The sequence below is a fragment of the Aquirufa salirivi genome, from assembly GCF_045310485.1.
GTDB classification, from domain to species: Bacteria; Bacteroidota; Bacteroidia; order Cytophagales; family Spirosomataceae; genus Aquirufa; species Aquirufa salirivi.
In genome coordinates, this window is sequence record NZ_JBEWZH010000008.1 from 1 (window position 1) to 57,671 (window position 57,671).

The 57,671-nt window shown below is 37.6% G+C and carries 44 protein-coding genes and 1 tRNA gene (1 of these 45 running past the window's edge); 26 read left to right on the plus strand and 19 right to left on the minus strand.

Features of this window, described 5'->3' with window-relative positions; all coding sequences use genetic code 11:
• Positions 1-261 precede the first annotated feature (261 nt).
• The 3 genes from U0R11_RS10970 to U0R11_RS10980 all read left to right on the plus strand — a co-directional run bounded on the left by U0R11_RS10970 (position 262) and on the right by U0R11_RS10980 (position 2,643).
• On the plus strand, positions 262-1,269 hold the full coding sequence (locus tag U0R11_RS10970; protein WP_406751728.1) for an IS110 family RNA-guided transposase: 1,008 nt from the start codon (positions 262-264) through the stop codon (positions 1,267-1,269).
• Between the two features lie 153 nt (positions 1,270-1,422).
• Positions 1,423-1,617, plus strand: a complete 195-nt coding sequence (locus U0R11_RS10975; protein ID WP_406751729.1) for a hypothetical protein — start codon at positions 1,423-1,425, stop codon at positions 1,615-1,617.
• A 339-nt stretch (positions 1,618-1,956) separates the two neighbouring features.
• Positions 1,957-2,643, plus strand: coding sequence for a DUF4386 domain-containing protein (locus U0R11_RS10980; protein ID WP_406751730.1), 687 nt, complete (start codon positions 1,957-1,959; stop codon positions 2,641-2,643).
• A gap of 87 nt (positions 2,644-2,730) precedes the next feature.
• Here the strand turns inward: U0R11_RS10980 and lysA are convergent, their stop codons facing one another.
• The gene (gene lysA, locus U0R11_RS10985; protein WP_406751731.1) at positions 2,731-3,966 is read right to left on the minus strand and encodes a diaminopimelate decarboxylase; all 1,236 of its coding nucleotides are present in this window, start codon (positions 3,964-3,966) and stop codon (positions 2,731-2,733) included.
• A gap of 44 nt (positions 3,967-4,010) precedes the next feature.
• Between lysA and U0R11_RS10990 the strand changes: the two genes are divergently transcribed.
• Genes U0R11_RS10990 through U0R11_RS11000 form a run of 3 tightly spaced genes read left to right on the plus strand, consistent with a single transcriptional unit; the run spans position 4,011 to position 6,588 of the window.
• Positions 4,011-5,351, plus strand: coding sequence for an alkaline phosphatase D family protein (locus U0R11_RS10990; protein WP_406751732.1), 1,341 nt, complete (start codon positions 4,011-4,013; stop codon positions 5,349-5,351).
• A 1-nt stretch (position 5,352) separates the two neighbouring features.
• Positions 5,353-5,790 (plus strand): OsmC family protein, encoded by a 438-nt coding sequence (locus U0R11_RS10995; protein WP_269003368.1) that lies wholly within the window; start codon positions 5,353-5,355, stop codon positions 5,788-5,790.
• Between the two features lie 3 nt (positions 5,791-5,793).
• On the plus strand, positions 5,794-6,588 hold the full coding sequence (locus tag U0R11_RS11000) for a thymidylate synthase (RefSeq protein WP_109322699.1): 795 nt from the start codon (positions 5,794-5,796) through the stop codon (positions 6,586-6,588).
• Between the two features lie 96 nt (positions 6,589-6,684).
• Here the strand turns inward: U0R11_RS11000 and U0R11_RS11005 are convergent, their stop codons facing one another.
• The 8 genes from U0R11_RS11005 to U0R11_RS11040 form a co-directional block, all read right to left on the minus strand.
• Positions 6,685-7,650 carry an AAA family ATPase gene (locus U0R11_RS11005; protein WP_406751733.1) on the minus strand — a complete coding sequence of 322 codons (966 nt, stop codon included), beginning with the start codon at positions 7,648-7,650 and terminating at the stop codon, positions 6,685-6,687.
• Positions 7,650-9,008, minus strand: coding sequence for a peptidylprolyl isomerase (locus U0R11_RS11010; protein WP_406751734.1), 1,359 nt, complete (start codon positions 9,006-9,008; stop codon positions 7,650-7,652). Before U0R11_RS11010 ends, U0R11_RS11005 begins: the two co-directional genes overlap by 1 nt.
• A gap of 7 nt (positions 9,009-9,015) precedes the next feature.
• Positions 9,016-11,271, minus strand: a complete 2,256-nt coding sequence (locus U0R11_RS11015) for a peptidylprolyl isomerase (RefSeq protein WP_406751735.1) — start codon at positions 11,269-11,271, stop codon at positions 9,016-9,018.
• An 88-nt stretch (positions 11,272-11,359) separates the two neighbouring features.
• Positions 11,360-12,040: a hypothetical protein gene (locus U0R11_RS11020; protein ID WP_406751736.1), complete on the minus strand. Its 681-nt coding sequence runs from the start codon at positions 12,038-12,040 to the stop codon at positions 11,360-11,362.
• A complete protein-coding gene (locus tag U0R11_RS11025) occupies positions 12,037-13,086 on the minus strand; it encodes an agmatine deiminase family protein (RefSeq protein WP_406751737.1) in 1,050 nt (349 codons plus the stop codon). Before U0R11_RS11025 ends, U0R11_RS11020 begins: the two co-directional genes overlap by 4 nt.
• A 1-nt stretch (position 13,087) precedes the next feature.
• The gene (locus tag U0R11_RS11030; RefSeq protein ID WP_406751738.1) at positions 13,088-13,855 is read right to left on the minus strand and encodes a type III pantothenate kinase; all 768 of its coding nucleotides are present in this window, start codon (positions 13,853-13,855) and stop codon (positions 13,088-13,090) included.
• Between the two features lie 3 nt (positions 13,856-13,858).
• Entirely contained in the window at positions 13,859-15,790 is a 1,932-nt protein-coding gene (locus tag U0R11_RS11035) for a nitrilase-related carbon-nitrogen hydrolase (protein ID WP_406751739.1), read from the minus strand.
• Between the two features lie 5 nt (positions 15,791-15,795).
• Positions 15,796-16,101, minus strand: coding sequence for a hypothetical protein (locus U0R11_RS11040; RefSeq protein ID WP_406751740.1), 306 nt, complete (start codon positions 16,099-16,101; stop codon positions 15,796-15,798).
• A gap of 100 nt (positions 16,102-16,201) precedes the next feature.
• Here U0R11_RS11040 and U0R11_RS11045 point away from each other — a divergent pair, with 100 nt between their 5' ends.
• Positions 16,202-16,849 (plus strand): 7-carboxy-7-deazaguanine synthase QueE, encoded by a 648-nt coding sequence (locus tag U0R11_RS11045; protein WP_406751741.1) that lies wholly within the window; start codon positions 16,202-16,204, stop codon positions 16,847-16,849.
• 3 nt (positions 16,850-16,852) lie between these two features.
• Positions 16,853-18,100: an OmpA family protein gene (locus U0R11_RS11050; protein WP_406751742.1), complete on the plus strand. Its 1,248-nt coding sequence runs from the start codon at positions 16,853-16,855 to the stop codon at positions 18,098-18,100.
• A gap of 1,058 nt (positions 18,101-19,158) precedes the next feature.
• Here the strand turns inward: U0R11_RS11050 and U0R11_RS11055 are convergent.
• On the minus strand, positions 19,159-19,659 hold the full coding sequence (locus U0R11_RS11055; RefSeq protein ID WP_406751743.1) for a septal ring lytic transglycosylase RlpA family protein: 501 nt from the start codon (positions 19,657-19,659) through the stop codon (positions 19,159-19,161).
• 104 nt (positions 19,660-19,763) lie between these two features.
• The gene (locus tag U0R11_RS11060; RefSeq protein ID WP_406751744.1) at positions 19,764-21,035 is read right to left on the minus strand and encodes a citrate synthase; all 1,272 of its coding nucleotides are present in this window, start codon (positions 21,033-21,035) and stop codon (positions 19,764-19,766) included.
• A 182-nt stretch (positions 21,036-21,217) separates the two neighbouring features.
• On the opposite strand from U0R11_RS11060, the gene pepT reads away from it, so the two are divergent.
• Complete coding sequence (pepT, locus tag U0R11_RS11065; RefSeq protein ID WP_406751745.1) at positions 21,218-22,489, plus strand: peptidase T; 1,272 nt, start codon at positions 21,218-21,220, stop codon at positions 22,487-22,489.
• Positions 22,490-22,640: 151 nt separating this feature from the next.
• Here the strand turns inward: pepT and guaA are convergent, their stop codons facing one another.
• Entirely contained in the window at positions 22,641-24,164 is a 1,524-nt protein-coding gene (gene guaA, locus U0R11_RS11070; protein WP_406751746.1) for a glutamine-hydrolyzing GMP synthase, read from the minus strand.
• A 71-nt stretch (positions 24,165-24,235) separates the two neighbouring features.
• Positions 24,236-25,411 carry an exo-beta-N-acetylmuramidase NamZ family protein gene (locus tag U0R11_RS11075; protein ID WP_406751747.1) on the minus strand — a complete coding sequence of 392 codons (1,176 nt, stop codon included), beginning with the start codon at positions 25,409-25,411 and terminating at the stop codon, positions 24,236-24,238.
• Positions 25,412-25,491: 80 nt separating this feature from the next.
• Here U0R11_RS11075 and U0R11_RS11080 point away from each other — a divergent pair, with 80 nt between their 5' ends.
• Both U0R11_RS11080 and U0R11_RS11085 read left to right on the plus strand, forming a co-directional pair.
• Positions 25,492-26,700: an ABC transporter permease gene (locus U0R11_RS11080; RefSeq protein WP_406751748.1), complete on the plus strand. Its 1,209-nt coding sequence runs from the start codon at positions 25,492-25,494 to the stop codon at positions 26,698-26,700.
• Positions 26,701-26,702: 2 nt separating this feature from the next.
• Complete coding sequence (locus tag U0R11_RS11085; protein ID WP_406751749.1) at positions 26,703-28,553, plus strand: M61 family metallopeptidase; 1,851 nt, start codon at positions 26,703-26,705, stop codon at positions 28,551-28,553.
• On the opposite strand, the gene U0R11_RS11090 is transcribed toward U0R11_RS11085, so the two are convergent.
• Both U0R11_RS11090 and U0R11_RS11095 read right to left on the minus strand, forming a co-directional pair.
• Positions 28,543-30,819 (minus strand): NADP-dependent malic enzyme, encoded by a 2,277-nt coding sequence (locus U0R11_RS11090; RefSeq protein ID WP_406751750.1) that lies wholly within the window; start codon positions 30,817-30,819, stop codon positions 28,543-28,545. The genes U0R11_RS11085 and U0R11_RS11090 overlap by 11 nt on opposite strands.
• Before the next feature lie 21 nt (positions 30,820-30,840).
• Positions 30,841-32,100, minus strand: a complete 1,260-nt coding sequence (locus tag U0R11_RS11095) for a cation:dicarboxylate symporter family transporter (protein ID WP_406751751.1) — start codon at positions 32,098-32,100, stop codon at positions 30,841-30,843.
• Positions 32,101-32,230: 130 nt separating this feature from the next.
• Between U0R11_RS11095 and trxB the strand changes: the two genes are divergently transcribed.
• From trxB to bshB1, 3 genes are read left to right on the plus strand one after another with little or no spacing between them, the layout of a single operon-like run.
• Complete coding sequence (gene trxB / locus U0R11_RS11100) at positions 32,231-33,169, plus strand: thioredoxin-disulfide reductase (protein WP_406751752.1); 939 nt, start codon at positions 32,231-32,233, stop codon at positions 33,167-33,169.
• Between the two features lie 9 nt (positions 33,170-33,178).
• Positions 33,179-34,276: a peptidoglycan DD-metalloendopeptidase family protein gene (locus U0R11_RS11105; RefSeq protein WP_406751753.1), complete on the plus strand. Its 1,098-nt coding sequence runs from the start codon at positions 33,179-33,181 to the stop codon at positions 34,274-34,276.
• Between the two features lie 2 nt (positions 34,277-34,278).
• The gene (gene bshB1, locus U0R11_RS11110) at positions 34,279-34,998 is read left to right on the plus strand and encodes a bacillithiol biosynthesis deacetylase BshB1 (protein WP_406751867.1); all 720 of its coding nucleotides are present in this window, start codon (positions 34,279-34,281) and stop codon (positions 34,996-34,998) included.
• A gap of 288 nt (positions 34,999-35,286) precedes the next feature.
• Here bshB1 and pdxH read toward each other — a convergent pair whose 3' ends face one another.
• Positions 35,287-35,919, minus strand: coding sequence for a pyridoxamine 5'-phosphate oxidase (gene pdxH, locus U0R11_RS11115; RefSeq protein WP_406751754.1), 633 nt, complete (start codon positions 35,917-35,919; stop codon positions 35,287-35,289).
• A gap of 64 nt (positions 35,920-35,983) precedes the next feature.
• Here pdxH and polA point away from each other — a divergent pair, with 64 nt between their 5' ends.
• From polA to U0R11_RS11130, 3 genes are all read left to right on the plus strand, one after another.
• On the plus strand, positions 35,984-38,833 hold the full coding sequence (gene polA / locus U0R11_RS11120; protein WP_406751755.1) for a DNA polymerase I: 2,850 nt from the start codon (positions 35,984-35,986) through the stop codon (positions 38,831-38,833).
• Positions 38,834-38,843: 10 nt separating this feature from the next.
• The gene (locus tag U0R11_RS11125) at positions 38,844-39,836 is read left to right on the plus strand and encodes a glycosyltransferase (RefSeq protein WP_406751756.1); all 993 of its coding nucleotides are present in this window, start codon (positions 38,844-38,846) and stop codon (positions 39,834-39,836) included.
• A gap of 354 nt (positions 39,837-40,190) precedes the next feature.
• Entirely contained in the window at positions 40,191-40,421 is a 231-nt protein-coding gene (locus U0R11_RS11130; RefSeq protein ID WP_406751757.1) for a hypothetical protein, read from the plus strand.
• A 173-nt stretch (positions 40,422-40,594) separates the two neighbouring features.
• Here U0R11_RS11130 and U0R11_RS11135 read toward each other — a convergent pair whose 3' ends face one another.
• The gene (locus U0R11_RS11135; RefSeq protein WP_406751868.1) at positions 40,595-41,464 is read right to left on the minus strand and encodes a carbon-nitrogen hydrolase; all 870 of its coding nucleotides are present in this window, start codon (positions 41,462-41,464) and stop codon (positions 40,595-40,597) included.
• Positions 41,458-42,423 carry a glycosyltransferase family 9 protein gene (locus tag U0R11_RS11140; RefSeq protein WP_406751758.1) on the minus strand — a complete coding sequence of 322 codons (966 nt, stop codon included), beginning with the start codon at positions 42,421-42,423 and terminating at the stop codon, positions 41,458-41,460. The genes U0R11_RS11135 and U0R11_RS11140 overlap by 7 nt, the downstream gene beginning before the upstream one ends.
• A gap of 96 nt (positions 42,424-42,519) precedes the next feature.
• On the opposite strand from U0R11_RS11140, the gene U0R11_RS11145 reads away from it, so the two are divergent.
• From U0R11_RS11145 to U0R11_RS11170, 6 genes are all read left to right on the plus strand, one after another.
• A complete protein-coding gene (locus U0R11_RS11145) occupies positions 42,520-44,001 on the plus strand; it encodes a glycine--tRNA ligase (RefSeq protein ID WP_406751759.1) in 1,482 nt (493 codons plus the stop codon).
• A 20-nt stretch (positions 44,002-44,021) separates the two neighbouring features.
• Complete coding sequence (locus tag U0R11_RS11150) at positions 44,022-45,938, plus strand: DUF349 domain-containing protein (protein ID WP_406751760.1); 1,917 nt, start codon at positions 44,022-44,024, stop codon at positions 45,936-45,938.
• A gap of 74 nt (positions 45,939-46,012) precedes the next feature.
• Positions 46,013-46,085 (plus strand) — tRNA-Thr (locus tag U0R11_RS11155).
• Positions 46,086-47,077: 992 nt separating this feature from the next.
• Positions 47,078-47,572, plus strand: a complete 495-nt coding sequence (locus U0R11_RS11160) for a helix-turn-helix transcriptional regulator (RefSeq protein ID WP_406751761.1) — start codon at positions 47,078-47,080, stop codon at positions 47,570-47,572.
• A gap of 186 nt (positions 47,573-47,758) precedes the next feature.
• Complete coding sequence (locus tag U0R11_RS11165) at positions 47,759-50,710, plus strand: SIR2 family protein (protein WP_406751762.1); 2,952 nt, start codon at positions 47,759-47,761, stop codon at positions 50,708-50,710.
• A 386-nt stretch (positions 50,711-51,096) separates the two neighbouring features.
• Positions 51,097-51,690, plus strand: a complete 594-nt coding sequence (locus U0R11_RS11170; RefSeq protein ID WP_406751763.1) for a c-type cytochrome — start codon at positions 51,097-51,099, stop codon at positions 51,688-51,690.
• Positions 51,691-51,730: 40 nt separating this feature from the next.
• Here U0R11_RS11170 and U0R11_RS11175 read toward each other — a convergent pair whose 3' ends face one another.
• Positions 51,731-52,816, minus strand: coding sequence for a helix-turn-helix transcriptional regulator (locus U0R11_RS11175; protein WP_406751764.1), 1,086 nt, complete (start codon positions 52,814-52,816; stop codon positions 51,731-51,733).
• A 403-nt stretch (positions 52,817-53,219) separates the two neighbouring features.
• On the opposite strand from U0R11_RS11175, the gene U0R11_RS11180 reads away from it, so the two are divergent.
• The 3 genes from U0R11_RS11180 to U0R11_RS11190 form a co-directional block, all read left to right on the plus strand.
• A complete protein-coding gene (locus U0R11_RS11180; protein ID WP_406751765.1) occupies positions 53,220-53,534 on the plus strand; it encodes a hypothetical protein in 315 nt (104 codons plus the stop codon).
• 247 nt (positions 53,535-53,781) lie between these two features.
• Entirely contained in the window at positions 53,782-57,381 is a 3,600-nt protein-coding gene (locus U0R11_RS11185; RefSeq protein WP_406751766.1) for a PAS domain S-box protein, read from the plus strand.
• Between the two features lie 75 nt (positions 57,382-57,456).
• Positions 57,457-57,671, plus strand: the 5' portion of a protein-coding gene (locus tag U0R11_RS11190) for a response regulator (RefSeq protein WP_406751767.1). It continues 145 nt past the right edge of the window; 215 of the gene's 360 nt are visible here — the first part of the coding sequence; the start codon lies at positions 57,457-57,459; the stop codon falls past the right edge of the window.

Consider the following 57,671-nt stretch of genomic DNA (forward strand, 5'->3'; position numbering starts at 1 on the left):
GAACATGTCCTTTAGCTTTGACCCATTGAATTATTTCAATAAAATATCAACACTTTTGTTTTAAGATTTAACAGCGACAGGGGCGCATTAAGAACATGTCAAGGTTTTGGGCCTATTGTTCGATTCAATCCCCTGTCGCCTGTTTTAAACTTTGGCACCGAATAGAAATTAGAGTATCCAGGCTCATTATTAAGGTATTGGTGGTGTTTAAAACTTGTTAAAACCTTTGTTTATTGTTTCAATTATAAACCTTATAAAGGTATGGAATTTACTTATTTCATTGGCATAGATGTGTCAAAAAACGAACTAGACTTTGCTGTATTGCATGGTAAAAACTTCTTATTCCACAAAGAAACGGCGAACACAGCCCAGGCCATAAGTGGTTTTATGAAGGATTTAAATAAACTCCCAGACTTCAGTTTGTCTGATGCTGTATTTTGTATGGAGCATACAGGAATATATAACAATCCATTAGTTTCATATTTGCACAAGAACAAGGGTAATTGTTGGTTGGAGTCTGCTTTGCAAATAAAGAATTCCATGGGTAACCTGCGAGGGAAAAACGATAAGGTCGATGCGATTCGAATAGCCGAGTACGCTTATAAGAATCGAGAAGAAGTTCGTCTTTGGAAACCTAAAAGAGCTGTAATTAATCAATTGTCGCATTATACAACGCTACGAGCCCGCCTGATTAGCTCTTGTAAAATGCTTAGTACTCCACTAAAGGAGGGGGCAGATTTTATGGACAAAAGCCTTCAAAAACAAGCCAATCAATTGTGCAAAAAGGCTATCGATAGCATTAAAGAAAGTTTAAAACGGACCGAAAAAATTATTGATCAAATCATTGCTTCAGATGAAGAACTCAATCGTTTATTTAGCTTGATAACTTCGGTAACCGGTATTGGTCCAGTTACAGCTGTTCAAGTACTTATTACTACCAATGAATTTAAAGACATCAGCAATCCCAAAAAGTTTGCATGTTATTCGGGTGTAGCTCCTTTTGTAAGGGAATCAGGTATTTTTAGAGGCAGAGGTAGAGTCTCGCATTTGGCAGACAAAACCATGAAAAAGCTCCTACACATGTCGGCTCTATCCGCTATAACAAGCAATGGAGAATTGAAAAATTATTATGAAAGAAAAGTAAGCGAAGAGAAAAAGAATAAAATGCTAGTTTTAAATGCTGTACGAAATAAGCTAATCTTAAGAATATTCACTTGCGTGGCTCAAAACAGAAAGTATCAAAAGGACTATGATAAATCGGTGGCATAAGACCTAATAGTAGGAAAACCTTTTAAAGATTCATTCATTACAAAGGTCTAAATACAATTCAGAGATAGTCCCTAAAATAAAAATATTAATATTTTTATAGATAACTACTTGTTTTAATCATAGAAATCGAACAGCATTAAATTAATTTTGAATATGAAAACGGAATCAATCAAACAAAGCAAGAAGTTAGAATTAATCCCAAAGAGTACCAATCTCAATGAATTTACTTTGCTCAATAAAATCTATGAATTGGAAAATAAATCCATCGAAAAAGGACTGCAAGAGGCAGAGGACAGTAAATTAAATGAACATGCGAAAGCCAAGCATCTTTATGAAAAATGGTTATAATTTTCTACTCACCATCTCTTAATTGTGTATCAGAAAATAGTGTTGGTGTTGGTTTTGGCAGATTGGCAAGCATCAGCTGGTATAACATATTGTGTTTGGGCGGCTTATGCAGCTATTTTAGCAAAAGGAATCTACCATACATTAAGAATGTTACCTATTTTGCATTTTATGATTTTTAACAAATAAATGGGGTTAAATTCGTGCCATGCCCATTTTGGGTATAGAATATTTGATTAGCTTCCCACCAGAAGAATAAGCCACTATTTTTATTTGGGCTATTGTTTCTAATTTTACTTTCCTTGGAAATGATTTCACATTCAATGATACTTCCTACAAAAAATGATTTCAGATAAAAATTTAGCCCGAATTGCAGGGTTTTGCTATTTAGTCGTGATTGCTACAGGATTGTTTTCAGAGATTTTTGTAAGGCAAGCTTTACGAGTGCCCAACAATGCATTGGCAACTGCCCATCATATTCAAACGAATGAAATGCTTTATCGTTGGGGTTTTGCTGCTGACATGATCAATTTTGTGATTGGAATACCCACTATATTGATCATTTATCACTTTTTCAAAAAATCGAATAAGCTTATCCTGCAAATTGCTTTAGCCATGGTAATTATTCAAACGGCCATTATTGCAGTCAATTTATTAAATCAAATTACCCCCTTGTTACTTTTAAGCAATGACACTTACTTAGCATCTTTTCAACCAAGTCAATTAGCCACACTCTCTCTTTTGTCCTTAAATATTCAAGCACAAGGTTATGGAATTGGTTTAGTATTCTTTGGATTTTATTGTATTCTAATTGGGTATATCATTTTCAAAACCCATGCCATACCAAAGATTATTGGCGTATTATATGCCATAGCTGGACTGTGCTATTTGATCAATAGTTTTACCATGTTTCTCTCCAAAGGATTTGCCAATCCGATGTTCATGTACCTTGCCATTCCGATTTTTGTAGGTGAACTATCTCTTTGTTTGTGGTTACTCATCAAAGGAATTGATTCATCAAAATGCTAAGGATTGTCGGAGATTAGATTTGTCAAATTTTGAAAATTTGACAAATCTCAAACGCCAATCTCAAACAAGAATCTCATACAAGAATCCCTAAAATATCTGATTCCTTACCAAATCCTCCAAGGTATCTCTTTTGCGGATTAGTTTGGCTTCAGATTGGTCTACCAATACTTCGGCGGGAAGAAAGCGAGAGTTGTAATGGGATGCCATGGTAAAACCATAAGCGCCCGCATTGGCGAAAGCGATGGTATCTCCTTCTTTCACTTCATTCAAAATGCGCTCATTTTGATTTCCTTCGAAATCAAAGGAGAAAGTATCTGTCTCGCATATATTTCCTACCACACGGTAAGCATCTTGCTGAATATCTTCCTCGTTAGAAGCATTGAAAATATAATGATATGAACCGTACATCATCGGACGAATCAAGTGGTTTAATCCAGAATTAATGCCCACAAATGTTTTAATGGGATCTCGTTTAACCACCGTAGCGGTAGTTAATAAAGTTCCAGCTTCTGAGACTAAAAACTTACCCGGTTCCACCCAAAGCTTCAATTCTTTACCATAATGGGAACAAAATTTCAGGAAAGCATTGCCCATGATTTGGCCAATCTCTTGCATATTGACACCTGGATCTTCCGGAGAATAAGGTACTTTAAACCCTCCTCCCAAATCCATCAATTCCAAATCTGGAAAATCCTTCGCAAATTCAAACAAAGCAGACGCTGCTTGTTCAAAGGTTTTTCCATCTTTAATATCAGAACCCGTATGTTGATGTAAACCAATCACTTTTATTTGATATTGATTCACTAAAGCCAATATTTCCGCCTTTTGATGAATGGATATACCAAATTTAGATTCTGGATGTGCCGTCATGATTTTGGCATTTCCTCCTCCAAAAACGTGGGGCTTGATGCGTAATAAACATGGCACAGAAGAACCATATTGTTGGCCAAATTTTTCCAATACCGACAAATTATCCAAATTCACCATCGCTCCTTTGGACACGGCAAATTCTATTTCCTCAAATTCCACTCCACTTGGTGTAAAGGTTATTTGATCTCCTCGATACCCAGCCAATAAACCTAATTCCAATTCCTGTGGAGAAACCACATCCAAATCCACGCCTTCTGCCAACATCAATTTTAAAATGGACACGTTCGTGTTTGCCTTACAAGCGTACTTGATCGACAAGGATATATCATCAAATGCGGATCGAAGAACCGAGATTTTTTCTCTAATTTTGTCGGCATTATATACGTAAAGAGGTGTACCAAATTGTTTGGCAAGTGTTGTCAAAGGAATACCTTGAATGGAATAATAGGCCATTGTAAATAAATTAAGGCACAAAGATAGTGCTAATCTTCTTATCTATGCAGTCAACAAACAAAATAAGACTAATCCTACTCAGCTTAATCTTCGGAATTTCAGCCATTTTCTCTTCTTGGGCACAAGTAAAAAGCGGCCCCATGTTGGGATATTCTGAAATGAAAGAAGTGTTGATTTGGGTACAAACTCAAAAGCCTGCTCTGGTACAAATCAAATATTGGGAAAAAGGTAGTGACGCTAATAAATTGCTTCACCTTTCTTCTGCCATTAGCACACAAAAATCCCAAGCCAATATCGCTCGAATCATTGCCGATGAAGTAGATATGGGTAAAAAATATACTTACGAAGTGTGGGTAGACAATAAAAAGGTCAATTTTGATTATCCTTTGGAATTTCAAACTCAAACGCTTTGGCAATACCGAACTGATCCTCCTAATTTTCAATTTGTAGTAGGGTCATGTAATTACATCAATGAAGAGGCTACCGACAGACCCGGAAGACCATATGGTGGGGCCGACGAAATTTATAAGGCTATTTACGACAAAAAGCCTGATTTCATGATTTGGGGAGGTGATAATTTTTATTACCGAGAAGCCGATTGGAATACAAGAACAGGCATGATTCACAGAAATGACCATACTCGTGGACAAAAATCCGTTCAACCTTTATTGGCCAGTACCCACCATTATGCGATTTGGGATGATCACGATTATGGTCCTAATGACGCTGATCGTTCGTTTGCCTTAAAGCATACTTCCTTGGAATTGTTTAAACTTTATTGGGGTAATCCCAATTTTGTCTATCCCAATGAGGCCGTTACAGGTATGTTTCAATGGGCTGACGTCGAATTTTTCATGATGGACGATCGCTGGTTTAAAGCTCCCAACGATGAAAAGAATCCAGCCAAAGATTATTTTGGACAAAAACAATTACAATGGTTATTGGATGCTTTAACAACCAGCAGAGCTAGTTTTAAAATCATCGTCAATGGTGGACAAGTGATTAATCCTGCCAAGGTGTTTGAAAACATGGCGAATTATGAACAAGAGCATACTCAATTATTAAAAGAGATAAAAAACAGAAATATTCCCGGTGTTTTATTCATTTCTGGCGACCGTCATTGGTCAAGTTTTTGGAAAATGGAACGCCCAGGTACCTATCCTTTGTTTGACTTAACAGTTTCTCCATTAACTGCAGGAACTGCCACACCTACCCCTGAAGATTTAAATTCAAGTTTGGTGCCAGGAACAGTGAGTAATCAGCGTGCTTTTGCCCATATTTCTGTCAGCGGTCCACTAAAAGATCGTATATTAGAGATTAATTTAGTGAATTCAGAGGGGAAGGAATTGTGGAAACAACGTATCACATCAAGTCAATTGAAATAACATGGAAGTTGTATTAAATCGAGTAGATCAAGATTTTCATTTCGAAGCAAGGGGCAGTTCTGCTGTACCCGTACATATCGATGCCGCTGAAGGAATCGGCGGACATAATGCAGGCGCAAGACCGATGGAGTTACTCTTAATGGGTTTAGGGGGCTGTACCGCCATTGATGTCATCTTAATTTTGAAGAAACAAAGACAGGTGGTAGATGATTTTCAAATCCGAGTTTCAGGCACTCGAGAGAAGATAGAAGGGACAGAAAAAACGCCCTTTAGAACGATCAACATTCAGTTTGAATTACAAGGCAATATCGATGGAGCTAAAGCTTTGAAAGCCATTCAAATGTCCATGGACAAATATTGCTCGGCAACAGCCCAATTAGAACCTAGTTCTGTCATTACCCATACCCTATTGTTGAACGGTGAAGCCTTTGAAATTTAGTCCATGAAAGTATATTTAGACCTATTACGTCATATCAAAGAAAACGGCACCTTTAAATCGGACCGTACTGGCACAGGAACTTTAAGTGTTTTTGGTTACCAAATGCGATTTAACTTGGAGGAAGGTTTCCCCATGTTAACGACCAAAAAAGTACATACCAAATCCATCATTTATGAGTTATTGTGGTTCTTGAAGGGTGAAACCAATATCCAATACCTAAAAGAACATGAAGTGTCTATTTGGGATGAATGGGCGAATGAAAACGGAGATTTAGGTCCTGTGTATGGTAAACAATGGCGTTCGTGGGAAGGACCCAATGGTCAAGTGATAGACCAAATCAAAGAAGTTATTCATACCCTAAAAACCAATCCAGATTCTCGAAGGATCATTGTTTCTGCTTGGAATGTGGCTGATTTGCCTAAAATGGCCTTGATGCCGTGTCATGCCCTATTCCAATTTTATGTGGCCGATGGTAAGCTATCTTGTCAGTTATACCAGCGTTCGGCCGATGTATTTTTAGGAGTGCCATTCAACATCGCTAGTTATGCACTCTTGACGATGATGATAGCTCAGGTATGTGATTTAGGATTAGGAGATTTTGTGTGGACTGGCGGCGATACTCACTTATATTCCAATCACATGGAACAAGTGGAAAAGCAGTTGTCCCGTGAACCGAGAGCTTTGCCTCAAATGAAAATTAATCCAGCCGTTAAAGATATTTTTGAATTTACTTACGAGGATTTCACCTTAGAAAACTACGACCCTCATCCAGGGATTAAGGCACCAGTGGCAGTGTAAAAAGTGATTAGGTATTAGGAGTTAGGTATCAGGGTTTAGGTATTAGCGGTTAGTTATTAGAAAAATAACAAACATCTAATAACTAATCACTAAACTCTAATAACTACGAACAATTCTCCTCACCACCTCAGCGGCATTCAATCCCTGAGATTCCGCTTTGTAATTCAATATAATACGATGCTGAAGAACAGGTACGGCAACTGCACGTACGTCTTCCACATTGGGCGAAAATCTACCTTGCAATAAAGCGCGGCACTTAGCAGCTAAAATCAAATTTTGAGAGGCACGAGGGCCAGCACCCCAAGAAATATAGGAATTGGTCACTTCCGTAGCCAAAGCTGAATTAGGTCTAGTTTGATGTACCCATTTCACGGCAGTTTCTACCACATGATCTGGTACAGGTACTCGTTTAACCAATTGCTGGTATTCCAACAAAGTATGGGCATTTAAAATGGATGCAGGTAAGGTTTCAGCATTGGATTTCTCCGACATACGTACTACCGCAACTTCTTCTTCAAAGGATGGATAATCCAAGACCAACATGAATAAAAAGCGGTCCAACTGTGCCTCTGGAAGTGGGTAGGTACCTTCTTGTTCAATGGGGTTTTGCGTCGCTAAAACAAAGAATGGCTTAGGTAAAGGGTAACTCTCCCCTGCCACTGAAACTGTCTCTTCTTGCATTGCCTCCAACAAAGCAGACTGTGTCTTGGGAGGGGTACGGTTGATTTCATCAGCCAATACAATATTGGAGAAAATCGGCCCTCGGTTAAACACAAAATTTCTTTGCGCATCCATTACCTCCGCTCCAATGATATCCGAAGGCATTAAATCCGGAGTAAACTGAATCCTGCGGAATTCCAAATCCGTCAATGCAGCTACCGTATGTACTAATCTTGTTTTGGCTAATCCAGGTACACCCACTAATAAGCAGTGACCCTCGCAAAATAATGAAATTAGAAGTAAATCAATAATTTCATCCTGACCAACGATTCGTTCGGCAACTGCTGTTTTAATACGCTGGAAATCTTTTACAAATGATTCGGCTAGTTGTACGTCGTTCATCATTCTCCTGTTACACTGCCCGACAATAATTTACAATCCTTAAACTCGTCATCAATGAAAATGAAAACATCATCTTTGGCTTTCATAAACCACTTTTCAACAGCTTGGTTCTTTTTACGGGTCAAAGCGATAGCGGCAATCTTTTGATAATCATCTTTCAAATTGGCAAAATGTGGAGGATGCTTTGCTTTAAAATATAAAACACGAACGGCACTTCTTCCATCTTCTGTACGGTAAGGAATGGGCGTTGAAATAGTCCCAACTTTCATGGAATCTAAAGAGAAATATAATCCCGGCTCCATGCCACTATCAAATGGCATACGTGTGGTACGAGTACCCTGATCGATCAACATACCACCTGCATCTTGCGTTGGTTTATCTTCTGAAAAGTCTCTGGCTGCACGATCAAACTTTAAGGAATCACGCTGAATCAAGACACGAATACTATCCAAAAATTTAGTGGGCTCTGTCAAATCAAGCTTCTGGTAATCAGGACGTAATAAAATATGTCTTGCATGGTATTCTTGTCCACGAATCTCTAATAATTGAATCAAGTGAAATCCAAATTCCGACTCTACTACGTCAGACATTACACCTGGTTTTAACTTTAATGCCGCAGCTTCAAATGGTGCCACCATTTGACCGCGTTTAGAAAAACCTAAATCTCCCCCACGTTTTCCACTACCTAAATCTTCCGAATACAATTTAGCCAACTCCTCAAAACTCTCCCCTTTATCTACTCGTTTACGGTAATCCAATAACTTAGCAATTAACTCATCCTTTTGGTTTTTATTCGGTTGTGCCAATCGAACAATGTGCCCTACTTCTACCTCAGATGGCAAATAAGGTAATGAATCCGTAGGAATGGCCGCAAAAAATGCAGCAACCTCCTTAGGTGTAATTTTCACATCACCCGTAATCTTATCTTGCATTTTACGGCCTGTTAATTGCTCTTTCAAAGAAGTACGTAAATCTTCCTTTAAATTAACAATGGACTTACCAAATGCCTCTACAATGTTTTTAGAAGATCCATACTGCGTTTCCATTTGGTCCATGCGGGAATTCAATTCCATTTCCACACGTTTATCCTCCACAATCACGGAATCAATTTCAGCTTTAGCTAACATCAACTTATTAATGACCAAACCTTCTAGTAATTGACAGCGAGTGGGTGTATTGCCTTGTCCACTCGATAAATACTGCTGGTACTGCTGCTCTACCTCAGATTTTAATATATAGTAGTTGTCGACCTTGACAATGATCTTATCCAACAAAGTTCCTTTACTTGCTTCTTGTGCAAATGTTGCCCAAGACAGCATCAACATCACTCCTCCAAAAATCCAACGATTCAATTTCATAAATTTTTTATTGCATTAATTTTTGTAATTCCTCCTGTTGTATAACAATCGGATACTTATTCTTCAATTTCTGTAACCACTCCTTATCTAATTGGGCTTGTAAATCACGAATGATACTACTTCTACATTCATCAAAGGTCTTTACGCGCTGTTCTTCTACTTTTTTAATCTCAAGATAAACATAACGACCCTCATATTCCAAATTCTTTTTGCCTACTTGCCAGCTTTGAGCATCTAAAACGGGAATTTCACCTTTTTTGAAATAACCCTCTGTGGCTTCTAAGCTCTTAGGTTTGATAGCATTAAAGCGCTTTACCACATCGTCCATCGACTGGGAGAATAAACGAAAACTCACTCGAGCATTCTTTGATTTATCAGTTTTGGAAGCAGAAACCAATTTTCCTTCATCCTTTTCGATGAATCTAACTTGATTAATACCTTTGCTTGCTAAAAATTTAATTGCTTGATTAACACGTCCTTCAGATAATGTATCCTGTTCTGAAGCATCAATATGCCCCGTTACTTCGACCACATAATCTCTATTTTTACTCATCAACAAGCCCAATTCCTGCAATACTTTTTTGGCATTAGCTGTCAATTCTAATTGTCCTAATTTGAATAAAATATCTGGATAACGTTTGTTCATTGGATAAGGTGCCGCTTTAAGTAATTCCATAGCATCAGCCAATGTTTTGGCATTATCCGATGAAATTAATTTTACTTCTGCTCTAACGGGCATCGTAAACAATGACATATTTTGTTGATAATATGCCTGCTGACGTAAGGAATCCAATGATTTTTCAAAAATCTCACGGTCAGTTATCTTGCTCAATAAACTCCCTTCTAAAAACTCTCCCATCTGCTCCTTAAAAGCAGGGTATTTGGTTTCTAAATGCTGTTCTTCGGCTTGCAATGTCTGTGAATCAATAAACTCTTCTAACCAAGTAGCTTCTGAAACAGCGGGCAAATAGCCTAATTCCTTAACTTTCCTACGCTGCTGAGCTACAATAAATTGATAGAACTCTTGAATCGTGAATGACTTATCTAATACTTTTAAAAGTGGAAATTGTAGCCAAGGCTCATCTCCTACCCGATCACGAGCAAAGCGTTCCAAAGCCATTTTCTTTGATTCTTCCAAAATAGTCACTCGATTTTCTCCACGTACACGTTTCATGAAGGATTGACGGATTAGCGCACTCCGCTCAGGATCAGTATTCACCTTTTGACGTAGATACTCGGCCATTTCCTCGTAAGAAAGAAGCGGTTTTTTATCCAATAACTTAAAAATCTGCCAACCTAAATTGGTACGAATTGGCTCTGAAATATCTCCCAAACGCTGTAAACCAAATAATTTATCTTGTAATTCTTCGCTTAAATCCGAAGAGTAATACCAGCGACGTAGCTCCCCACCACGACCTTTGGAATAAGGATCCTCGGAATAATTCCGACAAACATCTTCATAGCTTTCTCCCTTTTTCAGGTAGGCTTCCACTTGTTCAATTTTCTTTTTGGCTTCAACTTGAAATGGCGTGGCAGCTTCAACAGGCACAGAAATTAAAATATGAGCTAAACGAATTTTACCTTGATTGGGACGCTGTTTCAGTATCTTGATTACATGATAGCCATTGGAAGTCCTAATTGGACTGGAATATTCCCCTAATGAAAGTTCATATAGCTTATTTTCAAAAGCATATTGAGTTTGTAAACTGGTAATAAAACCTAAATTTCCTCCTTTTTTAGCCGTTAATTCATCATCTGAAAAGCGTTGTGCCAAAGAAGCAAAATCCTCTCCCGCTTTTAGTTTCTTGTATAAATTATCAATTTTCTGATAGGCTATTAAAGTATCACCCGTACTAGGATTGGCTGGCAATTTAACGAGTATATGAGCTACTTGCTTTTCATCCTTCAATCGTTGATATGCCTCTTTCACTAGGGCATTCACCTTGTCATTATCCACTAAATAAGGACTAGCCAATTCCTTACGAAAACTAGCATATTCTTCCTGAAAGCCAGGATTTTCAGCTAATTTTTCATCTTCAGCCGCTACTAATTTCAAGGATAAGTCTAAATAATCAGATAAAAATTTATTTTTATTATCTGGTTTTATACTATCACTTTCAATCAATCGACGGTAAATGGATGAAAACTGAGCCGAACTGATTTTTTTAGGTCCAATCTGAATAGGAAATCCCTCTTGAGCCAAGGTATTTGGGAGGGTAAAAAGAAGGTATATAGATACTACTAAGTAAAAACGAAAGCGCATAGTTTGCCAATTTTGCTTGTCCAATGGGTTATAAACGACAACAAGCTTATAAAATTACGAATAATCCCTAAATAAACCCTTTAATTCATCAATCCCTTACGCTTATTTCATATGAGAAATCATAGTGATAGTCATTGAGCATCTTAGGTCCACTTTTCCAAGTACCTTTTTTATTCAAACTGCTAACCTTATCCCAAGTAATTTGCATCTCGGAAATACCCAATCGATCATTCCCATCCCATTTGCTCCATAATTCCATTCCTAAACCACTTGCTCTTAAACCCCACATAAACCAGCCGAATGGATTTGACACAGACGACAATTCCAATAAAGACACTGGAACTTGCAATACTCCACCCCACTGATTGACTTGCCTCAATAGCTGTTGAACTTGTTGATAATCGTCTACTTCCCACAAAGTCGTTTGAACGCCCAAACTTTGACCTGGTTTCAATTTGATGGATAATGAGGGTATATCTTTTAAAATAAAATTCGCTCCTTGCTTAACTTTTCCGAGATAATGTGAGGACTGCTGAATCTGCACAACTTGTTGATTTTCGATAGCTACTACCGAGTAAACAAGCAATAACTCATCGGTTTGGGTGATATTTTCTTGAATATTTTTTGCTAAAATTTGATTCCAACGAAACTGCACCAGTTTATCTAGAATAACAATCTTCTTTTCTGGCACAACAGTTTTAACAGGAATTGCCTCTTTTCGACAAGAAATCAATGCTATACTTAGCAAAAAAATAAGGTATTTTATCATAAAGCTGCCTTAGGCTCCTGCTGAGTCAAACAATGAAAACTTCCTTGTCCCCAAATAATTTCACGTGCTGAAAGGCCAACGACCGGTCTATCGGTAAATAATTGAGATAAAATATCTAATGCGACTACATCTTGTGGGCAATCAAATATTGGAACAATGACCGCTGCATTACAGATATAAAAATTGGCATAAGACCCTGGAGCTCTAAATTCATCGATCACCACCGCCTCTGGCATAGGTATTTCTATGATGTTGAGCGGTCGACCGTCCAACAGCCTCATTTCTTTCAATTCCTGTAAATTTTGAGCTAAAACAGCATGATTTTCATCCTCTACATCAGGCTCTACCATGGTGATAACTGTATTTTCATTCACAAACCGAACAGTATCGTCAATATGTCCATCGGTATCATCCCCTACAATCCCATCACTGACCCATAGCACTTGGTCTACCCCATAATACGCTTTCAAATAATTCTCAATTTGTGCCTGATTCAGATGCGGATTACGATTGGGGTTTAATAAGCAGGAACGGCTAGTCAAAACGGTGCCTTTCCCATTAAATTCCACGGATCCTCCTTCCATAATAATTCCAGGACTTTGGAATTCAATTCCTAAATCCTGAGCAATAGCCTGTGGAATCCGATCATCAGCATCAAATGGAGGATATTTCCCTCCCCAAGCATTATATCCCCAGTCGATCAATAATCGCTCAGAGCTATCATTTTTTATTAAAAATGCTGGACCATGGTCACGGCACCAAGCATCATTCGTAGGACGAATGAATAATTCAACTTGATGATGATCAATTTCATAAGTAGGTAATTCCCCTAAAATGAAATCTTTCAGGCCCTCATGATTGACATTAATTTTCACTTTTTCTCCTTGTGAAATAGCTTTAATCAATGCAAAGTATTCTGGATACATGTGGGACAACTTATCTCCTTGCCAAGAATGGTCATTGTGAGGAAAAGTAATCCAAGTAGCTTCATGAGGATGCCATTCAGCAGGGAAAAAAAAGCCTCTTTCTTTCGGGGTTGATACCATATTAATCCAAGTAATTTTCAGAAATCAGACGTAAACCTTCAAGGGTTATTAATTTATTCACCTCATCAAAATAGGATTCTAATGGGGTTAAAATGGAAGATAAGCCGCCAGTAGCTAATACTTTAACATGTTGTCCTTTCTCAGCTTTTACTCGGTGAATCATCTCTTTCACCATACCCACATATCCCCATAATATACCCGATTGAATGGCACTGACCGTATCAAATCCAAGCGCAGAATGTGGCATTTCTAGAGGTACTTCAGGCAATTGGGCGGTTTGAGAAAACAAAGATTTTACTGCCGTTTTTAGTCCTGGAGCAATAGAAACCCCCTCCATTTTTCCTTGAGCATTCACCAAGGTAAAAGTCAATGCCGTTCCAAAATCAATAATCAATACATCTGCTTGATAGGCATGGTGCGCATAAACGGCATTGGCTACCAAATCAGAACCTATTTCATCCGGAGAAATAATGTCAATGGGGAATTTCTTGTACAATTTAGGCGACATGATATCGGCTGATATTGACAGCCAGTTTTCTAGCCCTTTTTGAACATGATAAGAAACAGCAGGTACTACGGAAGAAATGATCAGTTTTTGAGGCTTCAATGAACCTATATTTTTCTCTAACCACTCCTGACGAATCCAATTTTCCATCCTTGATGTAGTCCAAGGCTGATGGGTAGGTGTTCTTAATATCAATTTCCAATCGCCTTCGGTATAAAATCCAAAAACAATGTCCGTATTTCCAATATCGACAACTAAGAGCATGTGTTAGGGTTTAATATCTTTTTCTAATCCTGCGGATAAAATTGGAAATCGAAGCCATGATTTAGGATCCAAACTATAGTCGTCCACGTGAAAACCTGGAGCATAACGTTCCCTTTTCCACTGGTTTCTTGCCCATAATCGGAAGAATCGAGAACAAAAGCCTGTTAGTTGTTCTTCCGTAAAATGCGAACCGTATTCCTGGATTAGGTTTTGTAAGCATAGCGCTGGTGAAAGTTTATCATAAAAAGCCCAGCGTTCGATGGCATTCAATATAGGATAAGGCATTAAATCTTCCTCATCCACCTGTTTAGATGTTAATGGTCTTAATTCAGCGCTCGGTTCTAATGAATTCACATGAGATAAACCGGACATCCTTAATGTGCCATCCAAACCTGACTTTTCCATCCAAATAAGCCATTGACGAATAAAAGTCTTATCTATTCCTGCAATGGGTGATATGGAACCTGAGGTATCTCCATCCATGGTAGCATAACCTACCGAAGCCTCCGAACGATTGGAAGTCGCTAATAATAAAGCATTATTAATGTTTGCCAGCATCCAAACACTAGGACTACGTAATCTGGCTTGCACATTTTGAAGGGTGATATCATCCTTTTCCCAGCTCAAAGTACGTCCAATAGCATGCTCAATGATGCCTCGATATTCTTGAACCAATACATCGATATTCCAATCATAATGGGTTGTGCCAATACATTCAGCCAAAGCCTTGGCTGACGCACGGGTTTGATCAGATGAATTTTCGGTTCCTTGGTATGCTGTCGTTAACATACGAGCTATAAAATCCTTTTCAGAAGAAAGGCCATTGATCCAAGGAATGTAATTCATTTTCTCTTGAATACCCTTCCATCCCAACTCTTTATAGGCCAATTGTATGGCCAAATAACATAAGGTAGTTATCGCTGATGAATCAGCTCCACCAGAAAGTGAAATAACCCAACCAAAGGAATGTGATTTTCTGACATAATCCCAAAGCCCTAAACTGACTGCTCGGGCAAATTCCTCTTCTTTGATGTTCTCAGCATATTCCCATGAAGCCGCTTCAAAGCTCGGATATATCTGATTTAGCACGGGCCATTCAACATCAGCGGAAAGAAGGTCTTCAGCAGTATTGGTTTCACCCTTTACATCAACAGCAGCCAAAATCAATTGGCTATCTTTAAAACTAAATCGCTGAGATTCAGCGACAATTTGTCCTTCTTGAACAATGTAAGCATCCCCATCAAAGATGGTTCTGCCTGATTCATTTCCTAATAAATTAGCAAAGACATAAGCCCCTTGAATGATTTCGGAGCCTTCAATACTTAATCGTTGACGTGTTTTAGATTTGGCAAAAGCAAAATGTGAAGCCGTAGGACTACAAAGGACCGAAACACCTCGCTTGGCTAAAGCATGAGCAGGTCTATTTTCTCCTTCCCAGGCATCTTGACAGATTTCAATTCCTATACTGATTCCACCCGCTTGAATGCGGTAGTCTCCTATCGGAATATCTCCCAAACTGGTAGAAATAAAACTTCTTTTTTGCGCTGGCCAAGGATTAAACCAACGGGTTTCATAATGCACACCGTCATTGGCTAAATGTTGCTTTGGAATTAAAGCAATCAATTTTCTATTAGCCAAACAGGCGGCTACATTATATAATTTACCTTCAAAAAACACAGGTAAACCAAGCCATACTAAGATATGTTGGGTATGAGGAAGTATTTGAAGCAAAGACTCCCAAGCTTTCTCTGAGGTATAAGCGGATAAAAACTGGTCTTCACATCCATAACCTGTTAAACAGAGCTCGGGTAAACAAAGTATTCCAGCTTGTTTTTGTTGGGCTTCTTGAATTAACGAAATGATTCGGGCTTGATTTCCTTTCCAATCCAAAGGTATTTGGTTGAGAACCCCGGCTGCAAGTGCAATTTTAGGCATGATAATTAACGGGGTTTCTTGGAACTTACACGATCAGCTGGCTTATAAAATTGATACCAAGCTCTTTTCTTTGTAGGCTTATTAGGTCCTATGGTCGCGTAGTTGGAAGTTCTCACGTGCTTATAGCGTGGAGTCCACATCCAAGAAAATGCTTCTCTAGGCCGATAATAACTCTCTCCATGACGGTGTTCAACCCGTACACGACATGTCTCTCTAGGACAGCGCGCTGACCAACAAGAACTCATCCCAACTGTTAGGAGGGTTCCTATAAAAAACATCCAAAAAATGCGGAATGTTTGATTCTTGATCATTTTAAGAGAAAAATAAAAAATCGATCCTGTCTATAAGAACGATTTCTTATTAGTTAAATTACAAATCAAAGCTTAATTTTACTTAGAATTTTAGCCTTGCATGCAATCAAACACCAAAGATATAAAATCAGTTGTAAAAAGAGATGCTTTTGAGTATCCGGTGATGGAATCTTTTTACACAATTCAAGGTGAAGGAAAATTCCAAGGCCATGCGGCCTATTTCATTCGTTTGGGTGGTTGTGATGTGGGATGCCATTGGTGTGATGTGAAAGAATCTTGGCCCAAAGATACCCATCCGATTAAAACAGTAGCTGAATTAGTTCAACAGGCATCGCAATTTCCGGGTAGAATTGTTGTCATAACAGGAGGAGAACCCTTGATGCACGATCTAAACCCACTTACTGAAGCTTTACAAGAGGCAGGCTTTAGAACCCATATCGAGACTTCAGGAGTTGGCAAACAAATAACAGGTGTATGGGATTGGGTATGCTTTTCACCTAAAAAATTCAAAGAACCTAATCCTGAGATTTTTCCTTTGGTCGATGAACTGAAGGTAGTCATTTTCCATCCTTCTGATATTGCTTGGTCACAATCTTGGACATCCAAATTACCCTTTGAAAGCCTTTGGTTGATGCAGCCAGAATGGTCTAAACAAGTTGATATGAATCCTTTGATTGTCGATTTTGTCAAAGAAAATCCACGGTGGCAGATTTCGGTCCAAACACATAAGTTTTTACAAATCCCCTAACACATGCTTGCGGCTTGGATATTTTCATTCAGTCTTTGGGGATTATCCTCAGATAGCCTAATATCGGCACCCATTACTGAGCTCAATCTTCAAAAAGCACAGTATTTTCCGCATTATTCTCCTGCTAGGAAAGAAATATTCTTTACAAGCCGAGGAAATCAATCGGATGAAGAATTACAAGTAGCCACTTGGGATGGGGAAAAATTCATTCATCCACAAGCCATCACAAGCATTAACCAAGATACCAATGAGGGAACGGCTACTTTCTCCCAAGATGGAAACATCCTAATTTTTTCTGGCTGTGAATACCGAAATAGCTTTGGTGGCTGTGATTTGTATGAAAGTTATTGGGTCAATGGCAGTTGGACTAAGCCCAGAAATCTTGGAATACTGATTAATTCCCATGATTGGGAGGGTCAACCTTATCTAAGTCAGGACGGTAAGAAATTGTATTTTTCATCGGATAGACCTGGTGGACAAGGCAAAAGAGACCTTTGGATGAGTGAAAAAGATGCCCAAGGGCGCTGGAAAATGGCCAAAAATTTGGGGGCTCAAATCAATAGCCCTTCCGATGAACAAGGGCCCTATTACTTAGAAAAACGGGATGTTTTACTCTTTTCTAGTGATAAAAAAGGGGGGAAAGGAGGATTAGATTTTTACCAAAGTCTATTTGAGAATGGGCAGTGGACCGTACCAAAAAACATTCTTGAATTAAATAGTTCAGGAAACGAGGCTGGAATATGTTTAGGCATAAATGAATATGAATATTTTATTTCAAGAAATAAGGTGGGTCAGCTTACTGAAGAAGAACTACATCGCATCATCATTCCAAATTCCATTTGGTTGGAGAAAAAGCTAACCTCTATTCAGGTAGAACCCAAAGTTCCTGAGGTTCAAAAAATCAAATTTCAAGATGTCAGCTTTGATGATATACAATTTGCATCGAATCAATGGACTATCCCCACTCCTATTCCTACTAGTTTAATTAAACTAGGGAAATTCTTGAATGAAAATCCTCAACAAAAAATAGAAATCAGAGGTCATACCGATGAAGTTGGCCAAGCCAAATCCAATCAGATTCTATCAGAAAAGAGGGCCAATACCATCAAAACTTACTTAGTTAACCATGGCATTGATGCAAGTCGGATTTTAACGAAGGGGCTCAGCTTCCTAAAACCCAAAGTAGCAACCAATCATACAGAAGCTCGGAAATGGAATCGAAGGATAGAAATCGTTCTATTGAGGGATTAGGTATTAGTGTTTAGGTGTTAAAAATATTCTTTAATTTATCTGAAAAAAACCTAATTGTACTTCCCTGATTAAAGTTGACCGGTTTATCAATATTTGAATTTTACATTCTTCATTAAAAGGTTAATCCCAACGAAAGATGGGAGCGCAGCATGAGCGAAGCGGCAGGCGCATCTTTGACATTGCGCATAGGCCGTGTGTGTTGGCGTCAAAGATTAAAGCCGTATGCGGAGTGACAATCGGTTCCGCGCAGCGGAATTCGTCTTAGGATTAACCGTATTTCTTCTGTTTTTTTTGTTTCTTTTTTTATGAAAAAAAAGAAATGCCAATGAAAGTTAAGCTCCAGAAAAAGTGATGAATTCAAAAGAGTTTAAAATACTTTTCGTTTCATTAATTCACATGGATTTTCTTTTTTTGAAAAAAAGAAACAAAAAAACTTCTTTTTTTGTCGTCCAGCCAAGGCGAATTCCGCTTCGCGAAACCGTGATTCACTACGCTATCGCCTATATTTTTGACGCCGACGCGCATCGCCTTTGCTAAGGTCAAAACCTCGTCTATCGCTGCGTTCATCACATTTCGCAGGGCTGCACGACGGTGTTTTCTATCAAAAATTCTACATACTTCATTTTACATTCTACATTGAGAGGTTAATTCCAACGAAAGATGGGAACGGCAGCATGAGCGAAGCGGCAAGGAAATTTTAAATGATGAAGTATAAATTATGAATGGATTTGGCTACGAATGACAGATAATAGGGATTTGCAATCCCATGTTAAATGTTGGCTTCGAGAGCCTCAGCCAACTTCGAGAGCCTCAGCCAACAGTATTCGCAAACGATAGCATTCTACATGTACTTCCCTGATTAGAATTGACCGGTTTATCAATATTTGAATTTTACATTCTTCATTAAAAGGTTAATCCCAACGAAAGATGGGAACGCAGCATGAGCGAAGCGGCAAGGAAATTGTAAATGATGAAGTATAAATTATGAATGGATTTGGCTTCGAGAGCCTCAGCCAACATGATTCGCAAACAATAGCATGTACTTACCTAATAACTAATCACTTTTTCTTCTTTTTCCTTTTTGACTTCTTCTTCTTCTTCGCCTTTTTGACATAAACCGTATATGGATGTTCACGTAAGATAAGGCTATCTCGTTGAAGCAAGAAGCTTAAAAGAGTATCGCGTAAGTCGGCATCTTCGAGTGGACGAATATGAACTGGAGCGATTCCTGCTCCTACGATACCTAATTCTTTGGCAGCACTAAATGACACATCAATCAATAAACGTCTTTGGTATGGTCCTCGATCATTGACGCGCACATAGGACTTGATCCCCGATTTTGTATTAGTGACCTCCAACCAGGTTCCCATTGGATATTTCCTATGAGCTGCTGTGAATAAATAGGAATTATAACGTTCACCGCTATATGTCTTTCTACCACTTAAATTCTTGTGATAATAAGAAGCTTTTCCTTGCAGATTTTGAGCTAAATTCCCCTGTACAAACATCCCCATCAAAAAGAGAACAAAGAAAATAAATCGCTTGATTTGTAATGTCATGCATTCCATTTAAGCTTGCAAATTAGCCCTAATACCTCATTAAAGCAAAAAAGCCCTTCGGAGGAAGGGCTTTTGGACTGTTAAAAATCGTTAGGAAAATAGGCCTATCGTTGAGTAATCTCAACAAATGCACGGCTTGTTGCCCCCGTATAAATTTGTCTTGGACGACCAATTGGCTCCTTGTTAGCACGCATTTCTTTCCATTGTGCAATCCAACCTGGAAGACGACCAATGGCAAACATCACGGTAAACATATCAGTAGGAATTCCTAAAGCACGGTAAATAATTCCAGAGTAAAAATCGACATTCGGGTAAAGCTTTCTAGCAACAAAATACTCATCACTTAGCGCAGCTGCTTCCAAACGAGCAGCGATGGCCAACACTGGATCATTCACGCCCAGCGCGGTTAGCACATCATCAGCCGCCTTTTTAATAATTTTGGCACGAGGATCAAAGTTTTTGTACACCCGATGACCAAATCCCATCAAGCGGAAACCTGAATTTTTGTCTTTTGCCATGGCAATGTACTTATCTGTATCACCTCCATCCGCTTTGATTGCTTCTAGCATTTCAATCACTTCTTGGTTAGCACCACCATGCAATGGTCCCCAAAGCGCATTGATACCCGCTGAAATAGAGGCATATAAATTAGCATGAGATGATCCTACCAAACGTACGGTAGAAGTTGAACAGTTTTGTTCGTGATCAGCATGCAAGATTAATAACTTATTTAAGGCTTTAGAAACTACCGCATCCGCCGTATATTTCTCCCCTGGTTTAGCAAACATCATTTGCAAGAAGGTAGAGCAGTAATCAGCTGATGTATCTGGTTGAACAATACCTTCACCTATGGATTTTTTATACGACCAAGTGGCCATAACAGGCAATTGAGCCAATAATCTCAACACGCTTTTTTCATCATCACCTGCTTCATCTGTTGAGTAAAACGCCGACATAGCTCCTACTAATGCAGCAATAGTACACATCGGATGTGAACTAGTTGGAAATCCTTCTGATATCCTCAACAAATCTTGATTTACTTGAGTATAAGATTGGATTTCAGCAGAAAATGCATCTAACTGAGCTTGGGTAGGTAATTCTTCATGAATGAGCAAATACGCTACTTCTAAAAACGAAGCTTTATCTGCTAATTCTTCAATGCTATAACCTCGGTAACGCAAAATTCCATCTTCTCCATCTAAATAAGTAATAGAACTTTTAGTAACTCCAGTATTTTTGAAGCCAGGATCAAACGTAATGTAGCCAGTCAAATCACGTAATTTTGCGATATCGATGGCCTTTTCGTTCTCTGTACCTTCCAGAGTAGGCAATTCAAAGGATTTCCCTTCGAGGTTAATGGTAGCCGGTTGAGACATAATTTTTTATAAGCTTAACTTGGTATGATTTTAAATTTAGTGGAAGCTTTTTGCTTCAAGCAAAATTCAAGCCTCTAAGATAATACGTAATTTTGAAAGGTTAATTACCTTTATGAATCCAAAAAAAATAAATTTATTTAACACAATTTTTTCTTTCTATATTTCAAAAATAATCGGTTTTTATGACCAATATCTCCCAAATTTTCCAAAAGTACACCTATAGTTCCGCACAGCGATTTCTTACTTATGTACAAATTGATACCCAATCTGACTCCAACTCTTCCAGCAGTCCTACCACTGAGAAACAAAAAGATTTAGGAAAAGTTTTAGTTCAAGAATTAAAACAGCTGGGAATTGACTCGGCCCATATGGATGAATATGGGTATGTTTATGCTCATTTGCCTTCCAACATACATCAAACCATTCCCGGTATTTGTTTTTGTGCGCACATGGATACTTCTCCTGATTGCTCTGGTAAATATGTCAAGCCAATAATCCACCATCATTACCAAGGACAAGATTTAATTTTACCAGATGATTCATCGGTAATTATTCGCTTAAAGGAACATCCCGATTTAGCCGAACAAATGGGACATGATATCATTACGGCCAGTGGAAAAACACTTTTAGGGGCGGATAATAAAGCTGGAGTGGCTGAAATTATGGATGCTGTACAGTTTTGGATTCAACATCCCGATGTCCCTCATGGCCCAATCTCCATCTTATTTACCCCAGATGAAGAGGTAGGAAGAGGAACTGACCACGTCGATTTAGCCAAAGTAAATGCACAATATGGATATACCATAGACGGTGAAAAAAGAGGCCATTTGGAAAATGAAACTTTTTCTGCCGATGGTTTTACTATTAAGATCGAAGGAATATCTCAACATCCCGGCTTTGCCAAAGGACGCATGGAAAGCGCTATCAAAATAGTCTCTGAAATAGTCAGTTTACTTCCTAAAGATTACTTAAGTCCAGAGACTACCGAAAAAATGGAGGGATTTATCCATCCTGTAGAAATTTCTGGTAATGTAGAAACAGCAGAAATAGCCTTTATCTTACGGGATTTTAAGACGGAAAAGCTTCAAGAATACGGTAATCTGCTTCAAGAAATCACCCAGCAGGTTTTGGAGAATTACCCTCATTCTAAAGTTCAATTCGAGCAAACAGAACAATACCGCAATATGAATGAGATTTTAGTTCATCATCCTGATTGCCTGGAAAATGCAATGGAAGCCATGAGGAGGGCTGGATTACAGCCTGAAATGCAAAGCATTCGAGGAGGAACAGATGGCTCTCGACTTACTTTTATGGGATTACCATGTCCTAACATATTTGCTGGTGAGCATGCTTTTCACAGCAAACAAGAATGGGTGAGTATTCAGGATATGCAAAAAGCAACGGAGACTATGGTGCATTTGGCTGCCATTTACGCAGAAAAGGCTACCTCATAAAAAAACAAGCTCTGGGTTTAAACCGAGAGCTTGTTTTCCATCTAATTTAAATCAATTCGCTCCGTTTTTCCAACGCTGGCAGCGTTTAGAACGCTGACAGCGTTACGGAGCGGAAACGTTTTTAACACGTTTATGTTGTCCAATTTCTTGATTATTCCCACTCAATCGTTGCTGGTGGCTTAGAAGAAATATCATAAACAACCCGATTTACCCCTTTCACCTTATTGATAATTTCATTGGATATTTTTCCTAAGAATTCATAAGGTAAATGACACCAATCAGCCGTCATTCCATCTAAACTACTAACAGCTCTCAGAGCGACTACTTGCTCATAAGTCCTTTCATCTCCCATCACTCCTACAGAATGAATCGGTAATAAAATTGCTCCAGCTTGCCAAACTTGATCGTAAAGTCCTTCCGACTTCAAACCATTGATAAAAATAGCATCGACCTTTTGAAGGATATCTACTTTTTCTGGCGTAATATCACCCAAAATACGAATCGCTAATCCAGGGCCTGGAAAAGGATGACGACCCAAGATATCTTGAGGAATACCTAAGGTTTTACCCACTTTTCTCACCTCATCTTTAAATAAGGTATTCAATGGCTCCACCACTTTCAACTTCATAAAATCAGGCAATCCACCCACATTATGGTGTGATTTAATGGTGGCTGACGGTCCTTTCACCGATACTGACTCAATCACATCTGGATATATAGTCCCTTGGCCTAACCAAGCTACTCCTTCAATAGCATGCGCCTCATGATCAAATACATCAATGAAGGTTTTACCTATCGCCTTTCTCTTCAATTCTGGATCACTTAAACCAGCCAAAGCATCATAAAAACGCTGCTTAGTATCCACTCCTTTTACATTCAAGCCTAAGGAATGATAAGATTCCAACACTTGCTCAAACTCATCCTTGCGAAGCAATCCATTATCAACAAATATGCAATATAAATTCTTTCCAATAGCACGATGCAACAATACAGCAGCCACTGAACTATCCACTCCTCCTGATAAACCCAACACCACTTTATCTTGGCCTAATTTCTCCTTTAATTGAGCTACGGTAGTCTCTACAAAAGAATCTGATGTCCAATCCTGCGTACAAGCACAGACCTTCACGACAAAATTGCGCAATATGATACTTCCTTCCGTACTATGAGTAACTTCAGGATGAAACTGTATACCAAAAATCGGTTTGGAAGCATGGGCAAATGCAGCAATCTTAACTGTTTCTGTTGAACCTATAATTTCATAGGGAGCAGGTAATTCCATAATGGTATCACCGTGCGACATCCAAACTTGACTATTACTGGAAATTTCATCCCACAAAATTGAATCCTTGGTGCCTGTTAAATGAGCACGACCATATTCTCTATGTTGAGAAGCCTGAACAGATCCACCCCCTTGATGGGCTAAAAGTTGAGCGCCGTAACATATTCCCAAAATAGGTAATTCGCCAAATAAATTTAAATCCACTCGAGGCGAATCTTCATCACGAACGGAACATGGACTACCTGATAAAATAATTCCCTTGACCGATGAATCAATGGTAGGTATATGATTGTAAGGATGTATTTCACAATAAACTTGAAGTTCACGAACTCTGCGAGCAATCAATTGGGTCACCTGAGAACCGAAGTCAAGAATAATAATTTTTTCCGCCATAGCTAATTATATAAAAATAAACGGCAAAGGTCGGAATTTTAAACGAAAAATCGAGCATTTATTTGGTAATTCTATCGATAAATCAGGTACTTCTCCCGAATCTTTTTATACTCTTTCAATCCCTCCTGCCAACTAGCTCGAATCTCCTTTTCCGACTTCCCTTCCAGCATCATTTTTCTCAATTCATTGGTTCCTGCTAATTTATCAAAGAAAGCAGGACTGGTAAAAAAGGATTCTTTCTTGCCCGTTTTTTCAAAGAAATAAAATAAGTATTTCAAACTAAAACCTAAATCACGCGTATCAACTTTCGTCAAATCAAAACCAAAACATAACTTTCCTTTCAAGGGTGGATCCATAGCACCGGGCAAAGGCATCGGAGTAAATGTATAATCTCCTAAACCTTCCACATTGGTTCCTGCTACTTGAAATTGGGTATGAGTACCTCTTCCTATACTAACATTCGTTCCTTCAAACAAACACAAAGAAGGATACAAACCAATAGCTTGATCATTCGGTAAATTTGGCGAAGGAGCTATACTAATGTGCACTTTATCTGAATGCTTATATTTTTTGACAGGAATTACCGTCAAATCACATTGAATTCCTCGGTCTAACCAAGCTTCTCCATTCATCATTTTAGCCAACTCCCCTAAGCTACACCCATGGACCACAGGAATGGGATTTAAGCCCACAAATGAAGCGAATTCCTTTTCCAAAACCGGTCCATCTATATAATGACCATTCGGATTAGGACGATCTAAAATGATTAATTTCACATTATTTTCAGCACAAGCTTCCATGACATAATGCAAAGTAGAACTATAGGTATAAAAACGTGTCCCCACATCTTGGATATCAAAAATCAACACATCTATTCCTTCTAAATCAGCTTTAGTTGGTTTTTTATGCGAACCATACAATGAAATGATCGGTAATCCAGTCTTCTCATCTTTGCTATTATCAATATGGGAACCCGCATCAGCTGTTCCCCTAAAACCATGCTCTGGAGCAAAGATTTTCTTGATAGGCACTTTCAAAGACAATAAGGTATCTGCCAAATGAGTTTTACCCAAAACCGAAGTATGATTAACTACCAAGCCAATGCGCTTGTCAAAAATCATGGGCAAATACTCAGCAATTTGTTGATCTCCCGGAATAGCTTTGGATGTTTGAGCTAAACAAATGGGAGCCATTAGCCCATTGGAAAAGAACAACAATAAAATCAATAGCTTGTAGATTCGATGCATTCCTATTTTCTTTGCGGTTTAACATGATTATTATTTCAAATATCAGATAAATTTTAAGAATATTAACGTAAATCGACTGAATGAATTTTCCTCTTTTTGTTGCACGTCGGATTCGTAATACCCATGAAACCTCCTTTTCCAAAACAGTTACCTATGTAGGTATTGGAACTGTGGCTATGGGAGTTAGTATCATCCTCATTGCTTTTTCCATATTATTTGGTTTTAAAGAGGCCATTCAAGACAAATTAACCAGTTTTGCGGGAGATATTCAGGTGAGCCAAATCACAGGAAATCATTCCCTTTCCGACAGTCCCATGCGTAGAAATTTGGCTTGGGAAAAAGCCGTTTTACGAAATACAGCCATTGACCACATACAGGCTCACTTACAAAAACCAGGAATTTTAGTAGGGGACGCAGGCTTAGCAGGCATTATCATCAAAGGAATTGGAAATGATGTACCCAAAGATCAATTGTCCAAAAATATGCTATCTGGACAAGCTCAAATTCACCATCCCCAAGACATCATTCTAAGCAATACCTTAGCTAAACAACTGAAAGTCAAGCTACATAACAGTTTAATCCTCTATTTTTTAAGTAATCCAGAACGCCCAAGAAAAGTAAAAATTACGGGAATTTATGAAACGGGATTAGAAGAATTGGATAAAATGTTCATTTTGGCCGACCGGAGTTGGGTACAAAAAATGAATGCTTGGTCGGCCGACTCTATTGGTACTTATGAAATATTTCTTAAAAAATCAGCTGATTTATATCAAAGTGCGGATGAAATAGAATCGAGTATGCCTACCGAATGGAAATTAGAAACGATCACCGAGCTATACCCAGCGCTGTTCGACTGGATGATGATGCTCGATAGAAACATTGTCATTTTTATTACCTTGTTATTGGTTGTTGCCAGTTTCAATCTCATTGCTACTCTTTGGGTTTTAATCATGGAACGCATCCCCATGGTGGGCTTACTAAAAGCTTTGGGGGCTAGTCATCGCCAAATTAGGACCATATTTTGGTGGAATGGATTCTTCATTTTACTTCGTGGTTTAGCTTTGGGCAATGTATTAGCGGTGGTATTTTGTTATCTTCAATCTACTTATCAGCTTATCCCTTTAGATCAAGAAAGCTATTATATGAGTTCGGTACCCATTGTTTGGTCCATGTCTACCTGGGTTTGGGTCAATATAGGAACGAGTCTTTTGGTGGCACTCATCATCACCTTACCCACTATTTTTATCAAAAAAATTCAGGCACAAGAAGCACTTCAATACAAGCATTAATTATGAAAAGAATACCTATTTACTTTCTGCTTTTCATATCGACTTTTGCCTTTGGGCAAGATAAGATACAGTATAAACTTGACTTGAATAAACTGAACAACGACCGCTTGGAGGTCATTGTTAAAACACCCAAATTCAAACAAAAGGAAGTAATTTATGCACTTCCCAAAATAGTACCAGGAACCTATGCTAATTATGATTTCGGCCGATTTGTTCAGGATTTTAGAGCACTAGACGCACAGGGAAAAAATTTACGCATCAAGAAAACAAGTCCCAATACCTACCAAATATCCAATGCTGCTCAATTATCTGAGATTCGCTATTTCGTGGATGATACCTGGGATAGTCCAGAAATAGCGGGTGATTATGTTTTTGAGCCGGCAGGTACCTCCTTCCAAAAAGATAGTTTATTTGCCTTGAATACACATGCGATGTTAGGTTATTTTATTGGACATGAAAAAGCACAAGTCCAATTATCCATTGCTAAGCCTACCCATATTTATGGTGCTAGTTCTCTTCAAAATAGAAGCAAATCAAAAGTTGATCTTTTTGAAGCTGCTCACTATCAAGAATTGATAGATGCCCCGCTGATGTACGCTTCACCCGATACCATTAGCTTCCCCTTGGCCAATGCCCATATTTTAATTTCAGTCTATTCTCCCAATAAAATGTGTACAGCAGCCCAAGTGGCTGAACAAATAAAGCCACTTTTAGAGGCTCAAAAAAAATATTTAGGTGGTCAATTACCTGTATCCAATTATGCCTTCATCATTGTCTTATCGGACAATATCAAAAACGGGAGTTACGGTGCCTTAGAACATGCCCAGTCTTCTTTTTATTATTTGCCAGAAGGAAATATCCAGACTTTAGCCGAGACCATCCGTGAGGTCTGCGCCCATGAATTTTTTCATATTGTAACTCCATTAAACATACATTCAGAAGAAATCGGAAACTTTAATTTCTTACAACCCAAAATGTCCAAACACCTTTGGTTGTATGAGGGATTAACCGAATATGCAGCACATCATGTTCAGTTAAAATACCAAATTACTGACTTGAAAAAATTCATGTCCACCTTCGAAAACAAGTGGGAAGTGATGAATGTGCAATTCGACAGAAAATTACCATTTACGGTGATGAGTGAAAAAGTATTGGATAAGTATAAAGATGAATATGGAAATGTCTACCAAAAGGGTGCTTGGTTAGGTTTTGGATTAGATTTAACCCTGAGAAAGCTCAGCCAAGGAAAATACGGCACACAGGAAATGATGCGTGATTTGGCCAAATTTTATGGTCCAAATCAGTCGTTTAACGATGATGAATTATTTGACCAATTAGTACAAATCACTCAAAAGCCAGAATTAAAAAGCTTCTTTGAGAAATATGTAGCAGGAAAAGAAGAAATTCCTGTGGCCGATTGGCTTCATCGTATTGGTTATGAAATACAAGAATATAGCGCCAGTCCAATCAAGACCTTGGGCTTTGATTTTCAGTCATTAAATGTCAATTCAGAGACACATAGAGCCGTGATTAATTCAGATGATGGAATCAATGAATTTGGACGCATACTTGGCCTACAAGCCAAAGATGAACTAGTCTATTTCAATCAACTATCATTTAGCTTAGAAAACTTTAGCATGAACGCTGCTAAAGTCCTGAAAGATATACAATTAGGTGATATTTTAGAAGTTGAAGTCGCCAGACCTAAAGGCAATGGAATCTATGAAACTGTTCGTATGAAAGCCCCATTTCAAACCACCATGGGCAGCTCTCCTACTTCCTTTGTTCCTCAAAAAAATCCGAGCGATGCCCAATTGGATTTACGCCAACAATGGATGAATTCTATTCCGTAGTTTGTGCTTCAACTACGGCTATAGCGACCATATTGACTATTTCACGTACACTTGCGCCCAATTGTAATACGTGAACAGGTTTTCTTAATCCTAGAAGAATCGGTCCAATGTATTCAATTTCAGCCGCTTCCTTTAAAAGGTTGTAGGCAATATTGGCCGCCGACAAATTAGGAAAAATGAGCGTGTTCGCTGTTTCATTTCCTAAAGAAGCAAATGGATAATTTTGTTGACGTAGCTCCTTATCAAAAGCCAAGTGAGCTTGCATTTCACCTTCAATCAACCATTGAGGATATTTTTCCTGCAAAATATGCGTTGCCTCACGCATTTTGATGGCATCATCTCCATCGGCTGAACCAAAATTTGAATAACTCAATAAGGCAATTCTTGGCTGTAAATTAAATCGCTCAACAGCCTCTCCCGTCAAACGGGTGATTTCCACAATATCTTCCACATTGGGTTGAAAATTAATGGTTGTATCAGAGAAAAACAATGGCCCCTTCTTACTCAATAGTAAATACATACCCGCCACTTTCTTTACCCCTGGTTTTTTACCAATAATCTGCAAAGCAGGACGAATGGCTTCTGGATAATTCTTCGTCAAACCAGAAATAACACCATCTGCACGTTTCGTTTCCAACATCATGGCAGCAAAATAATTACTCTTTCTAACCTGTTTTTCTGCCTCCCAACGCGTATAACCTCTCCTTTTACGCTTTTCGTAAAACAAATCGGCAAACTCTTTTAACAAAGGCTCACTATCTGGATGTTTAAAATCCAGAATTTCAGTGCCTTGTAAATCGATGTGGTGCTCTTCGCAAATAGCCTGAATCGTGGCTTGATTACCTAATAAAATGGGCTTGGCTATTCCTTCATCCAATACCTCCCTAACGGCTTTTAACACTTTTAGATTTTGTGCATCAGCAAATACAATGCGCTTAGGGTTACTTTTTGCACGCTTCAAAATGAATTTCATCACTTGATTATCTAAACCTAAGCGTTTAGCTAATTGATTTTCGTATTCATCCCAATTTTTAATATGAACAGTCGCCACTCCTGAATCCATGGCGGCCTTGGCCACAGCCATCGAAACCGTTGTAATCAATCGAGGGTCTACAGGTTTAGGAATGATATAATCTGGACCAAAATTGATGCTCTTTTCGTTATAGGCTAAATTTACAATATCTGGTACTGGTTTTTTGGCTAAACAAGCCAAGGCCTTTGCCGCAGCTAGTTTCATTTCATCGTTGATCTCAGAAGCTCTTACATCCAAGGCTCCTCGAAAAATAAAAGGAAATCCCAGCACATTATTGACTTGATTTGGATAATCGGAACGACCTGTGGCCATGATTAAATCCTCTCGAACAGCCTTAGCTTCTAAATAACCAATTTCTGGAGTTGGATTGGCCATAGCAAAGACAATGGGGTCTTTAGCCATGGTGGCAATCATATCAGGACTAAGAATATTCCCAACGGATAATCCCAAGAATACATCGGCTCCTATCATAGCTTCTGCTAATGTCCTTTTTTCATCAGCATCACAAGCTAAAGGACTTAAGTATGGATTCAAATCCGTTCTGGCTTTTGAAACCAAACCATCTTTATCAAAAATCAAAAAGTTTTCAATCTTAGCACCTAATTGCAAGTATAATTTAATGCAAGAAATAGCTGCAGCACCAGCTCCAGATACCACAAATCGAGCTTTATCTATTTTTTTACCAACAATTTCTAAGGCATTAATTAAAGCTGCAGAAGAAATAATCGCAGTTCCATGCTGGTCATCGTGCATGATTGGAATCTTCAAGCGCTTTTTTAGTTTCTCCTCAATTTCAAAACATTCGGGCGACTTGATATCTTCCAAATTGATACCACCAAAAGTAGGTTCTAAGCGTACGACAGTTTCTACGAAATCGTTAGGCTCCATGCAGTTCAACTCGAGGTCAAATACATCGATATCAGCAAAAATCTTAAATAATACCCCTTTCCCTTCCATCACAGGCTTACTGGCTTCAGGACCAATGTTTCCTAATCCTAAAACAGCTGTACCATTCGAAATCACACCCACTAAGTTGCCCTTGGCAGTATATTGGTACACTTTTTCGGGAAAGGCTGCAATCTCTAAACATGGCTCAGCCACACCAGGGGAATAGGCCAGCGATAAATCCCGTTGCGTGGCGGTTGATTTGGTAGGTTTTACTTCAATTTTCCCCGGTTTACCTTCTGAATGGTAAGCTAAGGCATCTTGTTTTAAAATAGATGAAATGGACATAATTTGATATGTTGATGAATATTATTCGGGTTCTGGAGCGTGAAATTCACCTTCATGCTTGGCCAACCATATGGTGGCAACCCCATTACCAATGAAATTTGTGATAGCTCTGGCTTCTGACATGAAACGATCAACTCCTAAAAGCAGGGCTAATCCCTCTAGTGGAATCACTTGTAAAGCAGTTAATGTAGATGCTAATACCACAAATCCACTTCCTGTTACACCTGCAGCACCTTTAGAGGTCACCATCAAAACGCCAATGATAGTCAGTAATTGTTCCCAATTTAGTTGAATACCATACACTTGAGCCAGAAACAAAGTAGCCATGGATAGGTAAATACTAGTACCATCTAAGTTAAAGGAATATCCTGCAGGAACCACTAAGCCTACGACAGACTTAGAACATCCCATTTTTTCTAATTTTTGCATCAAAGATGGTAAGGCCGCCTCGGAGGAAGAAGTACCTAAAACAATCAATAGCTCGGCTTTGATATAACTCAAAAAAGAGGTGATTCTTTCCCCACAAGAACGCATCACTAGAGCTAAAATAATAAATATAAAAAGCCCCATAGTAATGTACACGGAGGCCATTAATTTAGCTAAAGGAAGCAAAGAGTGAATACCAAATTTTCCAATGGTATAAGCCATACCACCCATAGCGCCTAAAGGTGCCAAATACATCACCCAATGCAAGGCTTTAAATACCCAATGGGAAGCTTGTTCCATTCCAGAAATCATACGTGCTTTTCCACGCACCGAATTTAAAAACACCCCAAAAAAGATGGAGAAAAACAATACTTGAACAGTAAAGTTCTCTTTCAAAAACAATAACCAAGAGAATGAGGCCGCTTTGGAAGTATATTTACTAATATCTCCTCCGGCCACATCAGAGCGAATAACGCCTTCACCAGGTACTAAAATAGTGGATACTAAAAGTCCTATGACCAATGCCACCGTAGTAATGACCTCAAAATATAACAAGGCTTTTCCTCCTACTCGACCTACCTTCTTCAAATTACCCATATTGACGATTCCTAAACTGATGGTTAAGAAAATAATGGGGTGAATAAATAATTTCACTAAACTGATAAAAAAGCCACTCAGCAATTCACTGACACTGGGCCCCATGCTGATATCTGCCCCTAAAAATGAATAAGTAAATTTCTTTTCCATCAGGGAATACAAAGCCCATTCTGGAGCAAAATGTCCAACTAAAACACCCAGAAAAATGGAGATTAATACCCAAAAAGTAAGGTTCTGTGTAATTTTCTTTTTACTCATTCGTTTGATAGCAGAAGATAAACAAATGTAAGGATTAATAGTAAAATATCCTCGTTTGGGATTCTGCGCTTATTTACCGAATTTTGCACCTTCATGAACCTTTTGAGGTCTTCAAGGTGTTATCAACTTTATGGCAGAAAAAATAAAATGTTTGATTATCGGCTCAGGGCCGGCAGGTTATACCGCAGCTATTTACGCATCAAGAGCAGGTTTACAACCGATCATGTACCAAGGTGGACAACCAGGTGGTCAATTAACAACGACCACTGAGGTTGACAATTTTCCTGGCTACCCAAAAGGTGTAGATGGGCCGACCATGATGCAGGATTTAGAAAATCAAGCAAAACGATTTGGTACCGATGTGCGCTTTGGATTAGCCACGAAAGTGGACTTTAGCAGTCAACCGAAAAAAGTCTGGATCGATGATCAAATTGAATTAGAGGCTGATGCCGTTATTATAGCTACTGGAGCTTCGGCTAAATGGTTAGGATTAGAAGGAGAAACAACTTTCAATGGTTTAGGTGTTTCAGCCTGTGCGGTTTGTGATGGATTCTTTTATCGAAATCAAGTAGTGGCCGTAGTAGGTGCTGGTGATACCGCTGCTGAAGAAGCAAGTTACTTAGCCAATTTATGTACAGAAGTACACTTGATTGTTCGTAGAAATGAAATGCGCGCTTCATTAATTATGCAAGAGCGTGTTAAAAACAATCCTAAAATACATATTCATTGGAACTCAGAAACAGAAGAAATTCTGGGAGATGCCAACGGAGTTACAGGTATTCGCATCAAAAATCGAGAAAATGGAGCCATGGAAGAAATTGCCTTAACTGGCTTTTTCGTAGCTATCGGTCACCAACCAAATACATCCATTTTCAAAGATCAATTGGATATGGATGCTCAAGAATATTTGATCACAGAAAAAGGAAGTTCTAGAACCAATATCCCAGGTGTATTTGCTTGTGGAGATGTACAAGATTCCATTTATCGTCAAGCAGTAACAGCAGCAGGTAGCGGCTGCATGGCTGCATTAGACGCAGAAAGATGGTTGGCTGCCAATCATTTACATTAACAATCATTTATGTCAGTAAAAAACCTGATTTTCTTCCTCTCAATCACTTTTTTTGCCTTTACTGCAAAGGCACAAGAACGTAATTTGTTCAAAAAGAGCACGAAGATAGAGACCAAATCAAGCCCCAATACTAAAGAAAAGAAAGAGGAAATCGATGATCTCCCGCCTTTACAATTTAGAAACGAAACAGAAACATCGGGAATGGTGGCAGGTTCTGAGATGCAGGAACGTAAATACGAACCCATCAAAATCTTAAACCCAACCATCAGTAATTTCGATACCACCTCCATCGATGAAGGCGAAGCATTGGTAGTAGAAATTGAAGAAGAAAATGCGCCTGTAGGAAGTGAAGATTTTGTTACGGTTGCCTCTTATTTTGCCATTTGGGATACCAAAAGTATTGACCCTTATGACATTGACATCAAAGACTTTGATGAACCTGTTGACATTGAACTATACAATGTTGGCAGTGGCAGAAATTGGTCGCCGCCTCTCAATGTAGTCAAGCAAACTAGTCCATTTGGACCACGTTGGGGACGCTTACATGCTGGAGTTGACTTAGATTTAGAAACAGGCTACCCAGTCATGTCTGCCTTTGATGGTATTGTTCGAATATCGGGATTTGATTATTCTGGTTATGGTAACTATGTGGTAGTCAGACATTATAATGGCCTAGAAACACTTTATGGACACCTTTCCAAACGAAATTTGGAACCTGGAACTTTTGTTAAAGCGGGAGATGAAATTGGCTTAGGAGGAAATACTGGAAGAAGTACGGGCTCTCACCTGCATTTTGAAACGAGGTATGAAGGAAATCCTTTCAATCCGAACAATGTATACAATTTAAGTACTGGTGAGCCGCTTTCTGATCACTTACTAATTACGGCTAGAACTTTTGACAGACGTTCACTATCCTTACGCAACGAATACGGAAGTGCAGGTGAAAAGATTCGGTCTAGACGTACAGCTTGGACTAGAGTTCGTTCTGGTGATTCCCTGTATTCCATTGCTCAAAGAGCGGGATTATCGGTGACTAAATTGGCTAGATTAAATGGATTAAAACTTAGCTCAACCATTCGAGCAGGTAGACGTTTACGTATTCACTAATGATGAAACTTGATATTTTAGTCATGGCCGCGCATCCAGATGATGCCGAGCTAGCTTGTTCGGGTACTATAGTATCTCAAATTCAACAAGGAAAAAAAGTTGGGATTGTTGATTTCACACGAGGTGAATTAGGTACACGAGGTACGCCAGAAATTAGAATCGCAGAATCTGCCGCTTCTACTGCCATTTTAGGAATCCATGCCCGTGAAAACCTAGGGATTAGAGATGGGTTTTTCCGAAATGACGAAGAAAGCCAATTGAAATTGATACAAGTCATTCGTAAATACCAGCCCGACATCGTATTGGCAAACGCTTTGGAGGACCGACATCCTGACCATGGTAAAGGTGCTCAATTGGCCATTGATGCTTGTTTTTTATCAGGATTACGAAAAATAGAAACACAAGACGAGCAAGGAAATTCTCAAGCTGCTTGGAGACCTAAGCATGTATTTCATTACATTCAAGACCGATATATAAACCCAGATTTCGTGATTGACATTAGTGCTCATTGGGATATCAAAGAACAATCCATCCGTGCGTTTAAAAGCCAATTCTTTGATCCGAACTCAACTGAACCAGATTCCTACATTTCCTCACCTGACTTCTTAGAATTCATTCGTGCTCGTTCTATGGAAATGGGCCATAAAATCGGCGTTAAATATGGAGAAGGATATCAGAGCCAGAGAACGATGGGCTTAGATGGATTTGAGGCAATTTTGTAAATTATAAATGATGAATTATAATTTATAAATGTCTTGTCTGAAAATATGAATGCCGGAATGACGTTGACCGTTTTATCGATTTTGGGATTCCACATTTTTCATTCTACATTGTACATTTTAACAGTAGTCCGCGGAGTGAACATCGGTTCCGTATAGCAGAATTCGTCTTAGGATTACCTTCTTTCTTCTTTTATGTCGTTCAGCCAATGTTGAAAAGGAATTTTAAAATATGAATTTTATTTGAATTAAAACTCATTTATAAATTATAATTCATCATTTATAATTTATTTAAGGTGCAATTCGATACCTCTCCCATTTTCCCTGGACCAATTCATACACCACGCGGTCGTGAAGTCTTGAAGGTCTACCTTGCCAATATTCGATATAATCAGGAATTAATTCATATCCACCCCAATGTGCTGGCTTAGGAATTTCTTGTCCTTCGTATTGTTTTTCTAATTCATTAAAACGATCTTCTAAAAATTCACGATGAGGTATTTTGGCACTTTGTTCAGAAACCCAAGCACCAATTTGAGATGCTCTAGGACGAGATTGAAAATACTCCATCGATAATTTCTCATCTACTTTCTCCACATGTCCTTCAATGCGGACTTGTCGCTCCAATTCCCCCCAAAAAAAAGTAATTGATGCATGATCATGGTGCTCTAGATCATGACCTTTTCTTGAAAAATAATTGGTAAAAAAAGAAAATCCACGATCCACATATTTCAACAAAACAATTCGACCTGAAGGACGCATATCTTTCCCCACAGTACTTAAAAACATGGCATTAGGCTCTGGTAATTCCGCATTTTGTGCTTCTTTAAACCAAATTTTAAATTGCTCTAATGGATCAGGATGTACCTTACTTTCCAATAATTCACCTTTTTGATAATTTTCTCTTAGGGCCGCTAAATTCATAATTCGAGTATTTATTTCTTATCTTTGTTTAGGCTCCAAAAGCCCGTAAATAAAGATTAAATATATGAAAAAATTATTCCTTTTTGATGCAATGGCCTTGATTTATCGTGCCCATTTTGCATTTGCTAAAACACCCAGAATCTCATCAAAAGGAATAAATACCAGCGCCGTCTTCGGTTTTACGAATACCATTTTAGAAGTTATTCAAAAGGAAAAACCTGACTATTTGGGTGTAGCCTTTGACACCTCGGCTCCTACTTTTCGACACATCGAATACACGCCTTACAAGGCACAGCGACAAGTCCAGCCAGAAGACATCACCATTGCCATTCCCTATGTAAAACGTTTGGTGGAGGCCATGGATATTCCCTTACTTATCTTGGATGGATATGAAGCCGATGATATCATTGGAACCATTGCCAAAAAAGCCGTAAAAGCCAATCCGGATATTGTAGTTTACATGATGACCCCTGATAAAGATTATGGGCAATTAGTAGAGGAAAGAATTAAAATGTATAAGCCTGCCTTCATGGGTAAAGGCGTAGAAATATTAGGACCAGAAGAAGTTTGTGCACGATGGAATATCCAACATGTGGATCAAGTGGTTGATATGCTAGGATTAATGGGGGATGCGGTCGACAATATTCCTGGTATACCAGGAGTAGGAGAAAAGACTGCTCAAAAACTGATTGAGCAATATGGTTCCTTAGAAAATCTACTTGAGAATACCGATCAACTCAAAGGAAAACTTCAAGAAAACCTGGTCAATTTTAAAGAACAAGGCATATTATCCAAACATTTGGCTAGAATACTTTGTGAAGTTCCCTTAGAATACGAAGAAGAAAGACTGCTTTATACCCCACCTAATAAAGCTTTATTAGAGCCATTATTAGATGAGTTGGAATTTCGAACATTGCGAAAAAGAATTTTAGGTGAAGATGCCCCAGCAGAAACTGTTGCACCTAAAGCCAAGGCTAGTCCTAAAGTAGCCGCCAATCAAATGGACATGTTTGGTAGCCCAGCCCCAGCTGTAGCCATTACCTCTGTTTCTACAGAAGAAAACGCTGAAGAGGAAGATGCATCTACGTATCAATCTTTCAATACGCTAGAAAATACGCCTCACCAATACCATTTAGTCCAAGGTGAAGGTGCTATTAAAGGGTTAATTACCTATTTAGCTCGACAATCCTCTTTTTGTTTTGATACCGAAACTACGAACATCAATGCCATTGATGCAGAATTAGTAGGAATGTCATTTGCTTATAGAAAAGGGGAAGCTTTTTATATTCCTTTTCCTGAAGATCCAGCGGCATGTCAACAGCAATTAGCATGGTTCAGAGAATTATTTGCTAATGAGCAGATTCAGAAAATTGCTCAAAATATCAAATATGATATGAGCGTATTAGCCAACTATGGCATTGAAATCAAAGGAGAAACCTACGATACCATGTTGGCCCATTATTTGATCGAGCCAGAAAAGCGACATAATATGGATGCGATGTCCATGAGCTACCTGCATTATGAACCCATGTCGATCGAAAAATTAATTGGCAAAAAAGGGGCCAAACAAGGTAATATGCGTGATGTAGATTTGGATTTGGTCAAAGAATATGCTGCCGAAGATGCCGACATTACCTGGCAAATAAAACCATATTTAGACCAGTTAATGGCTACCAATGATAAAACGGTTCAACTGTTCAAAGAGGTTGAAATGCCTTTGGCCAGAGTTTTATCCACCGTAGAAAGAGAGGGTGTTTTATTGGATATTCCTTTCTTAAAAGACATGTCTAATACCCTTGAAAAGGATTCGATTGAAGTTCAAAAGCAAATATTTGAATTAGCAGGCGAGTCATTCAATATCGCTTCTCCCAAACAATTAGGTGAAGTATTGTTTGAAAAACTACGCTTAGATCCTAAAGCTAAAAAGACTAAGACAGGTCAATATATGACGGGGGAAGAAATCCTTTCCAAATTAGAAGGGGAACACAAAATCGCCTCCTTGATCTTGGACTTCAGGGAATTACAAAAATTGAAATCCACCTATGTGGATGCCCTTCCTCAATTGATCTCACCGAAAACAGGTCGAATTCATACTTCTTTCATGCAAGCGGTTACGGCTACTGGAAGATTGTCTTCTAAAGATCCTAATTTACAAAATATCCCTATCCGAACGGTTCGAGGTCGAGAAATCAGAAAAGCCTTCATACCTAGAAATGAAGAATACCAAATTCTTTCAGCGGATTATTCTCAAATAGAATTGCGTATCATGGCGGCTTTTTCACAAGATGATTCCATGTGTGAAGCCTTTAACAAAGGATTGGATGTTCATAAAGCCACCGCTGCCAAAGTTTTTCAAGTTCCTTTGGAAGAGGTAAGCTCCGATATGAGAAGAAAAGCCAAAACGGTCAACTTCGGAATTATTTATGGTGTATCTGCCTTTGGTTTAGCAGCTCAAATTGGAATTTCCAGAACTGAAGCCAAAGAAATCATTGACCAGTACTTCCTTGAATTCCCCAAGGTTAAGTCCTACATGGATCAAAGTATAGCCAAAGCAAGAGATTTTGGCTATGTTGAAACGGTTTTAGGAAGAAGAAGGTATTTGAAAGACATCTTATCTCCTAACATGAATGAAAGGGGTTTTGCGGAACGAAATGCCATCAATGCTCCCATTCAGGGATCAGCTGCCGATATGATCAAAGTGGCCATGATTCAGATTCAAGATTTCTTATGGAAAGAAAATTTGAAATCGAAAATGATCCTAACGGTACATGACGAACTTGTATTTGATGCTCATGTGGATGAAATTGGCTACCTTCGTGAAAGGATAAATGAAATCATGTGTTCTGCCCTTGATTTGGGTGTAGTCATTGAAACGGGTATTGGTGTTGGTGCAAATTGGTTGGAGGCCCATTAAAGATTAAATTGTGAATATTTCCATCGCATTATGTACCCGTAACGGGGAAAAATTTTTAAGAACACAACTAAGCAGCTTTGTTGATCAAACCTTGCAAGCCGATGAAATCATTGTTTGCGACGAAGGTTCTACAGATCAAACATTAGCTATACTTGAGCAATTTTCCGACAGATTACCCCTTAAAATTTATAAAAACCCAGAACGCCTAGGCACTTATCGAAATTTCGAAAAAGCCTTATCGCTTTGTCAGGGTGATATTATTTTTCCAGCAGACCAAGATGATTTTTGGGTTCCGCAAAAATTAGAGCGCGTTTTTACTTATTTTAATTTACATCCAGAAATTGATGCCACTTTTACGGATGCACTGTTAGTGGATGAATTTGGACAAACTTCAGGCAAACAACTTTGGCAATCTTTCCGCTTTAGACAAAAACAGCAGCAGGAATGGAAAAATGGTAAATCCTTAGAAATATTGTTGGACGGAAATCGGATAACAGGTTGTACCATGGGAATTAGAAAATCTTATTTTGAACGTGTCAGTCCCTTTCCAAGTTCACTTCCCTCCTCTTTCTTGCATGATGCTTGGTTAGGTATCATGGCAGCTGCTGAAAATAAAATTGACTTTATTCCTGCCACCTATGTACACTACCGTTTGCACTCAGAGCAACAAGTGGGTGTGAAAGGAAGTGAAGGAAAACCACCCACCATGGTAGACCGTATGAGTCGCCCTCATGCCGAAAAAGTAGCGCCATATCTGAAAAATTGGTCATTTCTTTGTCAAGTTCGAGAAGCCATGTTGGCAAGTAACCCAACACTCTCATTGGAAGCTCTTGATACCAAAATTGAGTATTTAGAAAGACGGGGTCATCTTCCTGAAACTCGCTGGAGACGCCTAAAACCGACTCTTCACAACCTCCTAGGTGGTCATTACCATCGCTTCAAAGACATGGATTCTGAAGCCCTAGCGCCGTACTTGATGTTTTTGGGGGATCTTTTGGAATGAGGAATGTAGAATTTTTGATGTCTTGTCCTGAAATAGGTTGACTTTGAGCTTATTAAAAACTCATTTTAACTATTTAACAACTGCACTAAAACCTAATGGTATTTCTTTTTTTTGATAAAAAAAGAAACAAAAAAAACAGAAGAAATACGGTTAATCCTAAGACGAATTCCGCTACACGGAACCGATGTTCACTCCGCATACGGCTTTAATCTTTGACTCTAGCGCACATGGCCTATGCGCCGGGTCAAATATCCGCCTACCGCTTCGCTCATGCTACGTTCCCATCTTTCGTTGGGATTAACCTCACCAGTTGTCTTTATTAGAGTTTAGTTTCAGAATGAAATTTGTGATTTTTTGATTGAAAATACCGTCGGTCAGCACGAGCGAAAGATGATGAACGCAGCGGTAGACGAGGTTTTGACCTTAGCAAAGGCGATGCGTGTCGGCGTCAAAAATATAGGCGATAGCGCAGTGAATCACGGTTTCGCGAAGCGAAATTCGCCTTTGATGACCGACAAGAAAAGAAGTTTTTTTGTTTCTTTTTTTTCCAAAAAAAGAAATACTGTAAAACTGGATATTAAGTGATGTTATTTAAAGGCAAATTCAATTTACAATAATCACACCAATTACCATTGCCTTTAATTTTTATAAAATGAAAGACTTTGGAGGGGTGGGAAATTGCTAAATTTTTATTTACAATGAATTATTAATGAACCCAAAGTCAACCTATTTCAGGAAAAGACACTAATCCCTAATAACTAATCCACAAACCGCTTTACCACATTCCCATAAGAATCAATCCTTCTGTCGCGGAAGAAAGGCCAGGTTTTACGGTAGTATTCACTTGACTCAACATCCACTGATAAAACGGCTATTTCTTCTTGATCATGAGGGGCCTGGTACATGACACGTCCAAATGCATTGGACACAAAACTCCCCCCCCAAAATTGCTGGCCATTTTCAATGCCAACTCTATTGACCGAAACCACAGGAATACCATTCGCTATGGCATGACTCCGTTGAATCGTTTGCCAAGCTTGATATTGCTCCCGATTGATATCTCCATTTTTCTCTTCCAAATCCCAACCTATGGCCGTTGGATACACCAAAACCTCTGCTCCTTTCAAGGCCGTCAGACGTGCTGCTTCCGGATACCATTGATCCCAACAAATTAATATGCCAATTTTGGCAAATTTGGTTTGATAAACTTGATAGCCTAAATCTCCCGGTGTGAAATAATACTTTTCATAATAGCCTGGATCATCTGGAATATGCATTTTTCGATATTTGCCTAGATATGATCCATCCGCATCAATCACCGCGGTAGTATTATGGTATAATCCTGCAGCTCTTTTCTCAAAGAGAGAAGCAACAATGACCACGTTCAATTCTTTGGCCAATTCTCCTAGCTCATCGGTACTTGGCCCAGGAATTGCCTCTGCCAATTCAAAAAAACGAGGATTTTCTTCATAGCAGAAATAAATAGACTTGAATAATTCCTGTAGACAGATTACCTGAGCACCCTTAGCAGCTGCATCTCGGATGGATTGAATAGTCTTAGTCCAGTTTTCTGTCAGATTTTCTGAAACTGACAATTGAATCAAGGCAAAGGATACATTTTTCATAATGTTTGAGAAGCGCTAATAATGGGATCTAAAGAAACCTTGTTTAAACAATCAAAATGACCAAGAGGACAAAAATTACCTCCTTGGGTTGAGCATGGCCGACAAGTAATTTCTTTATTTTCAATGGAAGTAAACTCAGTTTGATATGGAAAGAAGCCAAAATCGGAATGCGTAGCACCCCATAAGACAAATAATTTCTTTTTTAAAGCTGCAGCAATATGCATCATACTGGAATCATGTGCAATGACAAACTCGGCTTGCTGCATCAAGGATGCCGATGCCGCCACAGAAGTACGGTTGCATAAATTGATGACCTTTTCGGGAAATAAGGTCTGTAAACGATAGCCATAATGCTCATCCCAATTATCTCCGATCAATACCAATTGTCCATCAATTCGCTCACACAATTCAATCATTTTAGGGTATGAAAGCACCTTGGTAATGTACTGAGCTCCAATCGCATAAACGATGTATTTTCCTTGAATTCCAACATCTTTTGGATTTATGGCTTGACCAGCGGGTATGAAATAATCCAACCCTTTTCCATCCGAATGAATATCCAATTTTTGTAAGGAATCAAAATATCGATCCACCAAATGCTTTTTAGGCAATAAGTTAATTTTCTTTTTTACCAAGAGATTGCGTTCCTTAGTGAACTTATCAATCTGGTAAGGAATTTTACCTAATAATAAACATAACAAATGCGAACGTACATTTTTGTGCAAGTCGATCACCGCATCAAAACCCTCCTTTCTAAGCTCTGAGGCTAGATTCAAAAGGCTTCCTTGGTAAGCATGTACTCGGTGAACATAAGGATTTCCTTCCCATAAATTAGCGTATTGTTGCTTGGTAGCAATATGTATTTCAGCCTCAGGGTATCGACTTTTCAGTGCCCGAATGATGGGTGTTGTCAAGATAATATCCCCTAATGAGGAAAAACGAATGCAGAGAATTTTGTTCATTGTACGCAAATAGCGCCGTAAAATTAAGAAAATTCAATAGCCAAGCCTCATACTTTCATTCTTTTCGGTAAATTGCGCTCTAATTTGATTGCTTTAATGGAAAATAAAAAACAAGACACCGCCTCAGCTTTAAAAGACATTATTTCACATGCTAAAGAATACGGCTTCGTATTTCCTTCCTCTGAAATTTATGATGGTTTGCAAGCTGTATACGATTACGGCCAAAATGGTGTTGAACTAAAGAATAATTTAAAAATGGTTTGGTGGAAAGCCATGACCATGTTAAACGATAATGTGGTGGGAATAGATGCTTCTATTTTCATGCATCCCCTCACTTGGAAAGCTTCTGGTCACATAGATTCATTCAATGACCCGATGATTGATAATAAAGACTCCAAGAAGCGTTATCGGGCAGATACTTTATTAGAAGACCGTGCCGCTCAATATGAAGCAGACGGACAAGCTGATGTAGGCAAAGCCTTGTTGCAAAAGATGGCCAAGACCTTGGATGCAGGGGATTTGGAGGCTGTTCGACAAATCATTATTGATGAAAATATCACATGTCCTGTTTCTAATACAGCCAATTGGACAGAAGTTCGCCAGTTTAATTTGATGTTTTCAACCCAAGTGGGAGCTGTATCGGAAGATGCCAGCTTGATATACTTACGTCCTGAAACAGCTCAAGGAATCTTTGTTAATTTCTTGAACGTACAAAAAACAGGCCGAATGAAAGTGCCATTTGGTATCGCTCAAATAGGAAAAGCATTTCGTAACGAGATTGTAGCTCGAAATTTTATTTTTCGTATGCGTGAATTTGAACAAATGGAAATGCAATTCTTTGTTCGTCCTGGTACCGAAATGGAATGGTATGCTGCTTGGAAAGAGGTTCGTATGAAATTCCACCAGGCCATTGGTTTGCCCGCTTCCAAGTTGAAATTCCATGATCATGAAAAGTTGGCACATTATGCCAATGCTGCCGTGGATATTGAATATGAATTCCCGTTTGGATTCAAAGAAATGGAAGGTATTCACTCCAGAACTGATTTTGATCTAAAAGCGCATCAAGATTTATCCAGGAAAAAACAACAATATTTTGATCCTGAAATCAATGAAAACTACATTCCTTACGTCATTGAAACCTCCGTTGGAGCAGATCGATTGTTCTTGGCTATCTTATGTAATGCCTATAAAGAAGAAATAGTTGGTGAAGGAGACCAACAAAAACAAAGAATTTACCTTAATTTACATCCTGCAATAGCCCCCATCAAAGTGGCGGTATTGCCATTAGTGAAAAAAGATGGTCTCGCTGAAAAAGCTCAGGAAATCAACCGTTCACTGAAATTTGCCTTTAATACTACCTACGATGAGGGTGGCGCAATTGGAAAGCGTTATACTCGTCAGGATTTAATAGGAACCCCTTATTGTGTGGTGATTGATTATCAAACGATGGAAGACGATACGGTAACCGTACGTGATCGTAACACAATGAGTCAGGAGCGCATTTCTATAGCTGACCTAAAAGAAAAATTAGGTTATGCTGTATCGATGGAGCGTATTTTTGAAAAATTACTTGTTTAAACACGCAAACAACGATGAGTATGATGACCGAAGAGACCCCAAAAGCTGAAGCTATTTCTGTAGAAGCAATCCCTCCTACACCTGTTTCTCCTGTGGAAGAAACAGAAAAAGTGATAGAAAGCAGTGCAGAGATTGAATTAAGTAGTCCAGTTGAAGCCATGTTAAGTACGGATGACAAAACCTTGGAATATCCACTTTTGGAGGACGGACATTCAAAAGAGCATTTACATCGCTTTTTTGGGAAACTAAAAGATTTGGTACAGCTTCATGCAGGTCCTGCGGTTTATAAAAAAGTAGATGAATTAATTAAAGAAGCCAAGGAATCTTGGGATCACATCAAACAAGCAGAGCGACAAGCTGCATTGGATAGTTTCAAAGCTGCTAATGAAGGATCCGAAGAAGGCTTTACTTATAAAGGAGATAGTTTGGCTCAAGAGATAGATTCAGCTATTCATACTATTAAAAAGACCAAACAAGACTTTTTCCAACAATTAGAAAAAGTTCGGGAGAAAGCTTTGGAGGGTAAAACACGTTTGATCAATGAATTACGCACCTTAGTTGATGCGGATGATAATTCTGATCCAGCACATGTCAATGCCAGTTTTAAGGCATTCAAAAAAATCCAAGACGAATGGAAGACTTTAGGTTCGGTTCAAGGACCTATGAATCAAACGCTATGGCAGAGTTATCATGCTTTAGTGGATCGTTTTTATAGTAACCGTAGTATCTTCTTTGAATTGCTGGAACTAGACCGCAAAAAGAATTTACAAGCAAAAGAAACCATTGCGGTGAAGTTAGAAAGTCTAGCCGAACTGGTGAAACAAAATGCTCCTTTGCAAAAATTAATGAAGGATGCAGAAGAATTGTTTGAAGAATACAAGCATATTGGACCTGCACATCGTGATGAGAATGAAGCATTGTGGCAACGAGTTAAAAAATCATTGGATGTTTTATTTGAACAAAAAAGACAAGTCAATGAAACTCAAAAAGCTGTTTATGAAGAAAATTTAAAGATTAAAAAAGAATTAGCCGATTTAATGCACCACCATGCCACCTTCCAGTCGGGCAGTATTGCTGAATGGAATCAGGCCTCCAAGGCTGTATTAGCCTTACAAGAGCAATGGGGTAAGTTGAAAGGTGGTTTGCCTAGAGAAGGAGGCAAAGAAGTGAGTCATCAGTTCTGGTCCGACTTGAAATTATTCTTCAAGCATAAAAGTGAGTTTTTTGCCAAAATAGATGCGGAAAGAAAAGCCAATTTAGCGGCTAAACTTTTGTTGATTGAACAAGTGGAAGGAATCGTTGCGGTAGGAACAGAAACGCAAGAAATCACTCAACAAGTGATTGAATTACAGAAGAAGTGGAAAGAAATAGGCCATGTACCTGAAAAACAAAAGGATCAGGTCTATGCCAAATTTAAAGCCGCCTGTGATGCTTATTTCAATTTAAAACGCAGTAAAGGTAAAGGAGCACAGGATGAGGAATTTGATGCGAATTTACTGGCAAAACAAGCCCTCTTATCTGATTTAGAAGCGACTTTGAAGGATCCAAGCTTATTAGCTAATTTAAAAGCGAAGAAAGAAGCTTGGGATGCCATTGGTTTTGTTCCGCGCAAAAATGTCAAAGAGATTCAGGAGAAATTTCGCAATACATGGAATGCGGTCATTGATTTGGCTAGAACTCAACCGAAGGAGCAATTAGCGGCTTGGGGATTTGAGTTAAAATCATTGCCTGCGGAGACAGGTGGAGGATCTGAGGAGCGTCGAGTACACTCGGGCGACAACCGTAAGAAGATCCAAGCGCTGGAAAATGATATAGCCGTGTTAACCAATAACTTAGAGTTTTTTGCCAAATCGAAAGGTGCGGATAAATTACGTGCTGAGGTAGAAAAGAAGATTGAGCAGGCACAAAAGGAATTGGAAAAACTGAAAAAAGATTAAAAAATAATACGTTTTTTTTGGGGCAACACTTGTCAATTTAAGCCTAGATGCTTACTTTTGCATACCCAATTCAAGCCTCCTTAGCTCAGCTGGTAGAGCAACTGACTTGTAATCAGTAGGTCATTGGTTCGATCCCGATAGGAGGCTCTTAAAAGCTCAACAGAAATGTTGGGCTTTTTTGTTGTAATCGTAGGTCATTGGAATTGCATTCCGCGACTGGGCGTCCCCGTACCCGATAGGAGGCTCTTAAAAGCTCAACAGAAATGTTGGGCTTTTTTATTGTAATTCGTAGGTCATTGAAATTGCATTCCGCGTCGTCCCGATAAGAGGCTCTTGAAAGCTCAACAGACATGTTGGGCTTTTTTGTTGTAATTCGTAGGTCATTGGAATTGCATTCCGCGTCGTCCCTATAGGAGGCTCTTAAAAGCTCAACAGAAATGTTGGGCTTTTTTATTGTAATTCGTAGGTCATTGAAATTGCATTCCGCGACTAGGCGTCCCCGTACCCGATAGGAGGCTCTTGAAAGCTCAACAGACATGTGGGGCTTTTTTGTTGTAATTCGTAGGTCATTGGAATTGCATTCCGCGTCGTCCCTATAGGAGGCTCTTAAAAGCTCAACAGAAATGTTGGGCTTTTTTATTGTAATTCGTAGGTCATTGGAATTGCATTCCGCGACTAGGCGTCCCCGACTGGGCGTCCCCGACTGGGCGTCCCCGACTGGGCGTCCCCGTTAATCCCAACGAAAGATTTGAACGAAGCGGTAGGCGGAGCTTTGACAATGCGCAGAGGCGATGTGCGTCAGCGTCAAAGAAAATAGCCGAGAGCGAAGTGAAAATCGGTCCGCTTGCGGATTCGTCTTGGATTAACGAGCAGTAAGGCGTTTTTTTGTTTCTTTTTTTTAAAAAAAAGAAATACCATGGAAAATGAATTAGCCTATTAATAGCCTTCTAATAAGAGAATAAAGATTACACTTATACAAGACCATATTCCAATGCCTATGTATCTCAAATTTTCTCACAAATTTGAGGATTAATTGAATCCATTATTCTGCATTTTTCCCTAAAAGAGCATCTTGAAAATCATTCCATGTTGTCGTAAGTATACCACAAAATGTAAACAAATTTGTTTACATTTACTTTATGAACACTTACATTGAAAAATTTAAAGGTATCCATCCCGGAATTATTTTGGAGCGGGAATTAAAAAAAAGAGCCCTATTGCAGCGCCCTTTCGCCCTTTCCATTGGTGAACATCCGCAAACACTCAATGCCATTACTAAAGGCAAAAGAAATTTAAATACCGGCATTGCTTTAAAAATTGAATCAAAACTAGGATTAGAAGAAGGCACGTTAGCTCTACTACAAACTTATTATGATATCCAGGAAGAGAAGAAAAAGCTAAAGCAAAACACTCCTAATCTATCTATTCTCCGCAAATCATTATTTTGGGATACCGATATCAATCAAATAGATTGGAAGAAACAATACAAAGCTATTATTCAACGCATCTTTGAAAGAGGAAATGAGCATGAAATCAATGAAATAAAACATTTTTACGGCACAGCTATCATCAATGAAGCGATGAATGATAATTATATAGATGCTAATGCTTCCAATTTAAACTTGAATCAATGATCATTCTTTGATAGGCACAAAGAAACTTTAAAAATTAATTTGATTTGAAAGAGAACATAAACATACGTTTTGAAAATTTATACAAAGCAAATCTTTTAAAAATTCAAGTTTGTCAAATACATTTAATAAGTAATCAGCTTTAAAACAACTAATCTTCATATTAGAAAATTTTCTTTATCAATACCTATGAACCAAGAATTTAAAGCAGACATAAAAAGAATTCTAGAAGCTAGTGAAAATGATCAACTTGTGATCTTTATTGGAGCTGGAGTATCAATTAATTCTGGAATTCCTAGCTGGAAGGATTTAATTGCAAAATTAGTAAATGAATTACCAGAAAGCATTAAGAATTCAGGAGAAGACTTTCTGAAAATTGCTCAATTATACAAAAATCATAGAGGACAAAAAGAATATTTAGATAAAATCAGACTTGAATTAAAAAATGGTAAAGCAACATTCAATCCAATCCATGAAGTTATTTTTAAGTTAAAACCAGCTCATATTGTTACGACAAATTATGATGATTTATTAGAACAAGCAATTTTATTTAAAAATCTTCAATATTATGTCATTAACAAAGATAATGATCTACCTTTTGCATCATATAATAAGCACTTAATTAAAATGCATGGTGATTTAAATATTGGTAACATTGTTCTAACGGAAGATGATTATTTAAATTATAGTATAAATTTTCCACTCATTGAATCATATGTAAAATCATTATTTGCTTCCAAGCTTATACTTTTTATAGGATTTTCATTTAATGATTATAATCTTAAGATCATTACAAATAGTGTAAAAAATTTACTCAAAGATGATTTCCAATTAACTTATCTATTGAATACGGGAAAAACAGATTTCATATCAAAAGACTATTATAAAAAAAGAGGTGTAAAAATAATTGATTACCCTGACATAATAGAAAATGAAATTTATTCTAATTCAGTAAGCAATAAATTGGATATAAGTAAGCTGAATGAAAATGATGGTAAAAAATTATATACATTAATAAATTATATTTCAGAATTTAATTTTTCAAAAAATGATTATGAAGAAAATTCAATTATAGATTATTTATACGATTTAATACAAAACAATTTTAATGAATTAAGAGTAATTGGGGGGGTAGAAATTTCAAAATTAAAACCATTCAAAATTGAACTAAATCAGCCCTTTTTTAATTTTTCTTTAAAATTTAAACCTCAGAAAAAAATTTCGACTTTACGAAATGAATTATCAAAAAGCATAATTGCTAAAAGAATTTTCTTAAAAAATTATTCAAAAAAATATAGAGCTATTATAAAATTCGCAAAACTAAATGGCATATTAGAAATTAACCATAAAGATGAAGCAATAAATAAATCGATAAAATTATCAAATTGGGAGAAAGATAATAAAACATATGGATTAGACTTATATTATAATTTAAATTTTAAGGACTTATTAATCTATATCGAAAATTTAAGATCAATTACAAAAGATAAAGTAACAGTCGATGATTTAGAATTACCATTCTTACTTTATAAAACTGGAAATTATTTTGAAGCTCATAATAAATTTAGAGAATTAGCCCAAAAGTATTGGAAAGGAGGGCAATATATACATTATTTTATTTGCCAAAATAATATTAAAAACATTTCAAATCTACTGATAAACGAAACTTTCTATTCAAATAAAGATATCAATATTGCTAAAGAAATTTTAAATGAAAGCAATAATATAGACCTTGATGATATTTTATATCGAATCAAAAAGAATCAAAAAAATGTGTACACTATTATTGAAGAAATATACAATAATAGTTTTGTGATAGGTATTATTAATTCAATTGATGAATTGACTAACAACATTAATAAATCTTATCAAATTGCAATAAATGATGGCTTTTCTTTAGACTCGAATGTAGAGAATTTATTAGACAAAACTTTTAATCTGTGGAACTTTACAAACAATAATTATATAGCATCTGAACATTTCAAAGAACATATTTTAATATACAAAAAAGCTTTTGAAGGATTTATTATTAGTAATAATATTCCTGAAAATAATTCTGACTTTTGGTCTAACACTTCTAAATTAAATCACCTTCTTCCCTTTCATATTTTAATAATATTATTTGATGTAAAGGTAGATTTCCTAATAAACCTATTTAGTGAAAAAGATATTAAAAAATTAAATTTAGAGGAAAAAGGTTTGAAATATCTACATTCCATGGCATTCAATTCGATAGAATCTTTGGAATTACCAATTTCAGAAAATAAAATTTTGAACCTTAAAATATATGGAGTTGTTGAAAATTTATTAGTTATACTTTCAAAAATTGACTCAGATTGCGAATTCAATAATCATTTAATTGAAAAAATCATTGATGAAAAGCATATTAATTTGCACTTATTAGAGAAGGCATTAGTTTACTTTACGAGTCGCAAAATAAAAAATATTGACATCAAAAATCAACAAAACCTAATTAAAGAATGTATTTTAAGAAGCACTGGTAATCGATTACCAACCAAACTTATTCATCTATTAATCAAGAATAATGAAAGTAGCGTCTTACAATTTTTATTAGAAAATGAGGATATATTAAACAAATTATCAGCCAAAGAATTCTTTTTAAAGGATGATAATTTTTATCTGCAATGTTTATTATTCAATAATATTTCAAAATCTAATCAAAACATATTTGAAGAGAGAATTAGAGAGGAATTAAATGAAAATTTTAATTTGGAAAAATTCAGATTTATACATGGGTTTAAATTACCATTCACCAATTTATATAAGAAGCTATTCATAGATAAAATGAAGGAATACTTTAATTCAAGCTCAAAAAGTTCAAAAGAATATTTTAATATAAAATGCTTCAGTACAATAATAGTTGAAGACAATTTATTGAATGATGAACCGATTAAACAATTAATTGAACATAATTCATTTTTAAATTTCTTAATTCATACTGATGAATTTATTGAAGAACAAGAAATTAATTTAGATTGGTTACATTATTTAGAAGAGAGTCAATTCGATAAAATAGCGTCTAACAAAAAAATATTGGCACAAATACAAGAAGAATTAAAGATATACCCTCAAAATAAGTGGCTATTAAATATATACTTTAAATATTTTAGTAAACCATAAAATCGTATCTGAAATTTTACCCAATATTAATACTACAAAAAGGATATTTAAAGGCTCAAAGCCCCACCTAGAAACTTGTATAAATAGAAAATAGTGTTGGTTTCCGCCTTCACTTTTTTAATTTTTATATACTTACAAAAATGGTGTAATTCCAAGAAATCATATCTAATCTAACTAACATGCCAGAATGACACTAGAACAATACCTCTGAATCATTCTTCCCAATTTATTTTCCGCCATTAATCCGCCCCTTCTTCCTTTGACAGAATTGGAAATTGTGATTTTCTAAAATTCCGATTAACATTGCACAGTAATCAGCTGATCTTCCTTGAATCAAAAATTTAGAAAAACTGAAATTTTTCTGTTCCAAAATCAACCTAAAAACCATGAATCACTCAAAAATAAGCGTTTGGGCTATGCTAGGGTTCGGCTTAGCATTCACACTTTCCTCCTGCAACTCCCAAGAAAACAAAACCGAAATACCCGCTGTGTCGGTTAATTCCGAAAAAGAAATCATCCAACGCGGTGAATACTTAGTTACTACCATGGGCTGCAACGACTGCCATTCACCCAAAAAGATGGGCCCCAAAGGGCCTGAAATCATTCCGGAATTATTGCTTTCTGGCTATCCTTCTGATAGACCCATCGTTAAATTTGATAGTCCACTCATCAAACAAGGTTTTGCCCAACTTTACCCGGATTTAACCGCAGCGGCTGGTCCTTGGGGAGTATCCTTTGCGGCCAACTTGACTCCGGATGAAACCGGAATTGGTAACTGGACAGAAGATCAATTTAAAATGGCACTCACCAAAGGAAAATACAAAGGTCTTGAACATGAACGTATGCTATTACCTCCTATGCCTTGGTTCAATTTCGTAAACTTAAAAGACGAAGATGCCCACGCCATGTTTCAGTACTTAAAGAGCTTGAAACCTGTAAAAAACACGGTTCCTATGCCTATTACACCTGATAAAATGTAAGACAAATCCCTAGCATGTTTATCCCAAGTATGCTAGGGTTTTATTGGTATTGAGATAGTGCCATTTCCAGTTTATCCTTTATTCGATTCCTCAGAAAATCAGGGGCGATCACCTCTAAATCTTGTGCATACCTCATTAAAAAACTCTCTAATTCCACATTAATCTCGATGTACCAAGTAAAAATTGTCTTATTGGAATTATCCCTTACATCAATCTGCTGGGATGGATGTAAGGGATATTTTGTCAAATATTCCAACAACCAATTATCGGCATTCAAGCAAACGCTAACTTTTTCTGCCTTAATTTCTGGATTAGTCAGATTATTTCGAAGTATCCCCAACATATTTTTAAAATAATCTGGAGGATAAAAATCAGGCGCAAAACGGACTTGAAATTTCGAATTTACCGCCTGTAGATTTCCCATTCGATCCAAGGCAAACAAGCGAAGTGAATTGATGTCCGTTTTTACCAATCGTTCATGTTCATTCACTTCTTGAATGAGCACAAACCAACCTGTATACCAGCCATTATTGTACTCCTTAATCATTAGAGGTATACCCAGGTAGGTTTTATGACGAGCTGATTTGGATAAGCTTTGATATGAAAAAACTAAACAATTTTTCGCTGCAATTGCTTCTAAGATAGGTTTAATATGATCTGAACCTGCTCTTTCTCCATCCTTAATCAATTGAATACTTGGCCAAGCATGGATTTCATGGTAATTCGACAAATTATTTTCTAAAATAATGGCCCTCAACTTATTGACAATTCCCTTCCCTACTCCATCCGTAAATAAATGCTGATTTAAATCAATCATAGAAGCAATCTGATTCAATTCCTTTTCGGAAAAACTGGGAAAAGCAGAAATGTCTTGTCGAACGTAGTAAAAACTTAAACTTGACCTTGAAAACCGAATCAATTCCCCCTGCTCGTCTTCTAAACTAGGATATCGTTCTTTTAATAATTCCTTTAAGGTATTGATATCCCGACTAAAACTACGCTCAGAATAACTGAGAATATCAAATTGCTCAGATAAATATTGCTCTACCCTGCGATAATTCACTTGAAAAGTCTTCCTTAAAAATAAATTGTTGATTTCCCTGAGTCGGTCTTGGGGGTTTAGCATAGTCATTGTAGAATGAAGAATGTAGAATCCCAAAATTGATAAAATGATTAACGTCATTCAAACATTTATAATTCATCATTTACAATTTCCTTTCCGCCTACCGCTTCGCTCAAGCTGCGTTCCAATCTTTCGTTGGGATTAAGCTTTTAAATAGGGATTCATTTTTAGTTATTAGAATGTAGATTTTAGATAAAAAATACCGTCCAGTCAGCACAACCGAAAGGTGATAAACGAAGCGAAAAAAGGAGTTATTAGGGATTAGAAGGAATTTAGCATGTAAAATGAAGCTTGTAGCATTGATTACACGACAAGCTAACAAATTGTTTGATAATCGCCAAGTTTTGGCGAATTACTATTCGAAATTTGGGTATCAAAAAGCAAAAAGGAATAAATTTTAGATACCATGAATAACAAACTAGTAAAAATTTTGATGTTGAGTTTGGTCCTATTTTGGATCATGTTATATGCCACGGAAGGAATAGCCAAGGCTATTTGGCAACCTGAACAATACAAAAAATACCGCATGTGGATCTTTGCTATGGTATGCGTAAATCTATTGATTTCAGCTTATCTCATAGTGGCGCCTTATCAATTATTTGGTCAAACTACCAGCGATGGATATTATACATTATTGGTGACTGCTCACCTTAGCTATGGGGTTGTTGGCTGTGGTTTACATTTTTTCTCGCAATTGATTTCGCAAAAAATCACGGTATAACAACATCCCTATTCCACATCAATTCTGTAGAATTTAACTCGATAAAATAAAAGCTAATTACACGTAAAATATAGAAATTATATAGCCTTTAGAACTTAGATTTTCATTAAAAATGGCTAATTTAGGTCACTGTTCACTGTGTTTCATAAATTCATGTATCATACCATTACCTCCCGTTGCGCAAGGAATAATTGGGTGCATTTTCTAGCTTTTGCTCTGGAGGTAAATCTTCTCTACTCGATAACCTATGCAAGCTAATGTTTTACCTGTTCCTCATAATGAGGAGGATAGATTAAGAGCATTATTACAATATAATATTCTTGATACCATTTCAGAAGAAGAATTTGATGACCTGACACAATTGGCCTCGTCTATTTGTCAAGTACCCATTGCTTTGATTTCCTTAATTGACAAAGAAAGACAATGGTTCAAATCCAAAATTGGTATTTCAAAAGAAGAGACTAGTCGAGATATATCCTTTTGCCAGTACACAATCATGGGTGATTCGATATTTGAAGTTCAAAATACACTTCAAGATGAGCGCTTTATAGATAATCCCTTTGTTACCGGACAAGATGAAATCCGCTTTTATGCAGGTGCACCTTTGCTCAACCCTGATGGATACGCCATAGGTTCCATATGCGTATTGGATCATGTACCTAGGCAATTAACAGATGAACAAAAAAAATCCTTACATACGCTTTCTAAACAAGTCATCAATCAATTAGAACTTCGACAAAAAAACATCCAATTAAAAAATGAGATTGCTTCTTTGGCCAAAGACGCCTTGGAAGTATTGACAAAAGAACTCAACTCCTATAAACTTGCCTTGGATCAAACCTCTTGTATCATCATCACTGATGAGCATGGGATTATCAAATTTGTCAATGAGACCACATGTAAAGTTACCAAATTCAGTAAAGAAGAATTGATTGGTCAGCATAACCGTATCTTAAATTCAGGTTACCATAAGTCTGACTATTTTGCCGATATGTGGAAAACCATTCAAAATGGATCCATTTGGAAAGGAGAAATAAAAAACAAAGCCAAAGACGGCTCCTTATTTTGGGCAGATTTAACCATCGTTCCCATATTTGATGAAGAAGGGAAAGCCAGTAAATTTCTAGCCATCAAAAGCGATATCACCCGCCAAAAACAGGGTGAAGATCAACTAAAACAGTATTTTGATTTGTCGAAAGACTTACTGTGCATTGCCAATGTGAATGGATATTTTGAACGCATAAGTCCAAGTTTTTCAGAGATTCTTGGTTTTTCAAACGAAGAGCTCATGAGCAAGCCATTCTATGATTTCATTGTAGCCGAGGATGTACTTCCGACTCAAAAAGTCATATCTAGCTTAGCAGAAGGAAAGGATGTGATCAATTTTGAGGCAAGGTTTACTTGTAAATCCGGTGGTCACCGAATCTTAAGTTGGAATGCCTCACCCAACAAAGAGTCTGGTTTATTATTTGCCACAGCCAGGGATATTACGGAAATCAAAGCAAGGGAAGAGGAAAACAAACGACTTTCCTTTGTTGCCCGCGCAACTGACAACATGGTGGTCATCACAGACAAAACGCAAAGAATTCAATGGGTCAATGAACCATTTGAAAAAATATCAGGCTATACTTTTGAAGAATCACTGGGTAAAAAACCGGCAGAACTTGTTCAGTTTTCGGAAACCAGTGTAGAAACTCGTCGAGCTATCCGAGAAGCTCTCAATCAATTAAAGCCTTATAGAGGTGAGATTCAAAATATCAGTAAATCAGGTAGAAAATATTGGGTAGATGTATTTATAAGTCCCATTTTCAATGATTATGGGGACATCATCAATTACATTGCCATTGAATCTGACATTACTGAAAAAAAGGAAAAAGACAATAATATTTCCAATTTACTGGCTACTCAAAAAGCTATTTTCTATGGTGTAGGATTGGGTGTTATTTTTACTGATACCCAAGGTATCATTCAAAACATCAATCAAGCAGCCTTGAATTTATTGGAGTACAAGGGTGCTGAACTCATTGGAAAGTCCACTCCTGCCCTATTTCATGATCCAGAAGAAATTAAAAAACGTACCAAAGACTTAAGCTTGGAACTGGGCATTGATCTTAAAACTAGTTTTGACACTTTTGTCTATAAAGCGAGAAGCCAAGGTGTAGCTGATGCCAACGAGTGGACATATATTTCTAAATCAGGGAAGCGCATTCCTGTATGGTTAAGTGTGACCTGTATTCGCCATGTCAATGGGGGAATCTTAGGTTATTTGGGCGTATCAGAAGATTATACACTGAAAAAACAAGTGGAAAATGAGTTAATCCAGGCCAAAACCTTGGCTGAACAAGCCGTGTTTGCCAAAGATAGTTTCTTGGCCAATATGAGTCATGAAATCAGAACTCCCTTAAATGCAGTCATTGGTTTCACCGAACTTCTGACACAAAGTGAATTATCCACTGAACAAAAAGAATACGTAGAGCATATCCAAACTGCAGGCGATAATTTATTAGTGATCATCAATGAAATCCTTGATTTATCAAAAATAGATTCTGGACAATTGCATATTGAGGAGCATCCTTTCCATTTAAAAAATACACTTAAGCATGTGTATGAATTACTCAAAGTAAAAGCACAAAAAAACCATTTGGACTTTAGCTTATTATTGGATGCAGAAATCCCTGATTCAATCATCGGTGACAAAGTCCGAATTAACCAAATTTTGATGAATTTAGCGGGAAATGCGATAAAATTCACCGAAGAGGGGGAAGTCGTTATTTCTGTCAAAAAAACGGCTGAAACAGATTCCACTGTTACACTCCGTTTTTCAGTTAAAGATACCGGAATAGGCATAGCTCAGGACAAACTCGAAAGTATTTTCGAAAGATTTAGACAAGCAGAAGAAAGCACCACTAGGAAGTTTGGAGGAACGGGATTAGGTTTGAATATTGCCAAGCAAATGGTAGAACTTCAGCATGGGAAATTAGAAGTAAAAAGTAAGTTAGGTCAAGGCTCAGAATTTTTCTTTAGCTTGGAATTCAAGAAAAACTTGCAGGAAAATAAAGAAATAATCAATGAAAACAATCAAGTAAAAAATGAACTTGGGAAATTGTCTATTCTCTTATGTGAAGACAATGAATTGAACCAGCGACTGGCTAAAACGGTCGTTCAAAATTTTGGTTTTGAAATTGATGTAGCTGCCAATGGACATTTAGGCATAGAAATGCTAAAAAAGAAAGAATATGACCTCATTTTGATGGATTTACAAATGCCTGTTCAAGATGGCTATCAAACCACCATTATGATACGCAATGAGCTGAACATGAATATTCCGATCATTGCTATGACTGCTCATTCATTAGTAGGTGAGCAACAAAAATGTTTTGATATTGGGATGAATGCTTATGTGGCTAAACCATTTAAGCAATTTGAATTGTTGGATGCTATCCAAGATGTCATAAAAAAAAGGAATCTACTTAAAACACAATCAGACAAAACAAGCTCTGAGGTTCCTAAGGAAGGCAAAATAATGGCGATTGATTTTACTTATTTAGATGAATTGTCTGGCGGTGATCAGGACTTTAAACATGAGATGGTGGAACTTTTTATTAAAAATGTGCCTGAAGATTTAGCCGTACTTAATCAGGCCATTCAAACTAAAAATCAAGAGCAAATAAAGAAATCCGCACATCACATGAAATCTTCCTTAGCCATGTTCCAATTGTCGAAAGGAATAGCATTTTTAGAAACCGCCGAACATCAATCAAGCCATGAAACCATGGATCCAAAATTACCTGAAAGCTTTCAAGATTTCCAAACATATATACAGTCCGTTATCTTGTCATTAAAATAATTACGCTAATCTACCTCATACAAAAGTCTGGAAAACAAGATTTTAATCGTGTCCTAGACTTATAAATTTTATCAAATGAACGTTTTACTCGCTGAAGACAATGAAATATTGAGAACTTCGCTATCTTTCTTCTTAAAGAAGCAAGGTTTTCAAGTTAGCCCATTTAGTAATGGGAAAGATGCTCTTGAATCCCTACAAAATCAGGTCTATGATATCATATTAACGGATATCAACATGCCTGGTGTTAGTGGTTTGGAATTAACGGAATATGTCCGGAATACTTTACATTC

Excerpts from the sequence above, each read along its gene's own strand:
- U0R11_RS11040 (WP_406751740.1), bottom strand. The coding sequence starts at position 16,101 with ATGATCAAGAATCAAACATTCCGCATTTTTTGGATGTTTTTTATAGGA.
- U0R11_RS11185 (WP_406751766.1), top strand. The coding sequence starts at position 53,782 with ATGCAAGCTAATGTTTTACCTGTTCCTCATAATGAGGAGGATAGATTA.
- trxB (WP_406751752.1), top strand. The coding sequence starts at position 32,231 with ATGGCAGAAAAAATAAAATGTTTGATTATCGGCTCAGGGCCGGCAGGT.
- guaA (WP_406751746.1), bottom strand. The coding sequence starts at position 24,164 with ATGGCGGAAAAAATTATTATTCTTGACTTCGGTTCTCAGGTGACCCAA.
- pepT (WP_406751745.1), top strand. The coding sequence starts at position 21,218 with ATGACCAATATCTCCCAAATTTTCCAAAAGTACACCTATAGTTCCGCA.
- U0R11_RS11000 (WP_109322699.1), top strand. The coding sequence starts at position 5,794 with ATGAAAGTATATTTAGACCTATTACGTCATATCAAAGAAAACGGCACC.
- U0R11_RS11095 (WP_406751751.1), bottom strand. The coding sequence starts at position 32,100 with ATGAGTAAAAAGAAAATTACACAGAACCTTACTTTTTGGGTATTAATC.
- U0R11_RS11090 (WP_406751750.1), bottom strand. The coding sequence starts at position 30,819 with ATGTCCATTTCATCTATTTTAAAACAAGATGCCTTAGCTTACCATTCA.
- U0R11_RS11180 (WP_406751765.1), top strand. The coding sequence starts at position 53,220 with ATGAATAACAAACTAGTAAAAATTTTGATGTTGAGTTTGGTCCTATTT.
- bshB1 (WP_406751867.1), top strand. The coding sequence starts at position 34,279 with ATGAAACTTGATATTTTAGTCATGGCCGCGCATCCAGATGATGCCGAG.
- U0R11_RS10970 (WP_406751728.1), top strand. The coding sequence starts at position 262 with ATGGAATTTACTTATTTCATTGGCATAGATGTGTCAAAAAACGAACTA.
- U0R11_RS11080 (WP_406751748.1), top strand. The coding sequence starts at position 25,492 with ATGAATTTTCCTCTTTTTGTTGCACGTCGGATTCGTAATACCCATGAA.
- U0R11_RS11175 (WP_406751764.1), bottom strand. The coding sequence starts at position 52,816 with ATGCTAAACCCCCAAGACCGACTCAGGGAAATCAACAATTTATTTTTA.
- U0R11_RS11015 (WP_406751735.1), bottom strand. The coding sequence starts at position 11,271 with ATGCGCTTTCGTTTTTACTTAGTAGTATCTATATACCTTCTTTTTACC.
- U0R11_RS11020 (WP_406751736.1), bottom strand. The coding sequence starts at position 12,040 with ATGATAAAATACCTTATTTTTTTGCTAAGTATAGCATTGATTTCTTGT.
- U0R11_RS11170 (WP_406751763.1), top strand. The coding sequence starts at position 51,097 with ATGAATCACTCAAAAATAAGCGTTTGGGCTATGCTAGGGTTCGGCTTA.
- U0R11_RS11105 (WP_406751753.1), top strand. The coding sequence starts at position 33,179 with ATGTCAGTAAAAAACCTGATTTTCTTCCTCTCAATCACTTTTTTTGCC.
- U0R11_RS10995 (WP_269003368.1), top strand. The coding sequence starts at position 5,353 with ATGGAAGTTGTATTAAATCGAGTAGATCAAGATTTTCATTTCGAAGCA.
- U0R11_RS10990 (WP_406751732.1), top strand. The coding sequence starts at position 4,011 with ATGCAGTCAACAAACAAAATAAGACTAATCCTACTCAGCTTAATCTTC.
- U0R11_RS11045 (WP_406751741.1), top strand. The coding sequence starts at position 16,202 with ATGCAATCAAACACCAAAGATATAAAATCAGTTGTAAAAAGAGATGCT.
- U0R11_RS11150 (WP_406751760.1), top strand. The coding sequence starts at position 44,022 with ATGATGACCGAAGAGACCCCAAAAGCTGAAGCTATTTCTGTAGAAGCA.
- U0R11_RS11140 (WP_406751758.1), bottom strand. The coding sequence starts at position 42,423 with ATGAACAAAATTCTCTGCATTCGTTTTTCCTCATTAGGGGATATTATC.
- U0R11_RS11085 (WP_406751749.1), top strand. The coding sequence starts at position 26,703 with ATGAAAAGAATACCTATTTACTTTCTGCTTTTCATATCGACTTTTGCC.
- U0R11_RS11025 (WP_406751737.1), bottom strand. The coding sequence starts at position 13,086 with ATGGTATCAACCCCGAAAGAAAGAGGCTTTTTTTTCCCTGCTGAATGG.
- U0R11_RS11010 (WP_406751734.1), bottom strand. The coding sequence starts at position 9,008 with ATGAAATTGAATCGTTGGATTTTTGGAGGAGTGATGTTGATGCTGTCT.
- U0R11_RS11055 (WP_406751743.1), bottom strand. The coding sequence starts at position 19,659 with ATGACATTACAAATCAAGCGATTTATTTTCTTTGTTCTCTTTTTGATG.
- U0R11_RS10975 (WP_406751729.1), top strand. The coding sequence starts at position 1,423 with ATGAAAACGGAATCAATCAAACAAAGCAAGAAGTTAGAATTAATCCCA.
- U0R11_RS11050 (WP_406751742.1), top strand. The coding sequence starts at position 16,853 with ATGCTTGCGGCTTGGATATTTTCATTCAGTCTTTGGGGATTATCCTCA.
- U0R11_RS11075 (WP_406751747.1), bottom strand. The coding sequence starts at position 25,411 with ATGCATCGAATCTACAAGCTATTGATTTTATTGTTGTTCTTTTCCAAT.
- U0R11_RS10980 (WP_406751730.1), top strand. The coding sequence starts at position 1,957 with ATGATTTCAGATAAAAATTTAGCCCGAATTGCAGGGTTTTGCTATTTA.
- pdxH (WP_406751754.1), bottom strand. The coding sequence starts at position 35,919 with ATGAATTTAGCGGCCCTAAGAGAAAATTATCAAAAAGGTGAATTATTG.
- U0R11_RS11060 (WP_406751744.1), bottom strand. The coding sequence starts at position 21,035 with ATGTCTCAACCGGCTACCATTAACCTCGAAGGGAAATCCTTTGAATTG.
- U0R11_RS11035 (WP_406751739.1), bottom strand. The coding sequence starts at position 15,790 with ATGCCTAAAATTGCACTTGCAGCCGGGGTTCTCAACCAAATACCTTTG.
- U0R11_RS11160 (WP_406751761.1), top strand. The coding sequence starts at position 47,078 with ATGAACACTTACATTGAAAAATTTAAAGGTATCCATCCCGGAATTATT.
- lysA (WP_406751731.1), bottom strand. The coding sequence starts at position 3,966 with ATGGCCTATTATTCCATTCAAGGTATTCCTTTGACAACACTTGCCAAA.
- polA (WP_406751755.1), top strand. The coding sequence starts at position 35,984 with ATGAAAAAATTATTCCTTTTTGATGCAATGGCCTTGATTTATCGTGCC.
- U0R11_RS11005 (WP_406751733.1), bottom strand. The coding sequence starts at position 7,650 with ATGAACGACGTACAACTAGCCGAATCATTTGTAAAAGATTTCCAGCGT.
- U0R11_RS11165 (WP_406751762.1), top strand. The coding sequence starts at position 47,759 with ATGAACCAAGAATTTAAAGCAGACATAAAAAGAATTCTAGAAGCTAGT.
- U0R11_RS11145 (WP_406751759.1), top strand. The coding sequence starts at position 42,520 with ATGGAAAATAAAAAACAAGACACCGCCTCAGCTTTAAAAGACATTATT.
- U0R11_RS11030 (WP_406751738.1), bottom strand. The coding sequence starts at position 13,855 with ATGCTCTTAGTTGTCGATATTGGAAATACGGACATTGTTTTTGGATTT.